Source organism: Streptomyces lusitanus (assembly GCF_042647945.1).
GTDB classification, from domain to species: domain Bacteria; phylum Actinomycetota; class Actinomycetes; order Streptomycetales; family Streptomycetaceae; genus Streptomyces; species Streptomyces pseudogriseolus.
This window is the reverse complement of record NZ_JBHRWL010000020.1, coordinates 1-56418: the sequence shown is the minus strand read 5'-3', so window position 1 is coordinate 56418 and position 56418 is coordinate 1. Positions and strand designations below refer to the sequence as shown.

General features: G+C 73.6%; 46 protein-coding genes and 5 pseudogenes (1 of these 51 only partly in view). 27 read left to right on the top strand and 24 right to left on the bottom strand.

The annotated features are described in order from the left end of the window. Nucleotides 1-880, top strand: the 3' portion of a protein-coding gene (locus tag ACFOSY_RS27255; RefSeq protein ID WP_394311621.1) for a ThuA domain-containing protein. It extends 1547 nt beyond the left edge of the window; 880 of the gene's 2427 nt are visible here — the last part of the coding sequence; its start codon lies off the left edge, out of view; the stop codon is at nt 878-880. Between the two features lie 14 nt (nt 881-894). Continuing rightward, nucleotides 895-3084 (top strand): OmpL47-type beta-barrel domain-containing protein, encoded by a 2190-nt coding sequence (locus ACFOSY_RS27250; protein ID WP_394311716.1) that lies wholly within the window; start codon nt 895-897, stop codon nt 3082-3084. A gap of 27 nt (nt 3085-3111) precedes the next feature. Here ACFOSY_RS27250 and ligD read toward each other — a convergent pair whose 3' ends face one another. Next, nucleotides 3112-4134 (bottom strand): non-homologous end-joining DNA ligase, encoded by a 1023-nt coding sequence (ligD, locus tag ACFOSY_RS27245; protein ID WP_394311619.1) that lies wholly within the window; start codon nt 4132-4134, stop codon nt 3112-3114. A 233-nt stretch (nt 4135-4367) separates the two neighbouring features. On the opposite strand from ligD, the pseudogene ACFOSY_RS27240 reads away from it, so the two are divergent. Continuing rightward, nucleotides 4368-5435: pseudogene (locus tag ACFOSY_RS27240) on the top strand (ATP-dependent DNA ligase). A 34-nt stretch (nt 5436-5469) separates the two neighbouring features. Here ACFOSY_RS27240 and ACFOSY_RS27235 read toward each other — a convergent pair. Further along, nucleotides 5470-6660 (bottom strand): zinc-dependent alcohol dehydrogenase, encoded by a 1191-nt coding sequence (locus ACFOSY_RS27235; protein WP_006129891.1) that lies wholly within the window; start codon nt 6658-6660, stop codon nt 5470-5472. A gap of 217 nt (nt 6661-6877) precedes the next feature. On the opposite strand from ACFOSY_RS27235, the gene ACFOSY_RS27230 reads away from it, so the two are divergent. Next, nucleotides 6878-7888: a DUF3048 domain-containing protein gene (locus ACFOSY_RS27230; RefSeq protein WP_394311616.1), complete on the top strand. Its 1011-nt coding sequence runs from the start codon at nt 6878-6880 to the stop codon at nt 7886-7888. A gap of 260 nt (nt 7889-8148) precedes the next feature. Here the strand turns inward: ACFOSY_RS27230 and ACFOSY_RS27225 are convergent. Then, nucleotides 8149-10825 (bottom strand): annotated as a pseudogene (locus tag ACFOSY_RS27225) (ATP-binding protein). Nucleotides 10826-11110: 285 nt separating this feature from the next. Between ACFOSY_RS27225 and ACFOSY_RS27220 the strand changes: the two are divergent. Together ACFOSY_RS27220 and ACFOSY_RS27215 are read left to right on the top strand one after the other, a co-directional pair. Continuing rightward, nucleotides 11111-11191: pseudogene (locus tag ACFOSY_RS27220) on the top strand (DUF2510 domain-containing protein); the annotation flags it as partial. A 651-nt stretch (nt 11192-11842) separates the two neighbouring features. Next, nucleotides 11843-12814 (top strand): hypothetical protein, encoded by a 972-nt coding sequence (locus ACFOSY_RS27215; protein WP_394311714.1) that lies wholly within the window; start codon nt 11843-11845, stop codon nt 12812-12814. Between the two features lie 199 nt (nt 12815-13013). On the opposite strand, the gene ACFOSY_RS27210 is transcribed toward ACFOSY_RS27215, so the two are convergent. Continuing rightward, entirely contained in the window at nt 13014-13628 is a 615-nt protein-coding gene (locus tag ACFOSY_RS27210) for a TetR/AcrR family transcriptional regulator (RefSeq protein ID WP_394311614.1), read from the bottom strand. Nucleotides 13629-13868: 240 nt separating this feature from the next. Between ACFOSY_RS27210 and ACFOSY_RS27205 the strand changes: the two genes are divergently transcribed. Then, complete coding sequence (locus ACFOSY_RS27205) at nt 13869-14669, top strand: phosphatase PAP2 family protein (protein ID WP_394311612.1); 801 nt, start codon at nt 13869-13871, stop codon at nt 14667-14669. Beyond that, entirely contained in the window at nt 14666-15865 is a 1200-nt protein-coding gene (locus ACFOSY_RS27200) for a hypothetical protein (protein ID WP_394311610.1), read from the top strand. Before ACFOSY_RS27205 ends, ACFOSY_RS27200 begins: the two co-directional genes overlap by 4 nt. 33 nt (nt 15866-15898) lie before the next feature. Here the strand turns inward: ACFOSY_RS27200 and ACFOSY_RS27195 are convergent, their stop codons facing one another. From ACFOSY_RS27195 to ACFOSY_RS27185, 3 genes are all read right to left on the bottom strand, one after another. Next, nucleotides 15899-16777: a glutathione S-transferase C-terminal domain-containing protein gene (locus ACFOSY_RS27195; RefSeq protein WP_394311608.1), complete on the bottom strand. Its 879-nt coding sequence runs from the start codon at nt 16775-16777 to the stop codon at nt 15899-15901. A gap of 108 nt (nt 16778-16885) precedes the next feature. Next, nucleotides 16886-17035 (bottom strand): hypothetical protein, encoded by a 150-nt coding sequence (locus tag ACFOSY_RS27190; protein WP_394311606.1) that lies wholly within the window; start codon nt 17033-17035, stop codon nt 16886-16888. A 140-nt stretch (nt 17036-17175) separates the two neighbouring features. Further along, nucleotides 17176-18462, bottom strand: a complete 1287-nt coding sequence (locus ACFOSY_RS27185; RefSeq protein WP_394311604.1) for a sulfite oxidase — start codon at nt 18460-18462, stop codon at nt 17176-17178. A gap of 436 nt (nt 18463-18898) precedes the next feature. Between ACFOSY_RS27185 and ACFOSY_RS27180 the strand changes: the two genes are divergently transcribed. The 8 genes from ACFOSY_RS27180 to ACFOSY_RS27145 all read left to right on the top strand — a co-directional run bounded on the left by ACFOSY_RS27180 (nt 18899) and on the right by ACFOSY_RS27145 (nt 25365). Continuing rightward, entirely contained in the window at nt 18899-19465 is a 567-nt protein-coding gene (locus ACFOSY_RS27180; protein WP_225655327.1) for a winged helix-turn-helix domain-containing protein, read from the top strand. A 13-nt stretch (nt 19466-19478) separates the two neighbouring features. Beyond that, entirely contained in the window at nt 19479-20708 is a 1230-nt protein-coding gene (locus tag ACFOSY_RS27175; protein ID WP_394311602.1) for an acyl-CoA dehydrogenase family protein, read from the top strand. Nucleotides 20709-20742: 34 nt separating this feature from the next. Further along, nucleotides 20743-21525: a TSUP family transporter gene (locus tag ACFOSY_RS27170; RefSeq protein ID WP_394311599.1), complete on the top strand. Its 783-nt coding sequence runs from the start codon at nt 20743-20745 to the stop codon at nt 21523-21525. 86 nt (nt 21526-21611) lie between these two features. After that, nucleotides 21612-22070 carry an RrF2 family transcriptional regulator gene (locus ACFOSY_RS27165; RefSeq protein WP_394311597.1) on the top strand — a complete coding sequence of 153 codons (459 nt, stop codon included), beginning with the start codon at nt 21612-21614 and terminating at the stop codon, nt 22068-22070. Nucleotides 22071-22209: 139 nt separating this feature from the next. Then, on the top strand, nt 22210-22311 hold the full coding sequence (locus ACFOSY_RS27160; RefSeq protein ID WP_315968245.1) for a putative leader peptide: 102 nt from the start codon (nt 22210-22212) through the stop codon (nt 22309-22311). A 192-nt stretch (nt 22312-22503) separates the two neighbouring features. Further along, entirely contained in the window at nt 22504-23610 is a 1107-nt protein-coding gene (locus ACFOSY_RS27155; RefSeq protein ID WP_394311594.1) for an ABC transporter substrate-binding protein, read from the top strand. Between the two features lie 56 nt (nt 23611-23666). Continuing rightward, nucleotides 23667-24464, top strand: a complete 798-nt coding sequence (locus ACFOSY_RS27150; RefSeq protein WP_394311591.1) for an ABC transporter ATP-binding protein — start codon at nt 23667-23669, stop codon at nt 24462-24464. After that, nucleotides 24451-25365 (top strand): ABC transporter permease, encoded by a 915-nt coding sequence (locus tag ACFOSY_RS27145; RefSeq protein ID WP_394311589.1) that lies wholly within the window; start codon nt 24451-24453, stop codon nt 25363-25365. The genes ACFOSY_RS27150 and ACFOSY_RS27145 overlap by 14 nt, the downstream gene beginning before the upstream one ends. A gap of 24 nt (nt 25366-25389) precedes the next feature. Here ACFOSY_RS27145 and ACFOSY_RS27140 read toward each other — a convergent pair whose 3' ends face one another. The 13 genes from ACFOSY_RS27140 to ACFOSY_RS27080 all read right to left on the bottom strand — a co-directional run bounded on the left by ACFOSY_RS27140 (nt 25390) and on the right by ACFOSY_RS27080 (nt 39727). Further along, nucleotides 25390-27558: a discoidin domain-containing protein gene (locus ACFOSY_RS27140; protein ID WP_394311587.1), complete on the bottom strand. Its 2169-nt coding sequence runs from the start codon at nt 27556-27558 to the stop codon at nt 25390-25392. Nucleotides 27559-27606: 48 nt separating this feature from the next. Continuing rightward, a complete protein-coding gene (locus ACFOSY_RS27135) occupies nt 27607-29184 on the bottom strand; it encodes a glycoside hydrolase family 13 protein (protein WP_394311585.1) in 1578 nt (525 codons plus the stop codon). Between the two features lie 37 nt (nt 29185-29221). After that, entirely contained in the window at nt 29222-30088 is an 867-nt protein-coding gene (locus tag ACFOSY_RS27130; RefSeq protein WP_394311583.1) for a carbohydrate ABC transporter permease, read from the bottom strand. Then, nucleotides 30085-31035, bottom strand: coding sequence for a carbohydrate ABC transporter permease (locus ACFOSY_RS27125; RefSeq protein WP_394311577.1), 951 nt, complete (start codon nt 31033-31035; stop codon nt 30085-30087). Before ACFOSY_RS27125 ends, ACFOSY_RS27130 begins: the two co-directional genes overlap by 4 nt. A 3-nt stretch (nt 31036-31038) precedes the next feature. Beyond that, entirely contained in the window at nt 31039-32382 is a 1344-nt protein-coding gene (locus ACFOSY_RS27120; RefSeq protein ID WP_394311572.1) for an ABC transporter substrate-binding protein, read from the bottom strand. Nucleotides 32383-32517: 135 nt separating this feature from the next. Then, nucleotides 32518-33516, bottom strand: a complete 999-nt coding sequence (locus ACFOSY_RS27115; protein ID WP_225655338.1) for a LacI family DNA-binding transcriptional regulator — start codon at nt 33514-33516, stop codon at nt 32518-32520. Nucleotides 33517-33574: 58 nt separating this feature from the next. Beyond that, entirely contained in the window at nt 33575-34243 is a 669-nt protein-coding gene (locus tag ACFOSY_RS27110) for a GntR family transcriptional regulator (protein ID WP_394311570.1), read from the bottom strand. Beyond that, entirely contained in the window at nt 34240-35241 is a 1002-nt protein-coding gene (locus tag ACFOSY_RS27105) for a proline racemase family protein (RefSeq protein WP_394311567.1), read from the bottom strand. Before ACFOSY_RS27105 ends, ACFOSY_RS27110 begins: the two co-directional genes overlap by 4 nt. 15 nt (nt 35242-35256) lie before the next feature. Continuing rightward, nucleotides 35257-36159: a dihydrodipicolinate synthase family protein gene (locus ACFOSY_RS27100; RefSeq protein ID WP_394311565.1), complete on the bottom strand. Its 903-nt coding sequence runs from the start codon at nt 36157-36159 to the stop codon at nt 35257-35259. After that, a complete protein-coding gene (locus ACFOSY_RS27095) occupies nt 36156-37559 on the bottom strand; it encodes an FAD-dependent oxidoreductase (RefSeq protein WP_394311564.1) in 1404 nt (467 codons plus the stop codon). The genes ACFOSY_RS27100 and ACFOSY_RS27095 overlap by 4 nt, the downstream gene beginning before the upstream one ends. Beyond that, nucleotides 37549-37842, bottom strand: coding sequence for a (2Fe-2S)-binding protein (locus ACFOSY_RS27090; RefSeq protein WP_394311561.1), 294 nt, complete (start codon nt 37840-37842; stop codon nt 37549-37551). Before ACFOSY_RS27090 ends, ACFOSY_RS27095 begins: the two co-directional genes overlap by 11 nt. Beyond that, on the bottom strand, nt 37839-39002 hold the full coding sequence (locus tag ACFOSY_RS27085; protein ID WP_394311559.1) for an NAD(P)/FAD-dependent oxidoreductase: 1164 nt from the start codon (nt 39000-39002) through the stop codon (nt 37839-37841). The genes ACFOSY_RS27090 and ACFOSY_RS27085 overlap by 4 nt, the downstream gene beginning before the upstream one ends. A gap of 65 nt (nt 39003-39067) precedes the next feature. Beyond that, on the bottom strand, nt 39068-39727 hold the full coding sequence (locus ACFOSY_RS27080) for an MmyB family transcriptional regulator (RefSeq protein ID WP_394311557.1): 660 nt from the start codon (nt 39725-39727) through the stop codon (nt 39068-39070). A 222-nt stretch (nt 39728-39949) separates the two neighbouring features. Here ACFOSY_RS27080 and ACFOSY_RS27075 point away from each other — a divergent pair, with 222 nt between their 5' ends. The 3 genes from ACFOSY_RS27075 to ACFOSY_RS27065 all read left to right on the top strand — a co-directional run bounded on the left by ACFOSY_RS27075 (nt 39950) and on the right by ACFOSY_RS27065 (nt 41582). Continuing rightward, entirely contained in the window at nt 39950-40600 is a 651-nt protein-coding gene (locus ACFOSY_RS27075; RefSeq protein ID WP_394311555.1) for a helix-turn-helix domain-containing protein, read from the top strand. 31 nt (nt 40601-40631) lie between these two features. After that, the gene (locus ACFOSY_RS27070) at nt 40632-41177 is read left to right on the top strand and encodes a toxin-antitoxin system, toxin component (RefSeq protein WP_394311711.1); all 546 of its coding nucleotides are present in this window, start codon (nt 40632-40634) and stop codon (nt 41175-41177) included. A 156-nt stretch (nt 41178-41333) separates the two neighbouring features. Beyond that, nucleotides 41334-41582: a hypothetical protein gene (locus ACFOSY_RS27065; protein WP_394311552.1), complete on the top strand. Its 249-nt coding sequence runs from the start codon at nt 41334-41336 to the stop codon at nt 41580-41582. Nucleotides 41583-41949: 367 nt separating this feature from the next. On the opposite strand, the gene ACFOSY_RS27060 is transcribed toward ACFOSY_RS27065, so the two are convergent. After that, on the bottom strand, nt 41950-42609 hold the full coding sequence (locus tag ACFOSY_RS27060) for a 4'-phosphopantetheinyl transferase family protein (RefSeq protein WP_394311549.1): 660 nt from the start codon (nt 42607-42609) through the stop codon (nt 41950-41952). Beyond that, nucleotides 42606-43463 carry a metallophosphoesterase family protein gene (locus ACFOSY_RS27055; protein WP_394311546.1) on the bottom strand — a complete coding sequence of 286 codons (858 nt, stop codon included), beginning with the start codon at nt 43461-43463 and terminating at the stop codon, nt 42606-42608. The genes ACFOSY_RS27060 and ACFOSY_RS27055 overlap by 4 nt, the downstream gene beginning before the upstream one ends. Nucleotides 43464-43698: 235 nt before the next feature. On the opposite strand from ACFOSY_RS27055, the gene ACFOSY_RS27050 reads away from it, so the two are divergent. Next, nucleotides 43699-44838, top strand: a complete 1140-nt coding sequence (locus ACFOSY_RS27050; protein ID WP_394311544.1) for an ATP-grasp domain-containing protein — start codon at nt 43699-43701, stop codon at nt 44836-44838. Nucleotides 44839-45069: 231 nt separating this feature from the next. Here ACFOSY_RS27050 and ACFOSY_RS27045 read toward each other — a convergent pair whose 3' ends face one another. Next, nucleotides 45070-46407: a 6-phospho-beta-glucosidase gene (locus ACFOSY_RS27045; protein ID WP_394311542.1), complete on the bottom strand. Its 1338-nt coding sequence runs from the start codon at nt 46405-46407 to the stop codon at nt 45070-45072. Nucleotides 46408-46656: 249 nt separating this feature from the next. On the opposite strand from ACFOSY_RS27045, the gene ACFOSY_RS27040 reads away from it, so the two are divergent. The 4 genes and pseudogenes from ACFOSY_RS27040 to ACFOSY_RS27025 all read left to right on the top strand — a co-directional run. Next, on the top strand, nt 46657-47874 hold the full coding sequence (locus ACFOSY_RS27040) for a sensor histidine kinase (RefSeq protein WP_394311540.1): 1218 nt from the start codon (nt 46657-46659) through the stop codon (nt 47872-47874). Then, a complete protein-coding gene (locus ACFOSY_RS27035) occupies nt 47871-48545 on the top strand; it encodes a response regulator (RefSeq protein WP_394311537.1) in 675 nt (224 codons plus the stop codon). The genes ACFOSY_RS27040 and ACFOSY_RS27035 overlap by 4 nt, the downstream gene beginning before the upstream one ends. Before the next feature lie 156 nt (nt 48546-48701). Beyond that, entirely contained in the window at nt 48702-50813 is a 2112-nt protein-coding gene (locus tag ACFOSY_RS27030) for an MMPL family transporter (protein ID WP_394311535.1), read from the top strand. A gap of 255 nt (nt 50814-51068) precedes the next feature. Beyond that, nucleotides 51069-52028: pseudogene (locus tag ACFOSY_RS27025) on the top strand (glycoside hydrolase family 16 protein); the annotation flags it as partial. A gap of 179 nt (nt 52029-52207) precedes the next feature. Here ACFOSY_RS27025 and ACFOSY_RS27020 read toward each other — a convergent pair. Further along, the gene (locus ACFOSY_RS27020) at nt 52208-53131 is read right to left on the bottom strand and encodes a helix-turn-helix domain-containing protein (RefSeq protein ID WP_394311710.1); all 924 of its coding nucleotides are present in this window, start codon (nt 53129-53131) and stop codon (nt 52208-52210) included. A gap of 529 nt (nt 53132-53660) precedes the next feature. On the opposite strand from ACFOSY_RS27020, the gene zwf reads away from it, so the two are divergent. The 3 genes and pseudogenes from zwf to ACFOSY_RS27005 form a co-directional block, all read left to right on the top strand. After that, a complete protein-coding gene (gene zwf, locus ACFOSY_RS27015) occupies nt 53661-55280 on the top strand; it encodes a glucose-6-phosphate dehydrogenase (RefSeq protein WP_394311533.1) in 1620 nt (539 codons plus the stop codon). Further along, complete coding sequence (gene opcA / locus ACFOSY_RS27010; protein WP_394311531.1) at nt 55277-56212, top strand: glucose-6-phosphate dehydrogenase assembly protein OpcA; 936 nt, start codon at nt 55277-55279, stop codon at nt 56210-56212. Before zwf ends, opcA begins: the two co-directional genes overlap by 4 nt. Then, a pseudogene (locus ACFOSY_RS27005) lies at nt 56205-56418 on the top strand (glucose-6-phosphate isomerase); the annotation flags it as partial. The gene opcA and the pseudogene ACFOSY_RS27005, both read left to right, overlap by 8 nt.

Sequence of the window (56418 nt, the reverse complement as noted above, 5' to 3'; positions counted from 1 at the left end):
CGAGGGCAACCTGTTCACCGGCAAGGAGACCGACGAGGGCGGCGGCAAGACCCGCGGCGAGATCTACGTGATGGGCGTGCGCAACCCCGCGCGCATCTCCGTCGACAAGAAGACCGACATCCTCTACGCGGGCTGGGTCGGCCCGGACGCCGGCGCCCCGTCGACGACCTGGGGCCCGGCCAAGTACGACACCTTCGCCGTCATCACGAAGGCGTCCAACCGCGGCTGGCCGTACTGCATGGGCAACAAGCAGCCCTACCGGGACCGCAACCTGCCCGACCCGTCCAAGCCGCTCGGCTGGTACGACTGCGACCACCCGAAGAACGAGTCGCCGAACAACGACGGCCTGGTCAACCTGCCGCCGGTGACCGGCAACAACATCTGGTACTCGCCGCAGGGCGGCGCCCCGGACTTCCCGCGCGACGCGAACGGCGTCCCGTCCTACAAGCAGGACGAGGCGACGTACAGGCTGCCCTGGCTCAAGGGCGGCGGGCAGGCCGCGATGAACGGGCCGGTCTACCGCTACGACGGCACGAACTCCAGTGACGTCAAGTGGCCGGCGTACTGGGACGGCAAGTGGTTCGTCGGCGACTTCTACGACTCCGACCAGCCGCGCAACGCCGTCCTGATGGACCCGAGGACGCAGGGCGACGGCGGTCTGCCGGTGCACTCGGAGTCCCTGAAGAAGATCGTGCCGATCGGCAACGACGGCATCAAGAACCTGATGGGCTGGACGTTCGGCCCGGACGGCGCGCTGTACGTGCTGGACTACGGACGCGGGTTCTTCACCTCCGACGCCAAGTCCGCGCTGTGGCGGGTCACCTACACGGGCGGCGGGCCGACCCCGGCCGCCGGCCAGCTGGCGAGGGGGACGCAGTGATACGTCGACCAGGAATGTGGGCCGTCCTGCTGGCCTGCCTGATGACGGTGCTCGGCCTGCAGGCGCTGCCCGCGGCCGGGCAGCCGAAGGCCGAGGACGCCGGCGCGGCGGCGCAGGTGCTGACCTGGACCGCCGGTGACAGCATCACCGAGTACGCGTCCGCGCCGGCCACCGCGGTGGCCGGTCCGGCGACGATCGTCTTCGAGAACAGCGCGGCCACCGGCAACACCACCGGCATGCCGCACACCCTGACGTTCGTCACCTCCGACCCCGAGTTCAACAACGACGTCCAGCTCAACATCCTGGCCAACCCGGCCGACGCACAGGGCGGCCGGCACACCGCGGAGGTGACGCTCACCCCGGGCCGGTACTTCTACCACTGCACCATCCCCGGCCACGGCCAGATGCAGGGCATCCTGACGGTCACCGAGGGCGGCGGCGAGGACACCACCGCCCCCGAGGCCGCGGCGAAGGTGACCGGCACGCAGAACGACAAGGGCGAGTACGTGGGCGCCGCGACCGTCGCCCTCTCGGCCACCGACGAGGGCTCGGGCGTCGACCGGATCGAGTACGCGCTCGGCGACGACGACGCCTGGCAGCCGTACACCGCCCCGGTGGTGGTCGACCAGATCGGCGCGCACACCGTCCGCTACCGCGCCCTGGACAAGGCCGGCAACGTGTCGGAGGAGCAGAGCGTCGCGTTCACCGTCGTCGCCCCGCCGACGGACGACTCCACGCCGCCGGAGACCTCGGCGACCGTGGACGGCGAGAAGAACGCCGACGGTCACTACATCGACATGGCGACGGTCACCGTCACCGCGTCCGACACCGGCACCGGCGTCAACACCATCGAGTACGCGCTCGGCGCGGACGGCGCCTGGCAGCCGTACGCCGGTCCGGTGATGGTGCACGAGGCGGGCACGCACACCGTCCGCTACCGGGCCACCGACAAGGCGGGCAACGTCGCGGCGGAGAAGAGCGTGGAGTTCACGGTCGTCGCCGCTCCCCCGCAGGACACCACCCCGCCGGCGACCGGCGTGACCCTGGACGGCACGAAGAACTCCGACGGCGCCTACGTCGGCCGCGCCACGGTGACCGTCAGCGCCGACGACGGGCACGGCGGGTCCGGTGTCGCCGGCATCGAGTACTCCCTCGACGGCGGGCCGTACCTGGCGTACACCGCGCCCGTGGTGGTCGACCGGGCGGGCCGGCACACGGTGGCCTACCGGGCCTCCGACGAGGCCGGCAACACCTCCGAGCCGCTCACCGTGAGCTTCACGGTGGTGGCGTCCGGCGGGGTGCCCGCGCCCAACTGCCCCGAGTACGACGAGCGGCTGACGGTGATCGTCGGCACGGTCGACTCGGGCGTGCCGAACCGGGTGACCAACAACCGGTGCCGGATCGGCGAGCTGATCGAGGACGAGAAGCAGTGGACCTCGCAGGCGCTGTTCCTGAAGCACGTCAGGACCGTGCTGGACGCGCTCAAGGCGGAAGGGGTCGTCGACCGGCGGGAGTACCGGGCGATCAACAAGGCGGCCCGGCAGTCCGGCATCGGCACGCCCGGCCAGACCGAGGGGTACCGCACCATCCTGGACGGCACCGAGGCGTCGTTCGCCAAGTGGGAGCAGGTGGGCGGCGGTTCGTTCAGCCTGAACCCGGACGGGTCGATCACCTCGGGCACCAGCCGGGGCGGGCTCGGCATGCTGTGGTTCCCGGAGCGCACCTACGGCGACTTCTCGCTGAAGCTCCAGTGGCGTGACGACGCCCCGGGCACCGCGAACGCCAACGGCGGTGTGTTCGTGCGGTTCCCGCAGATCCACGACCACCCGGAGGAGCCCCGGCCGGAGTGGGCGGCCATCAAGTACGGACACGAGGTGCAGGTGTTCGACTCGCCCACCGGCGACATGTACAAGTCGGGCTCGGTGTACGGCTTCGACCGTGTGGGCCTGGCCGGCGCGGGCGTGACGCAGAAGGGCACCTGGAACGACTACGAGATCCGGGTGGTGGACCAGCACTACGAGGTCTACCGCAACGGCGTGCTGATCAACGAGTTCGACAACATCGGCGGCCTGGACTTCTCCCCGCCGCGCTCGGACGACCCGGGCACGGACGGGCGGCGGTTCGCCGCCGGCTACATCGGACTCCAGGTGCACAGCACGACGGACGTCATCTCCTACCGGGACGTGCGGATCAAGGATCTGTAGCCGCGCCCGCTCGCTGAACGAGCCGGGTCAGGACGCCGAGGGTTTCGGCTTCCTGGCCCGGCTCGGCTGCACCCGGCTGGGCTCGCCGGGCATCTTCGGGTACTCGGGCGGGTAGGGCAGGTCGCCGAGCCCGTGGTCGTGCTCGTCACGGCGGGCCAGCTCCAGCAGGTGCTCCAGCGAGAAGGCGTGGTCGTCCATGTCCGCGTGCACGTCGCCGAGTTCGGCGAAGCGCGCGGGCATCGTCGTGATGTCGAAGTCCTCCGGGTGGGCGACGCCCACCTCGTCCCAGCGCAGCGGCGCGGAGACGGGCGCGTGCGGGCGGGGCCGCACCGAGTAGGCGGAGGCGATGGTGCGGTCGCGGGCGGTCTGGTTGTAGTCGACGAAGATGCGCTCGCCGCGCTCCTCCTTCCACCACTTGATGGTCACCTGCTCGGGCATCCGGCGTTCCAGCTCCCGGCCGACGGCGATGGCGGCGCGGCGGACCTGGGTGAAGGTCCAGCGGGGCTCGATCGGCACGAAGACGTGCAGGCCCCGGCCGCCGGAGGTCTTGGGCCAGCCGCGCAGCCCGTACTCGTCGAGGACGGCCCGCAGTTCACGGGCGGCGCGGGCGGCGTCGTCGTAGTCGGTGCCGGGCTGCGGGTCGAGGTCGATGCGCAGTTCGTCGGGGTGGTCGACGTCCGGGCGGCGCACCGGCCAGGGGTGGAAGACGAGCGTGCCGTACTGGGCCGCCCACACCACGGCGGCCTCCTCCGTGGGGCACATCTCGTCGGCGCTGCGCCCGCTGGGGAAGGTGATGTGCGCGGTGGGGATCCAGTCGGGCATGCTCTTGGGCGCGCGCTTCTGGTAGAACCACTCGCCCTCGATGCCGTCCGGGTAGCGCTGGAGGGTGGTGGGCCGTTCGCGCAGGGCACGCAGAATGCCGGGGGCGACCGCCTGGTAGTAGCGGGCGACGTCCAGCTTGGTGTACCCGCGCTCCGGGAAGAAGACCTTGTCCGGGCTGGACAGCCGTACCGTCCGGCCGCCGACCTCCAGTTCCACCGCATCGCCCATGCGGCCACGGTAGGGCCGGGGGCCGGGGCCCGCACACCGGGCGCGGCTCCAGGGGCGCGGGGAACTGCGCGACCGGCCCCTGACGGGCCGCACCCGGCGTACGACGATGCGAGGCACCCCGTGAGCCGCGGGTACGGCGCTGACGGCGAGGCCCGCCGCAGGGGTGCCGCCCGGCAGCACCAGGCCGGCGCCTTCGATGCGCGGACCGCCGACTCCGTCCTTACAGTCGAGCCATGGACCTCCCGGTGATGCCGCCCGTCAAGCCGATGCTCGCCAAGTCGGTGGCGAAGATCCCGCCGGGCATGCAGTACGAGGCGAAGTGGGACGGCTTCCGGGCGATCGTGTTCCGCGACGGGGACGAGGTGGAGCTGGGCAGCCGTACCGGCAAGCCGCTCACCCGCTACTTCCCCGAGCTGGCCGATGCGCTGCGGGAGCGGCTGCCCGAGCGGTGCGTGGTGGACGGGGAGATCGTCATCGCCCGCGAGGGGCATCTCGACTTCGACGCGCTGACCGAGCGCATCCACCCGGCGGACTCCCGGGTGCGGACGCTGGCCGAGCGCACCCCGGCCTCCTTCGTCGCGTTCGACCTGCTGGCGCTGGCGGACGAGTCGCTGCTGGACGTGCCGCTGTCCGACCGGCGGCAGCTGCTGGTGCGGGCGCTGCGGGACGTCACCCCGCCGGTGCACGTGGCGCTGGCCACCACGGACGTCGAGGTGGCACGGGGCTGGTTCGAGCAGTACGAGGGCGCGGGGCTGGACGGGGTGGTGGCCAAGCCGCTGGACCTGCGGTACCGGTAGGACGAGCGGGCCATGTTCAAGATCAAGCACGAGCGGACGGCGGACGTGGTGGTCGCCGGGTACCGGCTGCACAAGAGCGGCCCGGTGGTGGGCTCGCTGCTGCTGGGCCTGTACGACGCGGGCGGCGCCCTCCAGCACGTGGGGGTGTCGGCCGCATTCTCCATGAAGCGGCGCGCGGAGCTGGTGGAGGAGCTGGAGCCGCTGCGGCTGGAGGACGTGTCGGGCCATCCGTGGGCGGCCTGGGGGGACGAGGCGGCCCACGCGTCGGCGCGGCTGCCGGGCGCGCCGAGCCGCTGGACGGGCAAGAAGGACCTGTCGTGGGTGCCGCTGCGGCCGGAGCGGGTGGCGGAGGTCGCGTACGACCACATGGAGAACGGGCAGCGCTTCCGGCACACCGCCCGTTTCCGCCGCTGGCGCCCCGACCGCACCCCGGAGAGCTGCACGTACGCGCAGCTGGAGGAGCCGGTCCGCTACGACCTCGCGGAGATCCTCGGCGGGCCGTGAGCGTGGCGGCCCGCGGTGGGTTCCCAGCCGGCCGTCAGGGCTTGATCAGCACCTTGACCGCGCCGTCCCGCTTCTTCTGGAACATGTCGTACGCCTCGGGGGCCTCGTCGAGCGTGACGCGGTGGGTGGCGAAGTCGTCGACGCCGAGCGGGTCCTCGTCGGTGAGGTACGGGATGATCTCGTCGCTCCACCGGCGCACGTTGGCCTGGCCCATGCGCATCTGGATCTGCTTGTCGAACAGGGTGAGCATCGGCATCGGGTCGGCCATGCCGCCGTAGACGCCGGAGAGCGAGATGGTGCCGCCGCGGCGGACCAGGTCGATGGCGGTGTAGAGGGCGGCGAGCCGGTCCACGCTGAAGCGTTCGGCCATCGGGCCGCTGATCTTGCGGGGCAGCAGCGCCGAGGCGTTCTGCACCATGCGGGCCGCCGCGCTGCCGTGCGCCTCGGTGCCGACGGCGTCGATCACCGCGTCGGGGCCGCGGCCGTCGGTCTGGTCGCGGATCGCCTCGACGAGTTCCTTCTCGTCGTCGAAGGAGCGCAGGTCGAAGGTCTCCACGCCGCGTGCCTTGGCCCGGCGCAGCCGTTCGGGGACCAGGTCCACGCCGAACACCCGTCCGGCGCCCTTGACCTGGGCGATCCGGCAGGCCATGTCGCCGATGGGGCCGAGGCCGAGCACCGCGACGCTGCCGCCCTGCGGGACCTCGGCGTAGGCGACGGCCTGCCAGGCGGTGGGCAGCACGTCGGAGAGGTAGACGAAACGGTCGTCCGCCGGGCCCTCCGGCACCTTGATCGGACCGTACTGGGCCTGCGGCACCCGCAGGTACTCGGCCTGGGCGCCGGGCACCGCGCCGTACAGCCGGGTGTAGCCGAACAGGGCCGCGCCCATGCCCTCGGCGGTGACCTGGGTGGTCTCGCACTGGGTGGGCAGGCCGGTCAGGCACATCCAGCAGTTGCCGCAGGCGATCTGGAAGGGCACCACGACCCGGTCGCCGACCTGGAGGTCGGGGACGGCCGCGCCGACCTCCTCCACGATGCCCATCGGCTCGTGGCCGAGGATGTCGCCGGGGGTCATGAAGGGGGTGAGCACCTCGTACAGGTGCAGGTCGGATCCGCACAGTCCGGTGGAGGTGACGCGGATGACCGCGTCGGTCGGCTCCTCGATCCTGGGATCCGGGACGGTCTCGACCCGTACGTCCCGCTTCCCCTGCCAGGTCAGTGCCTTCATCGCCGCCTGCTCCCTCCGTGCCGGCCGGTGTGTCCCGCCGTGCGGGCCCGTGCGCCGCCCGTGCGGTTGCGTCCGGGTACCCGAGGCGCCGGACGCCGAACCGTCGGTCGCTGGGCCGATCGGCGGACTCCACCGCGCGGAATCCCGTCCCGTCCGGCAGGCGCGTAGACGATCGGACAAGCGCACAATCGAAACAGCGGATGAATGAGGACGGCCGGTGGCGACGGTGGGCACGGAACGAGGGGCGCCGCGACGGCGCGGCGGCAGGAGGGCCGGAGTGCTTCCGGCCTCCCTGCTGGCCGCGCTGCTGGCGGGCGGACTGGCGGCGGGCTGCACGTCGGGCGGGTCCGGCGACGACGGCCGCGGACCGCGGGAGTCCCCGGCGGCGACACGGGACGCGGACGGGCAGGGGCCGCCGCCCGTCCTCGCCGTGAAGATCGACAACGCGCCCGAGGCCCGGCCGCAGTCCGGGCTCGACGCGGCCGACGTGGTCTACGTCGAGCAGGTGGAGGGCGGGCTGAGCCGGCTGATGGCGGTGTACGCCACCCGGCTGCCCGAGTCGGTGGGGCCGGTACGCAGCGCCCGGGAGTCCGATCTCGAACTGCTGCGCCAGTTCGACGACCCGCTGCTCGCCTTCTCCGGCGCCCAGAGCAAGCTGCTGCCGCTGATCGACGAGGCGCCGCTCACCCCCGTGAACCCGGAGTCGGAGTCCGGCGCCTTCACCCGGGACCCCGCGCGGGCGGCTCCGCACAACCTGTACCTGCGCCCGGACCGGGTGCTCGACGGCCCGCCCGGCGAGGGCGCGGCGACGACCGGTTTCCGTGCGGGCCCGGCACCCTCCGGCGGGACGCCCGACGACGAGGTCACGGTGCGCTTCCCGGCGGCCCGCTTCACCTTCACCTGGTCGGACGCCGACGGGCGCTGGCAGGTGTCGATGGACGGCTCCCCCGCGACCACCCGGGACGGCGACCGGCTGACGGCGGCCACGGTGGTCGTGCAGGACGTCACCGTCCGCCGCTCCGCCTTCCGCGACTTCCTCGGCAACAACACGCCGTACACGGAGACGGTGGGGTCGGGGAAGGCGACGGTACTGCGCGACGGGCGCGCCTTCCCGGTGTCCTGGAACCGCCCGGCCGCCGAGGACGGCACGTCGCTCGTGTCGCCGGAAGGCAACCCGGTGAACGTCGCGCCGGGGCCGGTGTGGGTGCTGCTGAGGTCGGCGGGGTGACGGCGCGGGGCGCCAGGCGGGGCGGGGACTCCTGCGGGGCGCGGGTTGACACTGCGGGAGGCCCGCGATCCGCATGACTGTCGCCCTCGGCTCGTCCACCTCTGCGCCCTGTGGCACCCCGGAGGCCGGGTGACGGGTTGACCGGGTGGCCGGTGAGCCGGGAGGCCGGTGAGCCGGGAGGCGTCACGGCGCCGGAAGAAGGCCGGGCGGACCGCGGTCACGCACGGGCGCGTGACCTACGGGGTGGGCGTTCTGGGCGGTTACCGGAGGCCGGCGCCCGTGGCCAGTTCTGTGCGGGCGCGTTCCACCAGGCCGTCCGCGCCGCATGACCGGGCCAGTGCCACGCCCCGTTCCAGGTCAGGCACGGAGCGGGCGAGCGCGCCGTACTCGATGCGGGCGGCGGCGTGTTCGTACTGGCACGGCGAGGACTCCAGGTAGGTGACCGCCTGGCCGGCCAGGCGCACCGCGCGCTGGCCGGTCTCCAGGGCGGCCGCCACCCGCAGCGCCTCGCCTATCGCCGTGTCCGTGCCGAGGCGTTCCGCGCGGCGGCGGAGGTCGACGGCGAGCCGGGCCGCGCGGGCCGGATCCTCGGTGGCGAGGGCGCGCCAGGTCGGCGGCGGCGAAGACGTGCACCGGGTTGTGGTGGCCGCGCGCGGCGGCGGCCTTCTCCGCCGCCTCCAGTTCGTTGACGCCCTCCTTGGTGCGGCCCACCGCGAGCAGCAGCCGGCCGCGCACCGAGCGCGGGTCGGGCAGCACGACGGTGGACGGGTAGGGCGGGGCGAAGCCGTGCCGCTCGGCCGTGGCCCACGCCTCGTCGACATGGCCCCGGGCGAGCAGCGTGTCGACGAGGTTGCTGGTGGCCGTCCAGTACAGCGGCAGTCCGCGGCCGACGCGTTCGGCGAGGCGCAGCGACTCGCGCAGGGAGTTCTCCGCCGCCTGGAGCCGGCCGCGCCTGCGGTGGGCGAGACCGACGTAGGCGTGGGCGAGGACCAGGTGGCCGCCGCCCCAGCCGGCCGTGTCGTACGCCCGGAGGGCCTCGCTGTAGAGCGCCTCGGCGCGGTCGAGGCGGTCGGTGTAGGCGTAGGAGCTGGCCAGCATCAGCAGCAGTTCGACGCCCCACTCGTTGTCCGTCCAGCCGAGTCCCGGCGCGAGACGGCCGTTGACCAGGGCGCGGTCGCAGATCTCGACGATCTCCTCGGCGTTCTCCCCGCGCATCATGGCGTCGAAGCCGCGCAGGATGAGCAGGGCGCGCTCGGCGTTGTCGCGGCCGGTGCAGGTGGCGGCGAGTTCGGCGAGGCGTTCGGAGCGGCCGGGGGTGAGGGACTCGCCGGCGTGCACGCCCTCCCACATGAACTGCACGGCCTGGAGCCGCATCCGGGTGGGTCCGGCGGGCATCCGGGCGGCCTCGGCCTCGACCGTGCGGACGGCCTCCTCCATCTGGTCGTTGTGCAGCAGGGCCTGGGAGAGGCGGATCACGGCGTCGACGCGCCGCTCGCCGTCCAGTCCGGGCATGCCGAGGGCGGTGCGCAGATGGCCGATGGTGCGGGCGGGCGCGGTGAGGAAGGTGGCGCTGCCCAGTTCGTGGAGGACGTGCGCGTGCACCTCGGGGCGGGGCGGTTCCTCCAGGGCGCGTTCCAGGCAGCGGCGGGCGGCGTCCGGGGCGCCGACGGCGAGGTGTTCGCGGGCGGCCTCGCGCAGCTGCCAGACCAGTTCCTCGTCGTCGTCCGGGTGGACCTCGAGGAGGTGACGGGCGGCCGCCGCGGCGCCGCGCCCGGAGTCGGTGACGATACGGGCCGCGATGCCGTGCATGGCGCGGCGCAGCGCGTCCGGGATGGAGTTGTAGACGGCGGTCGCGATCAGCGGGTGCACGAACTCCAGCTCGTCGGGTCCGGCGGACGCCGGGTCCCGCACCGTCAGGATGCGGGCGCCGCGCAGACGTTCGGCGCAGCGGGCCGCTTCGTCGGGGCCGAGGGTGGCGAGCTGGGCCACCAGGTCGACGGTGATGCCGTCGCCGAGGATGGCGGCCGCCCAGGCGAACCGGGTGGCGTCTATGCCCAGTTCCTCCAGCCGGGCGACGAGGCCGCCGCCGCGGGCGGAGCGGTTCAGGTCGCGCAGTTCGCCGGCGTGCGCCTCGATCGGTTCCAGCTCGCTGTCCTGCACCTTGGCGAGGAGTTCGACCGTCTCGTACGGGTTGCCGCCGGTGACGGCCCACACCTCGCGGCAGAACGCGGCGTCGGCGTTCTCCCCGAGCGTGGCGCGGGTCAGTCCGGCCGCCGCCTCGGGGGTGAGGGCGCTGAGGCTGGTGACGGGACGTCCGGCCGCCTCGGCGACGGCGTCCAGGTGACGGGCGCTCACGCCGGTGATCTCGCCGGGGCGGCGGGCGACCACGACCAGCACCGACAGGTCGGCGAGGCGCTCGGCGAACGCGGCGAGCCAGTACAGGGTCTCCTGGTCGGCCCAGTGGGCGTCGTCGATGAGCAGCACCAGCGGCCAGTCCCGGCGGGCCAGCCGGCGCACGGCGGCGACCAGGCCCTCGCACACGCCCTGCGGGTCGGCCTGCCCGTCGCCGGGGTCGGCTATACCGAGGGCGGGACCGGCGATGCCGTACCAGTCGCCCAGGTACTCGCGGGCCTCCTCCGGCAGCATCGACACCAGGGCGGGCTGGAGGAGTTGACGCACCACGTTGAACGGCACGGTGCGCAGGGTCTCTCCGCCGCGGGCGGACCAGACGGTGCAGCCGCGCTGTTCGGCGATGCGCCGGGTCTCGGCGAGGAGAGCCGTCTTGCCGAGTCCCGCCTCGCCGCGCAGCACCAGCAGCGTGCCGGGCGAGTGCCGGTCGGCGCACAGGACGTCGACGGCCTCCGCGATGGCGGCGAGTTCCTCGTCGCGCTCCCACAGGGCGGCCGAGGGTGCCGCCGGCGGCCGTACCTCCGTCATCCCGCTACCTCCCCGAGTCGCCCGAATGACGTACCGGACCCGAGCGTAGTCCCCCGCCCGGCCGAGCGGAGCCCGGTCGGGCCACGTGTTGCCGTGACGAGTGACACCGGGTGCCGCGGGTCGACGCGGCCCGCCCCTCACCAGGGCCCTGTCGGTCAACGGCTGTCCCCTTTCGACCCGTTGACACGGGAGGCGCCGTGCGTCGCCGCCCCGCGGAGGGCGCGGTTCCGGTGCGGGCGCGGACTCTCTCATCCGTCTTTCACCGACGCCTCATACGGTGGGGGCATGACGCAGGTGACTCCCCCCGGGTGGTACCCCGACCCCGGACAGACGCAGGACGCCCCGCCCACCGAACGGTGGTGGGACGGCACGGCCTGGACGGCCCGGATTCGCAGGACGGATGCGGATCCGGCGGCGCAGGGCGCGCAGGGTGTGCAGGACGCGCCGGCCGTGCCGGAAGGGGGTGACGGGGACGCGGCTGCCGCGGCGGGGCAGGACCGCCCTGCGGGTGACGCCCCGGCGGGGCGGGCAGATACGGGGCTGCCCTCCACGGGGCGGGGGGACGCGGACACGGCTGCCGCGGAGCCCGCCGCTACGGGGCAGGCGGACGCGAGCCGGGACGGCGTGGACGGTACGGCCGGAAGCGGGGCCGACGTGAGCCGGGCAGCAGCGGGACAGGGCGCTGCGGGACACGGGGCCGAAGGGCAGGCGCCTGTGGGGCAGGCGGCTGCCGGCCAAGCCGGCGCGGAGGACGCCGCCGCGGGAGCGGCCGTCCCAGGCCAGGTGGGCGCGGGGCAGGCCGGTGCGGGTCAGCCGGACGCGAGCCGGGGCGGCTCGGGCCGGGCGACCGAGGACACGGCCGCTGCGAGGCCGGCCGACGCCGTACCGGCAGCCGAAGGCCCGGCCGCTGCGGGGCCGGCGGCCGCTGTGCAGCGGGCCGACGCCGCGCACGCGACCGGGAACCCGGCCGGCGCGGAACGGCCGGCCGCAGGACAGACCGACCCGGGCACGGCGGCCATGGGCCAGGGCGACGCGACGCAGCCGGCCGTTGACCAGGCCGGCGCCCATCAGGCCCCTCCGGGCCACGCCGCCGCCGGCTGGAGCCACGCGGGGCCGGCGGCACCGGGGCAGTACCCCGCGTACGGGCACGGTGGCGGCTGGGGGCCCGTGGAGACGGTCGGCGGGGGCGTCCCCGGCTATCCGGGCCACCCTGCCCCGCAGCCGGGCGGCGGGCGGGGGCGGCGGCTGCGGATCGGGATAGCCGTCGCCGTGGCCGCAGCCGTGCTGGCGAGCATCGGCGTGGGGGTGTACGCCCTGACCGATGACGACGGCGGAGCGCGGAACACCTCCACCTCGCAGCGGCCCGGCGGGCAGGACGACGACCGGGGCGACCAGGACGACCGGGGCGACCAGGACGCGCCCGAGGGCGGTCCCGAGGGCGACGAGCCCCGCCGAGTCGAGAGCGGCTCCGTGACCGACTCGCTCAGCGGGATCAGCCTGCCCGTGCCCGAGGGGTGGTACGGGGAGGAGTTGCAGGCCGGCGCCGCGCTGACGGCGAAGGAGTCCTACGACTGCCCCGGCGACACCTCGAAGACCTGCGTCAAGGGCGGCGCGTACTCGGCGCCCGCCGTGGTGCTCGGCACCCGCGGCTCCACCGCCGAGGAGGTCGCGAAGGCGGACATCGCGGCGAACGCCGAGGAGAGCTACGGCGGCGAGTCGTACGGGCGGATCACCTCGCACGACGTGCTGGCGTCGAAGGCGGTGACCGTGGCCGGGCAGAAGGGATACCTGGTCCGCTGGAAGGCGGTGACCGAGAAGGGGTCGGACGGGTTCGTGCAGTCCCTGGCGTTCCCGTCGCCGTCCCGCCCGGACCAGATCGTGGTGGTGCGCTTCGGCGTGGACACCGACCAGCGGCAGACCGTCCTCGACGAGATCACCGAGGGCATCGAGGTGGCCGAGGGCGGGGGCGGCTCCGGGCAGGACGTCTGACGGTCCGTCCGTCCCCCGAAGACCGCGAAGGCGATCGCGAACGGCGACCACTGCGGCGTCGGCGGTGGCACGGCCGGGTGGGGCACCCCTCCGCTCAAGAGGTGTCCCACCCGGCCGGGTGGTGCGCCGCCCCCGTCCCCACGGTGCGGCGCGGTCGGGCCGCCGTCCGGTCGTCCCCATGACCGGTGCGGCCCGGGTCTCATTCCAGTCCGAGCGCGGGCAGTACCGCCGCCTCCACGAAGCGGAGCACGTAGTCCGGGTCGGCGTTGCACCCCTCGAGCACGGGCCGGGCCCGCAGCACCCCGAAGATCTGCGCCGGGACGTACTCCAGCGCCGGGTTGTCCGCGTCGACCTCGCCGCGCTCGACGCCCCGCCGCAGGATCTCCTCCAGCGCGGTGAGCTCCGGCTCGACCAGCGCCTCCCGCAGCGCCAGCGCCAGCTCCCGGTCCTGGAGGACCGCGTGCCCGAGCGCCTGGAACAGGGTGGCGTCCCTCGGCGACCACTCCCCCGCGCAGCGCGCGGCCTCGCGCAGGTCCTCGGCGAGGGAGCCGGTGTCGATGAGCGCGAACCGCGCCCGCCCGCTGGACCGGAGGGCGGCCGCGACGAACTGCGGCTTGGTCCGCCACTGCCGGTAGAGCGTGGACTTGCTGCACCGCGTGCTGGCGGCGACGCCCTCCATGGTGACGGCGTCGTATCCGCACTCGCGGATCTGGTTCAGCACGGCGTCGAAGAACTCCCGCTCCCGCTCAGGCGTGATCTTGGAGCGGCGCGAGGCCCCGGCCGGTCCCGGTCGGTCCGCGTCCTGCGACGTCATCGGCTCGGCTCCCTCTCCCTCGACGGAGTGTGTCGTACGTCAATCGGTACTCGAGTGTACCGGTACGCGAGCGTATCGGTACACTGGCGTATCGGTACGGCATCGTATCGGTACGTTCGCGTACCGATCTTGATCCGCACCGGTGAGCTGGACCCGCACCGATGAGCTGGACCCGGTCCCCGAGTCAGCAGCTCCGCCAGCACCACGACACGCACCACCGTCAGCGAAGGGACCGGGGGCATGCACGCGCGCGAGGAGTTCGAGGAACCCGACCCGCCGGAACCACCTACCCGCGGCCGGCCGCCGCTCGTCCGCGAGCTGCTGCTGGTGGCGGGCCTGTTCCTCGTCTACAAGCTGGGGCGCCAACTGGCGTCCGGCCACACCGCCGAGGCGTACCGCAACGGCCGTGAGGTCTGGGACCTCGAGCGGGCGCTGCACCTGCCGGGAGAGGGCGCGGTGCAGTCCGCACTGCTGCACGGCGACCTCCTCGTGCAGATCGCCAACACCTACTACGCGGTCGTCCATTTCCCGGCCACCGCGGCCTTCCTGATCTGGCTCTACCTGCGCCGCCCCGGCCACTACGTCTGGGCCCGGCGCGCGCTGGCGGCGGTCACCGCGGCCGCGCTGGTGCTGCACCTGGCGTACCCGCTGGCGCCGCCCCGGCTGCTCCCGGCGACGGGACTGGCGGACACGGCGCGGCTGTTCGGGCCGTCGGTCTACGGGCCGCCCGAGGCCGACCAGCTGTCGAACCAGTTCGCGGCGATGCCGTCGCTGCACTTCGGCTGGGCGCTGATGGTGGCGATCGGCCTGATCGCCGTCACGCGGACGGTGTGGCGGTGGCTGTGGCTGCTGCATCCGCTGGTGACCCTGCTGGTGATCGTGGGAACGGCGAACCACTTCTGGCTGGACGCGCTCGCGGCGGCGGCCCTGCTGGGGCTCGCCCTCGCGGTGGTGCGCCGGCCGCGCCCCGCCCCCGCGCCGAGGATCGTCCGGCCCAGGCGGCCGGAGCGGCGCCACGCGCTCGTGGGGGCGGGACGATGAGCGCGCTGCTCGTGGCGGTTCTGCTCTCCCTGGTCTCGGCCGTCGCCTACGCCGTCGCCGCCGTGACCCAGGCCCGGCTGGCCGCCCGCGGCTCCGGCGCCGGGGCGCTGCGGCTGCTCGGCAGCGGCGCCTGGTGGGGCGCGGTCACCCTGAACGCGGCGGCCGCGCTGCTGCACGTCGTGGCCCTCAAGTACGGCCCGCTGACCGTGGTCCAGCCGCTGGGCGCGCTCACCCTGGTCGCCGCGGTGCCGCTGGGGGCGCGGATAGCGGGACGACCGGTGAGCGCGGTGGAGTGGCGGGGTACGGCCCTCACCCTGGCCGGGCTTGCGACGATCCTCGCCACGGCGTCCGGACCGGCGCCCGACGACGTGCTGAGCGTCCCGGAGGCGCTGGCCGTCGCGGGCGGTACGGCGACTCTGATCGGCCTGCTGTCCTGGCCCGGCGCCCGCCCCGAATTGCGCCATGCGACCGCGTCGGGCGTCGCCTCGGGCGTGGCCTCGGCGCTGACCCAGACGGTGACGGTCGCGGCGACCGACCGCACCGGCCCGGTGCTCGACGTGCGCGTGATCGGAGTGGCGCTGCTGGTCGCCGTGTTCGCGGCGGGCGGCCTCCTTCTCGCGCAGACCGCGTACCGGGGCGGCCTCGGAGCCCCCTTGGCGATGGTCACGCTCGCCAACCCCCTGGCGGCGGCGGTGATCGGCCTGGGCCTCCTCGGCGAACATCTGCGCGGCGGCGCGCCCGGTGTGGCGTTCGCCCTGTTCGGCGCCGCCCTCGCGTCGTGGGGAGTGGTCCTGCTGTCGCGGGCGAGCGAGGGGGCGTCCGCTCCGGCGGAGGGTGTGGAGGTGGGCGTGGGTGAGCCGTTGGGGGGTGAGCCGAGCACGCCTCCGGTGGAGGTGCGGGCGCTGATCCCGGCGGCGACCGGAGCGTCCGGCGTCGCGCGACTGCCGGCACCGGCGGTGGTCGCCGGCGGCCCGCTGCCGCCGCCGAGCCCGTCGGCAGGGGCTGCCGTTCCCTCCCCCGCCCGTGCCCACGACGGCGCACCGCTCGGCGTGACGCCGGCGCCTGTGACGGTGACGGCGCCGGAGGATGCCGCGCTCCTTCCCACCCTCCCCTCCCCCGGACCGCCGGCGACCACGGCCCGCAGACCCGGTCGACGGCGGAGGCGGCACCGGTGTCCCGGGCGCCGGGCCGCCTGAATCACGCCTGAGCCGTGACGCCTGCACACGCCGTCAGGAGCTACGCCGCGTCGGTTCCGCCGTCCGCCGGTGCGCATACGCCTGCCAGTCCATGATCGGCACCGCCGCTCCCGCCGCCTCCGTGCCTCGGCAGTGGGCGTGGTGCCGGCGGGCGATGCCGTCCAGGTCGAGGTGGGGGCCGAACGCGGGGTGCGCGGTGAGCCGCCGGGCGTAGGCCCACAGCCGCGGGTGCTCGGTGATGCGGTGCACCGCCGAGGCGTCGAGATGGTGCCGGTGCACGGTGTCCAACTGCACCAGCGTCACCCACACCCGCACGTCGGCCAGCGTGAGTTCGTCGCCGAGGACGTGGTCCCGCGAGGCGAGCCGCAGTTCCAGCACGTCCAGCGCGCGCAGCAGCGTGGCGAGCGCGAGGTCGCGTTCCACGCGGTCGCCGCCGTACAGCCCGGCGCGCTGGGCGGTCGCGTGGACGCCCTGCTCGCAGAGCCGCTCGACGGCGGCGAACGCCTCGTCGGTGTCGTGCGGGAGCAGACAGGGCCCGGCTCCGCCGAACCGCCGGGCCAGGTCGCGGACGATGTCCGGGGCGTGGGTGCTGACGACGGTCCCGGTCCAGTTGTCGTGCAGGACGGGCGCCAGGGCCGGGCCCGGGTGGAGGTGCGCGCTCGCCTCGTACAGCGGGCGCAGTGCCCGGTGTCCGCCGTCGGGGGCGTCGGGCACGGCGGGCAGCGGCGTCACGGGGAGGACGTCGCCGAGGCCGAGCAGGCTGTGGGTGACCGCGATCTGGAGACACTGGGGACAGGCGGACGACAGGTGGAGGCGGTAGCGGTGGGGTGCGGCGTAGTACCCGCTGCGCGGGTCGTCGCCGATCCTGCCCCGGAACGGCGGCACGGCGACGGTCGGGGATGTGGCGGACATGCGTCTCCCAGGGTGCTCGGTGACGGGCGTACGGGCGTGGCGCACGCGGGGGCCGTCAGGCCCGGCCGGGATGCGGTGTCGGGTACGGGGAGGGTGCGAGAGGGGGTCTCAGGGGCGCGTGGGGAGGGCGTCGTCCGGGGAGCCCGTCGCGCCGCACACGCGCGCGAGGTCGATGTGGCGCCGGGACGTCAGCAGGGGCAGCTGCCCGAGGGCGACACGTACGGTGTCCCCGCCGAGGTCAGGAGCTGCACGGCCCATCTCGTTCCCTACCGATTCACTAGGATTCCTGTCCAGGAGTCTCGGGGCGGACTCCGCCCGCGTCAAGGGGGCCGCCGGCCCCCGCGCCCGGCGTCTCACCACGTGAGAGCGGGACGGGCCCGGAAGAGGGCCCGCCCGGGTCAGACCACCGTCACCTCGTGCCGCACCACGGCGTCGAACAGGTAGCCCTGGGTGTTGAACACAGAGACGTCCGGCTGGGTGCGGCCCGCCGTGTCGCCGGCGCGGGCCAGCAGCTGGGTCGCGCCCCGGGTGCGGGGCGTCCAGGTGACGGCCCACCGGGTCCACGTGTCGGGACGCGGCCGTTCCAGCAGCCGGGCCGGCCGCCAGCTCGATCCGCCGTCGGTGCTGACGTCGACCCGTGCGACCGGGCCCGCGCCCGACCACGAACGGCCCGTCAGCACGTGGCGCCGGCCGGCCCGGAACGTGGCGCCGCTCGCCAGCTCGAAGGCGCTCTTGAGGGTCTGCCGGGTCAGCGGCGCGCTGCCGCCCTCGGGGTGGGCGGGCCCGAACAGCCGGTAGAAGGTGGTGTTCCACGGCGAGAACAGCGGCTGCGCGGACACCTCGACGTCGCCGACCCACTTGACCGACGCGATACCCACCCAGGAGGGCACCAGCACGCGCACCGGGTGGCCGTGGTCGGGCGGCAGCGGCTCACCGTTCATCTCGTAGGCGAGCACGACGTCGTCGAGCGCCTTGGCCAGCGGCAGCGGCCGCCGCACCCGGCCGAGGTTCTCCCCGCCGCTGACGTACTCGGCGTCCAGGCCGCGCGGCTGCACGTCGACGGCGTACGGGGACAGGCCCGCCCGGCGCAGGACGGTGGCCAGGGGCACGCCGCGCCAGCGGGCCACGCCGATCGCGCCGAGCGTCCAGGGGGTGCCGGAGACCGTCTCGCCCTGCTGGGTGGCGTAGCCGCTGCGTCCGTTGCCGGCGCACTCGACGAAGGCGGTGCGCGTGACGGAGGGCAGCCGGCGCAGGTCGTCGTACCCGAACTCGACCGCCCTGTCCTCGCCGGGCCCGCCGCGCAGACCGCTCCCCCACAGCCGCAGCCGCCAGTCGTCCGCGTCGATGCGCGGGGTGGCGGTGTGGTTGCGGACGAAGAACAGGTCGTTGGGCGTGTGGTGGCCGGTGCCGCGCAGGGCCTCCCAGCGGGTCTCGGCGTTGGTGCCGTGGCGGACGAACGCCTCGGGCGGCAGGGGTTTGACGATGGTGTCGCCGTCGGCGGCGCGGGCGGGCGCCGGTGCGGTCAGGGGCAGCGCGCCGGCGCCCCCGGTGGCGGCGAGCAGGGTGAGCATGCGGCGGCGGCTCACGCCGTCCGCCCTGGCCTCGCCGGCCAGCCACTGGCGCAGCCGGTGCCGGTCGTAGGCGGTCTCGTCGGGACGGGAATTGGGCACGGCGGAGGAGGGCATGACGGGGATCCTCGTCGTCGGAGGGCTTGAGGAGGAGGGATGAAGGAGGGATGGAGGTGGGATGCAAGCACGCGCCGTTCGGGGGTGTCAACGCTCCGTCAGGTCCGTGCGACCGCGCCTCCGGCGGGTCTCCAGGTTCCGGAGAACGACCGTGTCCGCTCAGCATGTGAGACGTTCCCCTCTTTTCCTACGGACTTACTAGGAAAAGCTTGACGGTGTTCACCGGGGGTGCGCAGCATGAGGGACATGTCCCCTGTGCAGCAGCGACTCGTACGTCGTCGGCATGTCGACTTCGGTCACGTCGTCAGCGCCGCCTGCTGTCGCGCCTGACGCACGGCCCGCACGCCGGCCGTGCCACTCCGGCCCCCTTCCCGGCTCACACGCACCACCCCCGCGTCCGCCGGGCACCCGACACCATTCCCGAGGGACTACCGCCATGACCACGGCACTTCCGCACCCGACCGCCTCGCTCCGTCCGCTGCCCGACGCGCGCCACCTCCACCTGGTGGCCGACGGGGTGCGGCACGACGCCGAGGACCCCGCGTCCCCGCCGCTCGTCGGCTACCTCCTGCTGGTCCCCCAGGGCACCGATCCCCTGGACCTGTTCGCGAAGGACCGGCCGCGGGCCGAGTTCCGGCTGCTGGCCGCCGACGGCACGACGCCCGCGCGGCAGCCGGCGGACGACGCCGTCACGATCGACGCCGCGCGCCGCACCGCAGAGGTCGACGGGCGCGAACTCGACCTGACGTACCTGGAGTTCGAGCTGCTGGCGCACCTCGTGCGGCGCCCCCACCTCGTGCAGTCGCGCGAGGCGCTGGTGGCGGCCGTCTGGGGCTACCACCACGTCGGCGACGGCCGCACGGTCGACGTCCACGTCGCGCGTCTGCGCCGCAAGCTGGGCGCCGCCCACCGGCACCGGATCGTGACCGTCCGGTCCATCGGCTACAAGTACGTCCCCGACCAGCAGGACAGCCCCCACGCCGCAGCCCGCGGCCGATCCTGAGGAGAGCACCGCCATGTGCCCTGCCGCCGCGCCGACCCGCCCCGCGTCCCCGGCCGAACCCGTCGCGCACGGCCGGGCGCACTGGCTGCGCGTGGCCCGCGAGGCGGCGGAGGACCTGGCCACGGACACCGTGATCCGGGAACAGGCGGGAAAGGCCCCGGTCGACGAGGTGTCCCGGCTGCGCGAGGCGGGGCTGCTGACCCTGCTCACGCCCGCCGGGCGGGGCGGCGGCGGTGCGGACTGGGACACGGCGTACGCGGTGGTGCGGGAGATCTCCACGGCCGACGGCGCCATAGGGCAGCTCCTCGGCTCCCACTACTTCCTGTCGTGGAGCGCCCGGTTCTTCGGGGACCCGGAGACGGCCCTGCGGACGGCGGAGCGCGCCGCGTCCGAACAGTGGTGCTGGGGCGGCGGGTTCGCCCCGCAGGACCCGCCGCTGACCCTGTCCCGCACGTCCCGGGGCCTGTTCCTCGGCGGCCGTCAGAGCTACCCGACCGGGGTGCTGGTGGCCGACCGGCTCGCCGTGCGGGCGGTACGGGAGGACACCGGCGAGCCTCTGGCCGTGGTGGTGGACCCGGCCCTCCGGGGCGTGGTGGTCGACGCGGCCGGCGACACCTTCGGGCAGCGGCTCGCGGGCGGCGGCAGCGTGGAGTTCGACGACGTCCCGGTGGGCGCCGGCGACGTCCTGGGCTCGCTGTCCGCGGACGAGGACCACCTGGTCCCCCGGGCCGCGCTGGCGGCGCCCGTGGGCCGCCTGTTCTCCGTGCAGCTGCTGCTCGGCATGGCCGAGGGGGTGCTCGCCGAGGTGCGCGAGTACAGCAGGGCGGGGCACCGCCCGTGGCACCCCGTCCCGTCCGCCGGCGCGCCGGACGACCCACAGGTGCTCACCGCGTACGGCGAGCTGACCGTGCTCGCCCGCTCCGCGTCCGCGCTGTGCGACCAGGCCCTGGACGCCGTACGGCGGGGGCTCGAACGCGGCGAGGACCTGACGTACGACGAGTACGCGGACGTCTCGGCGCTGGTGTCCATGGCCGAGACCGCGGCCTCGCGGGCGGCGCAGGAGTCCGCCACCCGCGCGCTCGACATCGTCGGCCCGCGCTCGGCGTCCGCGCGGCTGGGCTTCGACCGCTTCTGGCGCAACGCCCGCACCCACACCCTGTACGAGCCCGTCGCCCACCGGCTGCGGGACGTCGGGGACTACTTCCTCAACGGCGCCCACCCCCCGTTCGTCCTGCCCGCCTGACCTTCCGAGGCCGGGGGCTCCCCGAGGACATGCCGTGGACTGGTCCACCGGACTCGCCGGACTGACCGCGGGCCTCGTCGTCTCCGTGGCGACCACGCCCGCGGGGGTGTCCGGCGCGGTGTTCCTGCTGCCGGTGCAGCTCGGCGTCCTCGGGGTGCCGAGCCCGGCGGTCACGCCGACGAACCTGCTGTACAACGTGGTGGCCGGGCCCGGGGCGCTGCTGCGGCACCGCACCGGCCCGCTGCACGACCCGCTGACCCGCCGTCTGGTGAGCGGCACCCTCCCCGGGGTCGTGGCCGGCGCCGCCCTGCGGGTGTTCGCCGTTCCGGGGGCCACCGTCTTCCGGCTGCTGATCGCCCTACTGCTGGTGCCGCTGGGGCTGTGGCTGGTGCGGCGGACCCTGCGACCCGCCCGGCCGGTGCGGGACGACGCCGAGCCGTCGCCGCGCGCCGTGACCGGGCTCGCGCTGGCGGTCGGCGTCGTCGGCGGGATCTACGGCATCGGCGGCGGCTCGCTGCTGGGGCCGCTGCTGGTCGGGCGGGGCATGTCCGTCGCGCGGGTGGCCCCGGCGGCGCTGGCCTCGACCTTCGTCACGTCCGTGGCGGGCGCGGGCGCCTTCGCGCTGCTGTCCCTGGCGGGCACCGGCGAGGTGGCGCCGGACTGGTACCTGGGGTCGGCCTGCGGTCTTGGCGGACTGATCGGCGGGTATCTCGGCGCGCGGCTCCGGCCACGCCTGCCCGAGAACGGGCTGCGCCTGCTGCTGGGCCTCCTCGCCACGGCCGTGGGAGCCCTGCACGCCTTGCAGGCGCTGGGGTGACCGCCAGGGCTCACGCCCCCCCGCCCCAGCTTCCGCGCCCCCACCGCGGGTGGAGGCCCGTGCGGGCCGTACGGGATAATGGCCGCATGCGGATCTCAGCCAGGGCGGACTACGCGGTACGTGCCGCGCTGCAACTCGCGTCGTCCGGGGCCGACGGGCCGCTCAAGGCGGAGGCGATCGCCGACGCGCAGGACATCCCGCACAAGTTCCTGGAGAGCATCCTCAACGACATGCGGCGGGGCGGGCTCGTGGTGAGCCAGCGCGGCGGGAACGGCGGGTACCGGCTGGCGAAGCCCGCCGACTCGATCAGCATCGCCGACGTCATCCGCGTCGTGGAGGGTCCGCTGGTCTCGGTGCGCGGCGTGCGGCCGCCCGAGCTGTCCTACTCCGGTCCCGCCGAGTCACTGCTGCCGCTGTGGATCGCGCTGCGGTCGAACGTGCGCCAGATCCTGGAGGGCGTGTCCCTCGCCGACGTGGCGTCGTCCCGACTCCCCGCCGGGGTGGCCGCGTTGGCGGACGCACCGAAGGCCTGGGTGAATCCCTGATTCCGGCCGCGGACCAGGCCGTTCTCACCATGTGAGCGACAGGCGTCCATCATATGAGCAGCCTCTTGGGGTAGGGGCTGGTTTCTGCCACGATCCCTAGCAGCCAGGTAGGAAAACTAGGGATCTCCAGGGGGTGGCCATGACCGCGCGTCCGTACGACGTCGCCGCACGCCTCCTGCTGACCTCGCGCCGCCACATCGACTTCGGCCGCACGTCCAGCGCCATCTGTCGGCCGGCCTGAGGCTCCGCCGGGACCGCGTCCGCGGCCTGCGGCGCCCCTGAGCCCGCGCTCCCCGTACCGCACCGCACACCGTTCCACGGCCGCCGACCGTCCCCGCGAGGCAGGCCCGACGGCCGCGCGGGCGCACGCCCCTGAGCGCACGCCCGTACGCCGGCACCGTCCCGAACCGCCCTTTCCCGAGAGGACACCTCCGTGTCTGCCGCACGACCGTTCACCATCCTGCGCACCGTCGCCGCCGCAGCGGCCCTCCCGCTTCTGCTCACCGCCTGCGGCTACGGTTCCGACGCCGAGGACGACGCCCCCAAGGCGGAGGTCGCGGCGGACGCGAAGAAGCTCTCCGCCTCCGAGGTGAAGATCGGCTACTTCCCGAACCTCACGCACGCCACCGCCCTGGTCGGCGTCCAGGAGGGCCTGCTCCAGAAGGAGCTGGGCGGCACCACGATCAAGTCGTCGACGTTCAACGCCGGGCCGTCCGAGATCGAGGCGCTGAACGCCGGGTCCATCGACATCGGCTGGATCGGCCCCTCCCCGTCCATCAACGGCTACACCAAGTCGGCCGGCAAGAACCTGCGCATCATCAGCGGTTCGGCCTCCGGCGGCGTGAAGCTCGTGGTGAACCCGGACAAGATCAAGAACCTGGACGACCTCAAGGGCAAGAAGATCGCCACCCCGCAGCTCGGCAACACCCAGGACGTGGCCTTCCTGCACTGGATCGCCGAGAAGGGCTGGAAGGTCGACGCCCAGAGCGGCAAGGGCGACGTGTCCGTGGTGCGCACCGACAACAAGATCACCCCGGACGCCTACAAGTCCGGCTCCATCGACGGCGCGTGGGTGCCCGAGCCCACCGCGTCCAAGCTGGTCGCGGACGGCGCGAAGGTGCTGCTCGACGAGTCCGACATCTGGCCGGACAAGAAGTTCGTGATCACCAACATCATCGTGTCGCAGAGCTTCCTGAAGGAGCACCCGGACGTCGTCGAGGCCGTGCTGCGCGGCTCGGTGAGGACCAACGCGTGGATCAACGCCCACCCGGACCAGGCCAAGGCGTCCGCGAACAAGGCGCTGGAGAAGCTGTCCGGCAAGGCCCTGCCGGCCGAGGTGCTGAACCCCGCGTGGAAGTCCATCACCTTCCTCGACGACCCGCTGGCCTCCACCCTCGACGCCCAGGCGGAGCACGCGGTGTCGGCCGGCCTGCTGGAGAAGCCCGACCTGAACGGCATCTACGACCTGAGGCCGCTGAACAAGGTCCTGAAGGCCGAGGGCAGGCCCGAGGCCGACGACGCCGGTCTCGGCGTCCGCTGACGACGCCCGCGATCCGACGACACGCCACGAGGCAACACCCCCAGGAGGTGACGACCATGGCCACCACGATGGCCGGGACGGCCGAGGACACCACGACGGCGGCCCACGCCGCGCGGGTCGAGCACGTCTCGAAGTCCTTTCCCGCTCCGGGCGCCCCGGGCGGACGGCAGCTCGTGCTGGACGACATCACCCTCGATGTCGCCCACGGCGAGTTCGTCACCCTCCTGGGCGCCTCGGGCTGCGGCAAGTCCACCCTGCTCAACCTGGTCGCCGGGCTGGACCGGCCGTCCGCCGGCGCCATCGGCACCGACGGCCGCCCCGCCCTGATGTTCCAGGAGCACGCCCTGTTCCCGTGGCTGACCGCGGGCAAGAACATCGAACTCGCCCTGAAACTGCGCGGGGTGGGCAAGCCGGAGCGCCGCCAGGAGGCGGAGCGGCTGCTGGAGCTGGTGCGGCTGAAGGACGCGCACGGCAAGCGGGTGCACGAGCTGTCCGGCGGCATGCGCCAGCGCGTCGCCCTGGCCCGGGCGCTCGCCCAGGACAGCCGGCTGCTGCTGATGGACGAGCCGTTCGCCGCGCTCGACGCCATCACCCGCGACGTGCTGCACGACGAACTGACCCGGATCTGGCGGGAGACGGGCCTGTCGGTGCTGTTCGTGACGCACAACGTCCGCGAGGCGGTGCGGCTCGCCCAGCGCGTCGTCCTGCTGTCGTCCCGGCCGGGCCGCGTCGCCCGGCAGTGGACCGTGGACCTGCCGCAGCCGCGCCGCCTCGAGGACACCGCCGTCGCGGAGCTGTCCGCCGAGATCACCGAAGAACTGCGTGGGGAGATCCGCCGTCATGGCCAGCACTGAGAAGACCGCCGGCGTCACCGGGAGGACCGCCGCACCCCAGGACCCGGACGACCTCGCCGGTCTCGAGGCCGGCCTCGACGCGCTGGACGCGGCGCAGACGGTCCGCACCCCGCTGCGCGAGACCCTGCTGCGCAAGGTGCTGCCGCCGGTCACCGCCGTCGCCCTGGTGCTGGTGGTGTGGCAGATTCTCGTCTGGGCGGAGGTCGCGCCCCCGTACAAGCTCGCCTCGCCCTCCGACGTGTGGGGCGAGGTGCGCGCGGCCTGGCTCCAGGGCACGCTGCTCGACTACATCTGGACATCCGTCTCGCGGGGCCTGGTCGGTTTCCTGCTGGCGCTCGTCATCGGCACCCCGCTCGGGCTGCTGGTGGCGCGGGTGTCCTTCGTGCGGGCGGCCATCGGCCCGATCCTGTCGGGCCTTCAGTCGCTGCCGTCGGTCGCCTGGGTGCCGCCCGCGGTGATCTGGCTGGGCCTGAACGACTCGATGATGTTCGCCGTGATCCTGCTGGGCGCCGTCCCGTCCATCGCCAACGGCCTGGTGGCGGGCATCGACCAGATCCCGCCGCTGTTCCTGCGCGCCGGGCGCACCCTGGGCGCGACCGGGCTGCGCGGCGCCCGGTACATCGTGATGCCGGCCGCGCTCCCCGGCTACGTGGCCGGGCTCAAGCAGGGCTGGGCGTTCTCGTGGCGCTCGCTGATGGCCGCCGAGATCATCGCCTCCTCGCCCGATCTGGGCGTGGGCCTCGGCCAGTTGCTGGAGAACGGCCGCAACAACAGCAGCATGCCGCAGGTGTTCCTGGCCATCCTGCTGATCCTGTGCGTCGGCATCGCCGTCGACCTGCTGATCTTCAGCCCGCTGGAGCGGCGCGTGCTGCGCGGGCGGGGCCTGCTCGTCAGCCGCTGACCCCGCCCGCGCAGGACTCGCCCGTCAGGACCCGTACGCCTCCACCTCGCTGAACTGGGCGGCCGGCCAGCCGGTGTTGCCGGTGACGTGCAGCCGCAGATGGCGCAGGCTGCCGTCGACCGGGACGGTCACCGTGTTGCCGGTCGCCGGGTCGAAACGGTACTCACGGGCGGCGGCCAGCGTCGTGTACGCGGAGCCGTCGGTGCTGCCCTGCACGGACAGGGTCTGGGTGCGGGCCTGCCACGCGGCCTGCGGCGGCAGCTTCAGCACCACCCGGCGCACGGTGCGGGTGGCGCCGAGGTCGACCGTCAGGGTCTGCGGGAAGGCGTGGTTGGCGGACTCCCAGTAGGTGTTCGGGTCGCCGTCGACGGCCTTGCCGGGGGTGTACACGTCCTGCGAGCCGGTGGCGGTGGCCGGGCGGTTCAGGGCGAGGTTGCGGTCCGGGTCGGGTTCCGGTTCGCCCTGGCCGGGCTGGGGCCAGGTGGCGCAGTCGGACCAGGTGCCGCTCCAGCCGGAGTTGCCCCCGCCGTCGGTGACGGTGAAGGCGCCGGAGCCCGCCGGATAGGGGCAGTTGTAGATTCCGGCGGAGCCGACGCCGGTCGCGGTGACGTCGCGGAAGGTGGCGGCCCCTTGGGTCTCCGCCTGCACGACGACCGTCCCGACGCGGTTCACGGTGGCGCCGTCGACGGTGATGTTCCGGGCGGCGAGGCCGCGTCCGCTGCCGGAGACGAACTCGAAGGCGCTGTACGGGCTGTCGGTGATCGTGGTGTTCGTGATCCGTACCTGTGCGTCGATGGCACTGTCGTAGGAGTCGACGCGCAGGGCGCCCATCGGGTGGTTCCAGTTGGGGTTCATCGCGCCGGTGCGCACCAGGGTGTTGCCGTCGACGGTGATGGTGCCGGACAGCGGGTGGAACGGGTCGAGGAACTTCTGGTTGGAGATGGCGATGCCGCTGCCGAGGGCGTTGGTGTCGGCGATCAGGTTGTTCCGGACGGTGATGTCGGTGCCGCCGTAGATCGCGATGCCGTTGGCGAGGTTCGGCTGGGTGATCGTGTTGTTCTCGAAGACGCTGCCGACGTCGGGGGCGTTCAGCGACCACATGGCGAGGGCGTCGTCGCCCTGGTTGCGCAGGAAGTTGTTGCGGACCTTCACCCCGCGGGCGTTGCCGTTGAGGTTGAGGCCGTCGGCGGTCATGTCGAGGAAGCGGCTGTTCTCGACGACGAGGTTGTCGTTGTTCCCGGTCAGCCACAGCCCCACCTTGAGGTGCTGGAGCCACATCCCGGAGACGGTCGAGCCCGGTCCGAGGGAGCCGTTGACGAAGTTGTCCGGGCTGGAGTCGACGCGCTCGGTGACCTCGCCGATGACGGCGAAGTCCTTGATGTGGACGTTGCCCGCGGAGGCCGACTGGTCGATGAAGCGGGAGGTGCGCACGACCGAGTGCCAGTGTCCCGCGCCCTGGAGGGTGACGTTCTGGACGCCGCTCAGGGAGGAGGTCAGCCGGTACTCGCCCGGCGGGATCCACACGGTGCCGCCCTGGGCGGCGGCGATGGCCTCGCGGAACGCCTGGGTGGAGTCGCCCTGCCCGGTGGGGTCGGCGCCTCTGTCGGTCACCGAGACGGACCCGGAGGGGCGGGTGGCGGCGCCGGGCGCCTGCTCGAAGTCGGCCACGTCGACCGTGACCTGCACGTTCGTGGCCTGGAAGGCGACGGTGTCGCCGGCCTGGACGTCCCGGCCGAGCAGCATGCGCGCGTTGCCGTAGAGGTGGTGGGTGCGGGCGCCCGGGATCCACGGGGTGTCGACATAGCTGTACTTCGAGGTGACCGGCAGCGTCCGGTCGAGCCGCTGCCCGTTGACGTACACGTCCAGCGAGCCGGACTGCCCGTCGGGGACGCTGTACGCCACGGTGACGGCGTTGGCGGCGCGCGGCACGGTGAACTGCACGCGCTGGCCCGCGTTCAGCCGCACCGCCTGGCGGCCGGACGCCTCGGAGGCGAGGGTGCCCTGGGTGAAGTCGGGGCCGATGCGGCTTCCGGTGTAGGTCGCGGACTCGGCCTCGACGGAGGTGAAGGGGAGGGTGGCGCCGGCCGCCGCGTGAGCGGGTACGGGGGCGACGGCGACGAGCAGGCCGGCGGCGAGGGCGACGGCCGTGGCCGCCGCCGACGCGTTCCGGGCGGTCGTGCGGGGGGTGGTCATGGTGCTGGTCCCTTCGGGGTGGGGGTGGGGAACAGACGGGGGCGCGGTTCAGGAGCGCAGCCAGACCGCGGTGTCGGCGGGCAGCCGCCCGGCGGCGTCGAGGGGGCCGCTGGCCAGGAGCAGCGCGGAGTGGGCGGGGAGGTCGACGGGCGTGTCCGCGAGGTTGACCACGCACAGGGCGCCGGCACGGGCGAAGGCGAGGACGCCGTCGGGTGCGGGGAGCCAGGTCAGCGGGCCGTCGCCGAACTGCGGGCGCAGCCGCACGGCCGCGCGGTAGAGGCTGAGCACCGAGCCGGGGTCCTCGGCCTGCCGGTCGGCGGCGTAGGCGGCCCAGCCGTCGGGCTGCGGCAGCCACGGCTCGCCGCCGAACCCGGCGTGCGGCTCGTCGGCCGCCCAGGGCAGCGGAACCCTGCATCCGTCGCGGCCGGGGTCGGTGCCGCCGGAGCGGGCGTGCATGGGGTCCTCGATGCGGTCGAGCGGGATGTCCGCCTCGGGCAGGCCGAGTTCCTCGCCCTGGTAGACGTAGACCGCGCCGGGCAGGGCGAGGGAGAGCAGGGCGGCGGCGCGGGCCCGGCGGGTGCCGAGGGCGAGGTCGGTGGGGGTGCCGAAGGCCTTGGTGGCGAAGTCGAAGCCGGTGTCGGCGCGGCCGTAGCGGGTGACGGTGCGGGTGACGTCGTGGTTGCACAGCACCCAGGTGGCGGGGGCGCCGACGGGGGCGTGCTCGGCGAGGGTGTCGTCGATGGAGCGGCGCAGCCGGGCGGCGTCCCACGGGCAGGTCATGAAGGAGAAGTTGAACGCGGTGTGCAGTTCGTCGGGGCGCAGGTAGCGGGCGAAGCGTTCGGTGTCGGGCAGCCAGACCTCGCCGACGAAGACGGCCCCGTACTCGTCGGCGACGGCCCGCCAGGCGCGGTAGACGTCGTGGAGTTCGTCGCGGTCGACGTAGGGGTGCGGGTCGCGGCCCTCGGTGAAGTCGGGCAGGCCGGGGTCCTTGGCCAGCAGGGCGGCGGAGTCGATGCGGACGCCGGCGACGCCCCGGTCGAACCAGAAGCGCAGGATGTCCTCGTGCTCCTGGCGGACGGCGGGGTGGGCCCAGTTGAGGTCGGGCTGCTCGGGGGCGAACAGGTGCAGGTACCAGTCGCCGTCGGGCAGCCGGGTCCAGGCGGGGCCTCCGAACTCGGATTGCCAGTCGTTGGGCGGGAGTTCGCCGTGTTCCCCGCGGCCGGGCCGGAAGTGGAACAGCTCCCGTTCGGGGCCGCCGGCGAGGGCCGCCCGGAACCAGGGGTGCTGGTCGGAGACGTGGTTGGGCACGATGTCGACGATGGTGCGGATGCCCAGCTCCCGTGCCTCGGCGATGAGTTTCTCCGCCTCGGCGAGCGTGCCGAAGGCCGGGTCGATCGCCCGGTAGTCGGCGACGTCGTAGCCGCCGTCCTTCATCGGGGACCGGTACCAGGGGTTGAACCACAGCGCGTCGACGCCCAGTTCGGCGAGGTAGGGCAGGCGGGCGCGGACGCCGGCCAGGTCGCCGGTGCCGTCGCCGTCGCCGTCGGCGAAGCTGCGGACGTACACCTGGTAGATGACGGCGGAGCGCCACCAGCCGTCGTCGGTGGCAGGGGTGGGCTGTCCCACGTGGGTGCCTTTCTCTTCTGTGGACGGGGGTCCGGTGTCAGCCCTTGGTGCTGCCCGCGCCGATCCCGGCGATGATGTGCCGCTGGAAGACGAGGAACAGCGCGACCATGGGGATGCTGGCGATCACCATCGCGGCGATGAGCACGGTCAGCTGGACGTTCTGCGACAGCTGCACGAGGGCCACGCTGATGGGCTGCTTGTCGGTGTCGGAGAAGACCATCAGGGGCCACAGGAAGTCCTGCCAGACGGCGACCAGCGCGAAGATCGAGACCACGCCGAGCACCGGGCGGGACATGGGCAGCACGATGGACCACAGGGTGCGCAGCTTCCCCGCGCCGTCGATCTCGGCGGCCTCCAGGACGTCCCTGGGCAGCTGGTCGAAGAACCGTTTGAGCAGATACAGGTTGAAGGCGTTGGCCACGGCCGGCAGCCAGATGGCGAGCGGGTCGTTGAGCAGTCCGAGGTCCGCGACGGTGAGGTACTTCGGCACGACGAGGGCCTGGGCGGGGACCATCAGGGTGGCGAGGATGCCGCCGAGGACCAGCTTGCCGAAGGCCGGCCGGAGTCTGGACAGGGCGTAGGCGGCGGCCGTGCAGAACACCAGCTGGAAGGCCCAGGCGCCGGCCGCCTGCACCAGCGTGTTCCACAGGTGGACGGGCAGCTGCATCAGCTCCCAGGCGTCGGTGTACCCGGCGGTGCTCCAGCTCTCGGGGACGAGGGTGGGCGGGGTGCGGGCCACCTCGTCCGGTGACTTCATGGCGCCGGTGACCATCCAGTACACAGGGAACAGGAACGCCAGCGCGAACAGCAGGACGACGCCGGTGAAGACGGTCCAGTAGGCGGCCCTGCCGCGGGGGCGGGCCAGGACGGCCGGGGAGACGAGGGTGCGGGTGCTGCTGCTCATGCGGCCTCCTCTCCGGAGCGGGTGAGGCGGAGGTAGACGGCGGAGAACGCGCCGAGCAGGGCGAGCAGCATGACGCTGAGCGCGCAGGCGCCGCCGAAGTCGTTGTAGAGGAAGGCGTATTTGTAGATGAGGTAGAGGACGGTGACGGTGGAGTTCTCCGGGCCGCCCCCGGTGATCACGAACGGTTCGGTGAACACCTGCATGGTGGCGATGATCTGGAGGAGCATCAGCATGAGGATCACGAACCGGGTCTGCGGGACCGTGACGTGCCGGATGCGCTGGAGCAGGTTCGCGCCGTCGAGTTCGGCCGCCTCGTACAGTTCGCCGGGGACGGCCTGGAGCGCGGCGAGATAGATGAGCACGGTGCCGCCCATGTTGGCCCAGGTGGCGACGATGACGAGGGACACCAGGGCCGTGTCGGCGCCGTTGGACCAGTTCGAGGTCGGCAGGTGCAGGAAGCGCAGCGCCTCGTTGGCGAGGCCGGCGCCCGGGTCGTAGAACCACTTCCACAGCAGGGCGCTCACCACGGGCGGGATCATCACCGGCAGGTAGACGACGACCCGGAAGAACGCCTTGGCGTGGCGCAGTTCGTTGAGGACGAGGGCCAGTACGAAGGGGATCGCGAAGCCGATCAGCAGGGCGAGCAGGGTGAAGGTGAGCGTGTTGCGCCAGGCGTCGGCGAACTCGGGGTCCTGCCAGACGCGGGTGAAGTTGGCGGTGCCGACCCATTCGGGGTCCGAGCCGGGCGTGTACTTCTGGAAGGCGATCACGACGGCGCGGATCGCCGGGTACCAGGAGAACAGCGCGAAGCAGATGAGCCCGCCGAGGAGGAAGCCGTACGCGCGCAGGTGGTCGGTGAGGCGGCGCCGCCTCCGGTCCCCCGCCGGGGACGGCGCCTTCACCGGACGGACCCGCACGGCGGGCGGCCGTTCGACCGTCTTCGTCACCGGTCAGCTCCGCGCCAGGATGCCGTCGATCTTGCCGGAGGCGTCTTGCAGCAGCTGGTCGATGTCCGCGTCCTCCTTGGTGAGGACGGCGGAGACCACGCCGTCGAGGACGGAGTAGAGCTGCTGGGCGTGCGGCGGCTCGATCTTCATCTCCAGCTGCTGGTTGCCCTCGAGGAACGCCTTGTAGTTCTCCACGGGGACGTTGGCGTTGGCCTGCTTGACCTGCTGGTCCTTGGCGTCGGCGGCGCCGGTGAACAGGCGCGGCTCGGGCAGGCCGACGGGGGCGTCGTGCTGCTTGGCGCGGGCGTAGTCGCCGAGGAAGCCGTCGCCGGGCGTGAGGAACATGTGGTCGAGCCACTTGAGGCCGGCGCGGATCTGCTCGGGGGTGGCGTTCTTGTTGAACATGTAGCCGTCGCCGCCGACGAGGGTGGCCTTGCCGCCGGGCATGGGGGCGATGGCGATGTTCTCGTACTTCGCGCCCTTCTCCTTGACCAGGATCGGGATGTTGTCGGGGGCGGCGAGGTACATGCCGAGTTTGCCGGAGCCCATCATCTGCTGGGCGTCGTTGATGACGAGCAGCTGCTTGCTGCCCATCGACTCGTCCTTCCACCGCATGTCGTGGAGGGTCTGGAGGACGGCGCGGGCCTCTGGGGTGTCGACGGTGGCCTTCGTGCCGTCGGCGCTCACCACGTCGCCGCCCTGGGAGTACAGCTCGGCGGTGAAGTGCCAGCCGCCCTGGTTCTGGGCGCTGTAGTCGGCGTAGCCGACGACGCCGTCGCCGAGCGCGGCGATCTTCTTGGCGGCAGTGCGGACCTCGTCCCAGGTGGCGGGCGGACGGTCGGGGTCGAGGCCGGCCTGCTCGAACAGCTCCCGGTTGTAGATCAGGCCCATGGAGTAGCCGGTGCGGGGGATGCCGTAGATCTTGCCGTCGACGGTGTAGATGTCCCGCAGCTGCTGCTGGATGGTGCCGTAGCTCTTGAGCTCCTTGACGTACGGGGTGAGGTCGGCGGCCTGCTTGATGTCCACGACGTGCCGGGCGTCGGTGAAGTACGTGTAGAACACGTCCTCCATCTGGCCGCCGGCGAGCTTGGCGTCGAACGTCTTGGGGTCCTGGCAGGGGAACGCGTCGTGCGGGACGACGTCGATGTCCGGGTTCTTCTTCTCGAAGGCGGCGATCTCCTCCTCGAAGAACTGGCGGTCGACCTTGGCGCTCTTGGGCGGCATGCAGTTGACGGTGAGCCGCGTCGTGCCGTCGGCGGCTTCGTCGCCGTCCGAGCCGCAGGCCGTCAGCGCGAGGGCGCCGACGCCGAGCGCGACGAGGGTACGGCGGATCCCGGTGCTTCTCATCGGTGGACCCCTTACGGGACAGGAGTGAGTGACCCCTCGGAACAGGAGCGGTGGGCGGGGCACACTCAAGCACCGACGACAACGGTCCGCAAGATGTCGCGCAGAATTTGAAATTATTCGACAGCTGAGGGACGGTCAGTCGCGCGGTGCCTGCCCGGTCGAGCCGCGCACCACCAACTCCGGTTCGAACAACAGCTCTTCGGGGGCCACCGTGCTGCCGCTGATCTGCGCGTTGAGCAGCTCCACCACCGCCTTGCCCATGGCCTCGATGGGCTGGCGCACGGTGGTGAGCGGGGGTTCGGTGCAGTTCATCAGCGCGGAGTCGTCGTAGCCGACGACGGAGATCTGCCCGGGCACGTCGAGGCCCTTGCGCCGGGCGGCGCGTACGACGCCGAGGGCGAGGGGGTCGCTGGCGCAGATGAAGCCGGTGACGCCCCGGTCGATGAGCCGGGTGGCCGCCGCGTGACCGCCCTCGATGGAGAACATGGCGCGGGCGACGTGCTCCTCGGGCACCTCCCCGGCCACCGCCCGCGCGGCCGCCAGCTTGCGGGCGGACGGCATGTGGTCGCCGGGGCCGAGCACCAGGCCGATGCGCTCGTGGCCGAGCGAGGCGAGATGACGCCAGGCCTGCTCCACGGCCACGGCGTCGTCGCACGACACGGCGGGGAAGCCGAGGTGCTCGATGGCCGCGTTGACGAGGACGACGGGGATCTTCCGCTCGGCGAGCCGGCGGTAGTGGTCGTGCGGCGCGTCGGCCTGGGCGTACAGGCCGCCCGCGAACACCACGCCGGACACCTGCTGCTGGAGCAGCAGGTCCACGTAGTCCGCCTCGGAGACCCCGCCGCGGGTCTGGGTGCACAGCACGGGGGTCAGGCCGAGCTGGGCCAGCGCGCCGCCGATGACCTCGGCGAAGGCGGGGAAGATCGGGTTCTGCAGCTCGGGCAGGACGAGGCCGACCAGCCGGGCGCGCTCGCCGCGCAGCTGGGTCGGCCGCTCGTAGCCGAGCACGTCGAGGGCGGACAGCACCGCCTGCCGGGTGGCCTCGGAGACTCCCGGCTTGCCGTTGAGCACCCGGCTGACCGTGGCCTCGCTGACCCCGACCTTCTTCGCCACCACAGCAAGTCGTCGCGTCATACCCGCAAGCGTAGCGCAAGAAACGCAAGAAGCTTGCGTTTCCGCGCAAAAAGCCGGGTCAGGGCGCTGCCCACAGCCCCCGGACATGCCCGAGGTGACGGGTCATCACCGCGCGTACGGCCTCGGTGTCACGGGCGAGCAGCGCTTCGAGGAGTTCGAGGTGCTCCTCGGCCGACGCCCGCAGCCGCCCCTGCTCGGCCAGCGCGGTCAGTCCGTACAGCCGGGAGCGGCGGCGCAGGTCCCGGACCACCTCGACGAGGTGGGCGTTCCCGGCGAGCGCCAGCAGGCCGAGGTGGAAGCGCTGGTCGGCGTCGATGTACGCGACGAGGTCCCCGGCCGCGGCGGCGGTGACGATCTCCTCGGCGACGGGCCGCAGTCCGGCGAGCGCGACCGGGTCGGCCGTGCCGGCCAGCGCCGCCGTCGTCGGGATCTCGATCAGGGCGCGTACGTGCGTGTACTCGTCGAGCTGCCGCTCGGACACGGCGGTGACCCGGTACCCCTTGTTGGGGACGACGTCGACCAGGCCCTCCTTGGCGAGGTCGAGCAGCGCCTCGCGCACGGGGGTGGCGGAGACGCCGAAGCGGGTGGCGAGCCCCGGCGCCGAGTACACCTCGCCGGGCCGCAGTTCACCCGCGATCAGCGCGGCCCGCAGGGCGTCCGCGACCCGTTCCCGGTAGCTGGGCCCGCGTCCGCCGAGGGCGGGCAGGGCCGGTCCTGCGGCGGTCACAGGACGAACCCCGCGGGGAACGGGTCGCTCGGGTCCAGCAGGTACTGGGCGGTGCCGGTGATCCAGGCCCGTCCCGTGAAACTGGGCAGCACGGCGGGGTGTCCGGCCACCTCGGTGGTGCCGAGCAGCCGTCCGGTGAAGCGGGTGCCGATGAAGGACTCGTTGACGAACTCGGTGTGCGGCGGGAGCTCGCCGCGGGCGTGCAGCTGGGCCATGCGGGCGCTGGTGCCGGTGCCGCACGGGGAGCGGTCGAACCAGCCGGGGTGGATCACCATGGCGTGCCGCGAGTGCCGGGCGGTGGAGCCGGGCGCGGTGAGCTGGACGTGGTGACAGCCGTGGATGGACGGGTCCTCGGGATGCACGGGCTCCCCCGCGGTGTTGATCGCCTCCATCAGGGACAGCCCGGCCGCCAGGATGTCGTCCTTGCGGGACCGGTCGAAGGGCAGCCCGAACCGCTCCAGCGGCAGGATGGCGTAGAAGTTCCCGCCGTACGCCAGGTCGTAGGTGACCGTGCGCCCGTCGGGCAGGGTCGCCTCGCGGTCCAGGGCGACGGCGAAGGACGGCACGTTGCGCAGGGTCACGGCGGTGGCGGAGCCGTCCGCGACCTCCACCTCGGCGACGACGAGCCCGGCGGGGGTGTCCAGCCGGACGGTGGTGACCGGCTCGACGACCTCCACCATGCCCGTCTCGACCAGCACGGTCGCCACGCCGATGGTGCCGTGCCCGCACATGGGGAGGTAGCCGGACACCTCGATGTAGACGACGCCCCAGTCGCAGTCGGGCCGGGTCGGCGGCTGGAGGATCGCGCCGCTCATCGCCGCGTGGCCGCGCGGCTCGTTCATCAGCAACTGCTTGACGTGGTCACGGTGTTCGCGGAACCACAGGCGCCGTTCGTTCATCGTCGCGCCGGGGATGACGCCGATGCCGCCGGTGATCACCCGGGTCGGCATGCCCTCGGTGTGCGAGTCGACGGCGTGCAGGACGAGTGAGCTGCGCATGTCCGGGCTCCTTCCCTACGGCCTGTCCTGGGCGAGGCCGGCCGCGACGGCCTTCTCGGTGGCGGCGCGCACGGCCGCCTCCTGCTCCGGGTCCAGCGGGACGCGCGGCGGACGGCAGGGCCCGCCGTGGCGTCCGACGAGGTCCATGGACAGCTTGATCGCCTGCACGAACTCCACGCGCGAGTCCCAGCGCAGCAGGGGGTGCAGCTGCCGGTACAGCGGCAGCGCGGTGGCGAGATCTCCCTCGACGGCGGCGCGGTACAGCTCCACGCAGGAGCGGGGCAGCGCGTTGGGGTACCCGGCGATCCAGCCCTTCGCCCCGGCGACGGCGAGCTCCAGAGCCACGTCGTCGGCGCCGATCAACAGGTCCAGCTCGGGGGCGAGTTCGGCGATCCGGTAGGCGCGGCGGACGTCCCCCGAGAACTCCTTGACGGCCCGGACGTACCCCTCGCCGTGCAGCCGGGCGAGCAGTTCCGGCACCAGGTCGACCTTGGTGTCGATCGGGTTGTTGTACGCCACGACGGGCAGCCCGGTGCGGGCGACCTCGGCGTAGTGGGCGAGGACGGACCGCTCGTCGGCGCGGTAGGCGTTGGGCGGCAGCAGCATCACCGCCCGGCACCCGGCCTCGGCGGCCTGCTCCGCCCAGCGGCGCGCCTCGGCGGACCCGTAGGCGGCGACCCCGGGCATCACCCGCTCCCCGCCGACGGCGGCGACGGCCGTCTCCACGACCCGGGCCCGCTCCTCGGGGGTGAGCACCTGGTACTCGCCCAGGGAGCCGTTCGGCACGACCCCGTCGCACCCGTTCGCCACGAGCCAGGAGCAGTGCTCGGCGTACCGGTCGAGGTCGACGGTCAGGTCCTCCCGCAGCGGCAGCGCGGTGGCGACGAGGACTCCCCGCCAGGGGCGGTGATCGGTCATGAGAATCCTTCCGACGGGGGCGGGTGGGGCGGGTCGTGCGGCGCGGGGCCGTCGTGGAGGGCGGCCAGGACGCCGAGGGGGACCGGGCGCGCGAAGGGGCGGCGGGCCGGGGTGGGGGCGCAGCCGGTGAGGGCGGCGACCGCCGGTGCGCACACGCGCCCCTGGCACCAGCCCATCCCCGCCCGGGTGAGCAGCTTGACCGTGCGGGTGTCGCCGGCGCCGAGGTCCAGGGCCTCGCGGACGGCGCCCGCGGTGACCTCCTCGCAGCGGCAGATCACCGTGTCGTCGGGGACGCCGTCGCTCCAGTGCGCGGGCGGGGTGTGCAGCGCCTGCAACGCCGCCGCGGCCGTACGCCCCCGGGCGCGGGCCCGTGCGGCCGGCGCCCAGGCGCGCGGGTCGGGTGTCGCGCCGCGCAGCCGGGCCGCGACGGAGCGCCCCGCGATGTGGCCCTCGGCCAGCGCGAGCGCCGCGCCGCCGATCCCCGTGGCCTCCCCGGCCGCCCAGACGCCCGGCACGTCGGTGCGCTGTTCGGCGTCGACGGCGACGGCGTGCCCGTCGAGCCGGCAGCCGAGGGCGTCGGCGAGGTCGGTGTGCGGCAGCATGCCGTGCCCCACCGCGAGGGCGTCGCAGGGCAGCAGCCGCTCGGTGCCGGGTTGGACACGACCCCGCGCGTCGAGGGCGGCGACGGTGACGCCGGTCAGCCGGTCCTCGCCGTGGGCGCGGACCACGGTGTGCCGGCTCAGCACCGGTACCCGGTGGCGCAGCAGCCGTGCCGCGTACCCGGCCGCCTCGGGCAGCTTGCCGGCCAGGGCACGGGCGTGGCGGGGCAGGCGTGCGGGGTCGGTGGACTCGACGAGCGCGGCGACGCGGACGCCCGCCGCCGCGAGTGAGGTGGCCACGGGCAGCAGCAGCGGGCCGGTCCCGGCGACCACGACCGTGCGGCCCGGGGTGACCAGGCCGCCCTTGAGCATGGCCTGCGCGCCACCCGCCGTGACGACGCCGGGCAGGGTCCAGCCGGGGAAGGGCAGCACCGTCTCGTAGCCGCCCGTGGCCAGGAGCACGGCGTCGGCGCGGATCCCGACGGACTCCCGCTGCTCGGGGCCGAGCAGCGCGTGCACCGTGGTCCCGCCCGACTCCCGTTCCACGCACCACACATGGTGCTCGGGCCGTACGTCGGCGGTGCTCGCGGCGAGGGCGTCCCGCAGCCGGGTCCAGGTGCGCCGGCCGTGCCGCGGGACGGCGCCCTCGGTGCCGAGGCCGGGCGCGGGCTGCCGGAAGTACTGCTCGCCGGGCCCCGGCGCCGCGTCGACCAGGGTGACCCGGATCCCGCGCCGTGCTGCCGCGAGGGCCGCGGCGAGACCCGCGGGGCCCGCGCCGATCACCGCGAGCTCAGTCCGCATGGCCCGTCCCCCGCTGGGTGCGGACGTCGTCCCCCGGCCGCGCCGGGACCAGGCAGGCCCGTTGGTTGGGGCGGCCGTTGACGGTGACGAGGCAGTCGAAGCAGACGCCGATGCCGCAGAACACCCCGCGCGGGCGTCCGCCGTCGCGTGTGGTGCGCCAGGAGGTGATGCCGGCGGCCCACAGCGCGGCGGCGATCGTCCGTCCGGGCAGCGCCTCGACGGGGTGTCCGTCGAAGGTCATGGCGAACGCGCGGCCCGCGTCGGCGTCTTCGGCGGCTTTCATCGCGCGGCCTCCTTCGTCGGGCGGGGGAAGCGGTCGGGCCGGAACGGTGCGAGGTCGAGCTCGGGTGTCTCCCCGGTCAGCGCCTGCGCGATCAGCAGCCCGGTGCCCGGGGCGAGTCCGATGCCGGCGCCCTCGTGCCCGCAGGCGTGGAACAGGCCCGGTGCCCGCGGGTCGGGGCCGATCGCCGGGAGGTGGTCGGGCAGGTACGGCCGGAAACCGGCGTACGTCCGCACGGCCCGCACCTCGGACAGGAACGGGAACAGGCGGGTCGCGCCCGCCGCGAGCGCCCGTAGGGCGGGCAGCGACAGGGAGCGGTCGAAGCCGACGCGTTCCCGGCTGGCGCCGATGAGGACCGGTCCCGCGGCCGTGCCCTCCACCACCGGGGAGGTCAGCAGGTCCGCCGTGTCGCCGGCGACGTCGGCCACGTAGTCGGCGGCGTACACCTTGTGCCGGATGCGGGGCGGCAGCGGCTCAGTGACGAGGACGAAGCCGCGCCGGGGCATGACCGGCAGGAACACGTCGGCGCGGGAGGCGAGTTCGCCGCCCCAGGTGCCGGCCGCGTTGACGACGGCGGGGGCGTGGACGTCGCCGCGCGGGGTGCGGACGCCGCGCACCGTGCCGTCGCGGGCGCGCAGCACGCGGATCACCTCGTGGCCGGTGAGCAGCCGGGCGCCGGAGGCGCGCAGCAGGCGGGCCGCCGCGAGGGCGGGCATCACCTGGGCGTCCTGCGGGTAGCGCACCCCGCCCGGGAGGCCGGGCGCGAGCCGGGGTTCGAGGTCGTGGAGCCGGTCGGCGGGCACGGGTTCGGCTCTCACCCCGGCCGCGCGCTGGCCGTCCGCGAACGCCCGCAGCCCGTCGAGGGCGTCCGGGGTCTCCGCGACGACCAGGCCGCCCTTGGCGTCGTACTCGATCCGCGGGCCGTGCTCCCGGGCGAGTTCCGTCCACAGGCGCAGCGACAGCAGGGCCAGGTCGAGTTCGGGTCCGGGCGCCTTGTCGGAGACGAGGAGGTTGCCCTCCCCCGCGCCGGTCGTGCCGCCGGCCACCGGTCCGCGGTCGACGACGGTGACGTCGAGGCCGGCGCGAGCCGCGTACAGGGCGCAGGCGGCGCCCGTCATTCCGGCGCCCACCACCACGACATCGCAGGTCAGCGGCTCGCTCACGCCAGTACTATGTCACACACCACTCGTGCGGGGAACAGGGCGGAAGCGGAGCTGTCCGGGGGTGCTCAGTCCGCTGCGGGGACCACGCGCAGGTGGGAGGCGGCCCGGCGGACCTTGCGGTCGCGGCCGGTGGCGCGGGGCGTCTCCCGCGGGACGAACGTCACCCGGCGGCACTCCATCTCCTCGAGGACGGAGGTGGTCTCCACCAGCAGGCGGCACTCCGTGGCGCCCCAGCGCGGGTCCGGGTGCAGCAACGGGCGTACGGAGCCGTCGTGTCCGGCGGCCCGCTCGCCCACCGCGCGCAGCCAGTGCGGCAGCCCGTGCCGGTAGGCGGCGTCCATGATCGGGTCCTGGGCGATGTCGCGCCGCACCGCGTGCAGCACGGGGTCGTGGGCGTGCCGCTCGGCGGCCGCGGAGAGGTCCGCCAGCATCGGCAGGCACCAGCTCGCCTCGTGGTCGCCCAGCACCGTGGCGGCGTCCGGGTGGAACAGCACGAAGCGGAGGAAGTTGACGCCGGGATGGGCCGTCGGATGCGGCTCGACGCCCTGGAAAAGTGTCCGGAAGGCGCCGTTGGTGAGCAGGACGTCCCACCGGTGGTCCACGACCAGCGACGGGAAGGGAACGGAGTCCAGCAGGACGGCGTAGTCCCGCAGATAGGCCTGGGCCTCGGGAGTCCCGGGGCCGGGCGGCGGTGCCGGCCGCTGCCCTCCTGCCTGATGTGCCATCGGGAGGTCACCCCTCTTGCCTGTGCGGCCCTGACGCGGTGCCCGATCCTGCTGCCCGCAGCCCAGGCATGTCAACTATCGTGGCATTCAGCGCCGATGGACGGCCGAAATTGGCCACAGTTGTGGCGAGACCTGGATGCAAGTTCGATCCACCGGCTAGTCTCCGTGAGGTTCACGGCAATCGCTTGTGAGAAGCCTGTGAGAGACGTAGGAGATCTTTCGGTGACGGGTGGCTTCGAGGGTCCGGGCACCGCGCCGACGCATGCGCTGCCCGCCGTCGTCGCCCGCGTCACCGCACTCGCCGACCGGCTCGGCGTGGCGCACGGCGAGGTCTTCGACGTGGGCCGGCTGTCCGTGGCGTCCGGTGTCCCGGAGCCCGTGGTGAAGGCGCTGCTGAGCGGGCAGCCCGCGGGTGAGCCCGATGTGCAGGCGCGTTTCCTCCAGCGGCTGGACCTGCTGCGCCGTACCCGGCTGAAGCCGAACGGGCGCAAATACACGCAGCAGGAGATCGCCGACGGCGCGGGCATGTCCCGGCAGCAGGCCGGCGCCCTCATCAACGGCGACCGGCGGCCCACCATGGAGCACTGCGACGCCCTCCAGCGGTTCTTCCGGGTGCACGCCGGCTTCCTCACCGCCGAGGACCCGGAGGCGCTGGCGAGCGCCCTCCAGCACACCGAGCAGGAGCTGCTCCAGAAGCTCGCGGAGCGGGAGTCGGCCACGCCGGCCGACGATCCGCTGGAGCGGCTGCTTCAGGACCACGGGGTGCGGGGCATCGCCTGGCGGGCCGCGCAGCTGCCCACCGACCAGCACCGCGACAAGGTCGCGGAATGGCTGGACATGCTCCTGGAGAGCGTCCAGCGGCCCAAGTCGTGACTCGGGGAGAACTGTGGGCATCGGCAGGGAAATGCGCCGCCTGTGCGGCGAGTTGGTCACGGAGCTGACGCTTCCCGTCCCGGCGCGGCCCGCCGATCTCTACGCCGCCCTGTGCGAGGCGATGAGCCGGCGCCGCGGACGGCCGGTGCTGTTCCGCACGGCGGCCTTTCCGCCGGGCACCGCGAGCGGGCTGTGGCTCGACATGGCGGACCAGGACCTCGTCGTGGTCGAGGAACGCACCGCGCCCGACCATCAGTTGGTGATCCTGGGCCACGAGCTGTGGCACATGAAGGCCGGCCATTGCGGCCACCCCGTGGCGGACGCGGGCGCGGAGGTCGCGACCCGGTTATGGGGCGCGTCCCTCGACGACGACGCGCTGCGGGCGACGGTGCTGCGGGTCGCCGCGCGCACCCGGTTCGACCTCGCGGAGGAGAAGGAGGCCGAGGCGTTCGGGCTGCTGCTGGCCAGCAAGTGCCGGACGTATCTGGCGGGTTCGTCGCTGCGCGGGCCGGTGCAGCGTGACCATCTGGCGGGGCGGATCGGGGCGTCGCTGGGGTATCTGGGGCCGCAGAGCTGAGGCCTTCCGGGCAGGTCGCGGGGTGCGCGGCGGGTGAACGGGGCGGCGGTCCGGGCCGATTGTCAGTGGTGGGCGGCAAGCTGGTGGTGCGCCCCCGTTTGTGCCGGGGGTGCGGGTACCCATGACGACCCACGACGACACGGGGAGAGCCGAGCGATGCCCACCGCCGTACTGACCGACCGCGAGCGCACCGCCGTCCAGGCCTATCTCAGACTGCTGCACACGGTGCGGGCCGCCTTCGTAGGCGACGACCACGGGTGCGGCCCTGCGGAACCACCTGCTGTACCGCCGGTGGTTCCGCCTTCCGTACTCGCGGAGGCGGAGGCCGCGCTGGAGGGGGCGGGGCTGGCGGGGAACGAGGAGGAGTTCTTCCGGATGGTGCGGGACTGGCATCCCGGAGCGTGAGGTCGCCGCTTGGGCGCGGCACGCTGTTTTGCGGTGCGGGTCGCGCCCGGGGGGCGGGGGTGGTGCAGCCGCCTGCGGGGCGGTGGGGGCTGAGCGCGCAGTTCCCCGCGCCCCTTCAGGGCGTTGTGGTCAGCCGTGCGGGATGGCCACCGCTGTTGCCAGCAGGGTGGACGGGTGGTCCACCGCAGCCGCCTGCGGGGCGGTGGGGCTGAGCGCGCAGTTCCCCGCGCCCCTGGGGGCGTTGTGGAACAGCCGTGTGGGATGACACCGCTGTTGCCAACAGGGTGGACGGGTGGTCCACCGCGGCCGCCTGCGGGGCGGTGGGGGCTGAGCGCGCAGTTCCCCGCGCCCCTTCAGGGCGTTGTGGTCAGCCGTGCGGGATGGCCACCGCTGTTGCCAGCAGGGTGGACGTGGTGGTCCAGGTGCCGGTGAAGTGGTCCAGGCGGCGGCCTGACACCACGGGGCCGGGGACCAGGAGGGCCGCGTGGAACGTGCCGTCCGTGTGGAGGGTGATGTCCGCCTCCGAGAAGTCCAGCCACTTGTGGGTGAGCGGGTACCACGCCTTGTAGACGGACTCCTTGGCGCTGAACAGCAGACGGTCCCAGTGGACGGACGGGCGCTCCGCGAGGAGGCGGGCGACGCGGGCCGCTTCCTGCGGCAAGGAGATGGTGGCGAGCACGCCGTCGGGAAGCGGTCCGTGGGGCTCGGCGTCGATGCCGAGGGACGCCAGGTCGTCGGTGCGGACCAGCGCGGCGGCGCAGTAGCCCTCGCAGTGGGTCATGCTGCCGGCCAGTCCGGCGGGCCAGACGGGGGCGCCGCGTTCACCGGGGACGACGGGCGCCGCGGGCACGCCGAGCTTCTCCATGGCGCGCCGGGCGCAGGAGCGTACGGCGGTGAACTGGCGGCGGCGCTTGAGGACCGCGTGGGTGAGGAGGGCCTCCTCCTCGGGGAACAGGGGGGCGTCCACGCCCTCCTCGCCGTAGGCCTCGACGGCGGCCACCGTCGGGGGGAGCAGCTCCTCGATCACCGGGACGTTTCCTCCACGGGCAGGATCCGGCGCAGCCGGCCGGGCGGCGTCTGCCGTACCCGCCATTCGCGTGGGTAGCCCACCGATACCTCCTCGAAGCGGACGCCGTCCTGGAAGGTCGTCCGGGGGATGTGCAGATGACCGTAGACCATGGTCCGTACGGGGTACGTACGGTGCCAGTCGTCGGTGAGGACGGTCCCGCACCACATGGCGAACTCGGGGTAGCGCAGCACGTCGGTCGGGTGGCGGTGCAGCGGCCAGTGCGTGACGGGGATCAGGGGGAGGTCCGCGGGGAGTTCCGCGAGGCGCCGTTTCGTCTCGGCGACCCGGGCGCGGCACCAGTCCTCGCGGGTCGGGTACGGGTCGGGGTGCAGCAGGTGCTCGTCGGTGCAGACCACCCCGGTGCCGTACGCGTACTCCAGTCCCTCCTCCTTGGTGGTGCAGCCGGGCGGGAGGAACGAGTAGTCGTACAGGAGGAAGAGGGGTGCGACGGCGACCGGGCCGCCGGGGCCCTCCCACACCGCGTACGGGTCCTCGGGGGTGAGCACGCCGAGGTCGCGGCACTGCTCGACCAGGTGGTCGTAGCGGGCGACGCCGCGCAGGGTGACGGCGTCACTCGGGTGGGTCCACAGTTCGTGGTTGCCGGGCGTCCAGATCACCCTCGCGAAGCGGCCCGCGAGGGTCTTGAGGGCCCAGCGGATGTCCTCCACCGTCTCCGCGACGTCGCCGGCCACCAGCAGCCAGTCCTCGTCCGACTCGGGCCGCATGCCTTCAACGAGGTCGCGGTTCTCGGCATAGCCGATGTGCAGATCGCTGATGGCCCACAGCTGGGGACCGTCTCCGCCCGTCGCCATCTTCGTCCTTTCAGCAGCAGCCGGACCTCACCACGAGATCACATCCGCCCCGCCGGATCAACCGCGGACCGCCACCCGGACGTGGTATCAGGACGCCCCTTCTTGGTCGTATGATCTGCCCGACACCACCGCCATGGACACGTCCTTCTCGCACGGCGGTTCGGTGTACCTCCCTACGTCATGCCCGGGCACGGGCCGCTCCGCCCTGCCCGCACACCGTTGAAAGGCGGCCTGCATGGTCTCTCGCGTACGCGTCTGGCTCAACCGCACGTACGCGGAGAACGTGTTCTTCTTGGATCAGCTGCGGCGAAATCCCAGCGACCGGGCCGTCGAGATCCACGCCACCCACGGCGACCCCGACTCCCCCGTGCTCGCCGCCGCCGACACGGCGGAGCTGGAGCCGGAGGGGCTGTCCCCGGCGGCGTACGTCGAGTTCGCGCTCACCCAGTGCGAGCGGCGCGGGATCGACGTGTTCGTGCCCCGGCTGCACCAGGCGGCGATCGTCGCCCACCGCGGCGAGTTCGAGGCGGCCGGGACCGCGCTGCTGGCGCCGCCGCCCGAGGCGGTGGCCGTGTTCGAGGACAAGGTGGTCGCCTACCAGGCGGTCGAGTCGATCGGCGTGCCGGTGCCGCCGTGGCGGCGGGTCCGTGACGCCGACGAACTCCTCGCCGCCGTCGAGGAGTTGGAGCGTCAGGGGTACCGGGCCTGCTTCAAGCCCGCGGCCGGTGCGGGCGGGGTCGGATTCCGCATGATCACCCGTGAGCCCTTCTCGCTCGCCCAGCTGAAGGGCTTCCCCGGCCCGCAGGTGCCGCTCGGCCTGGTGCTGGAGTCCCTGCGGCGGGCCGAGGAACCGGTCGACTGGCTGGTGATGCCGCGGCTGGAGCAGCCGGAGGTGTCCGTGGACTGTCTCACCGGCCCGGACAACCGGGTCCGGCTGGCGATCGGCCGCACCAAGCACGGCCGCCGCCGGGGCTTCACGCTGCACGAGCAGTGGCTGGAGCCGGCCCGGCGTATCGCGGAAGGCTTCGGGCTGCACCACCTGTCCAACATCCAGTTCCGGATGCTCGGCGACCGGCCGGTGCTGATGGACGTCAACACCCGTCCCGCGGGCGGGCTGCACCAGCTCGCGCAGTGCGGGGTGAACGTGCCCTGGGCGGCGGTGCGGCTGGCGCTCGGCGACGACCCGGGCGAGATCGTCCCGCCGTTCCTGGGCCAGGACTACACGGTGGTGTCCGGGTCACGCCCGCTGCTGCCGGTGACGGTGCCCCGGCAGCGGACCGACTCCCCCACGGTCACGGGCACGCTGGACGCCGTGCCGGCGCCGGCGCCCGCGTCGCCCGTCGAGTCGCGGGCGGCGTCGGGGGCGCTGCCGTAGCGGCGCCGAGCGCCCGGCGACGGCCGTGACGGCGGGCCGTCCACGGGCTTCCGGAATCGCCGCGAAAAAAATCTTCGCCAGGGTGTATCAGGCCCCGGTGTGCGTGCTCTTGATGGTGAACGGCGACTGGGGAAGCCGCCGGGGGGAGCACGGGGGACCGGGGGGAGCTCGGGTCGGTCGGCCGCTGTCACGGGGGGCGACCGGCCGGCCCGAAGCCGGTTGTCCCTGCCGTCAGTCGAGGTAGGACAGTCCGGGATGGACGGCCGTGTAGCCGTCCACGAGCCGGCGGGCCACACTCACCGAGTCCACCAGCGGGTGCAGGGCGAAGGCCTTGACCGCGGTGGCGCGCGACCCCGACCTGGCGGCGGCCAGCACCTCGCGCTCCACGGCCTTGACCGCGCTCACGAGACCGACCGCGTGCCCCGGGAGGGGATCGACCGAGACGGGGTGCGCCCCGTTGGCGTCCACCAGGCACGGCACCTCGATCACGGCGTCCTCGTCCAGCGGCGCAAGGGTGCCGCGGTTGCGGACGTTGAGGATCAGCGTGGTGCGTTCGTCCCGGGCGACGGCCCGCATCAGCGCGAGCGCCACCTTCTCGTAACCGCCGGACAGGTCGTCCGCCTCCCGCTCCCCCGCGCCGGCCGCCTCCCGGTTCTCGCTCATGTAGGTCGCCTCCCGCTCGGCGCGGGTGCGGTTCCACAACTCCAGGGCGGAGACGTCCGGGTCGGCCGTCCCGGCGTAGAAGCTCTCCTGCTGGTCCCGCAGGAAGGCGCCGCGGGTCCGGGCCGCCTGCTGGTAGGCCCGCACGGCCTCGCGGTTGAAGTAGTAGTAGTGCAGGTACTCGTTGGGGATCGCGCCCAGGGAGCGCAGCCAGTCCGCGCCGAAGAGACGCCCCTCCTCGAACGAGCCGAGCAGCGCCGGGTCGGCCAGCAGGCGCGGCAGCCGGTCCTCGCCGGCCACGCGCAGGCCGCGCACCCAGCCGAGATGGTTGAGCCCCACGTAGTCGATCCACGCCTCGTCCGGCCGCGCGCCCAGCACCCGGGCGATACGGCGGCCGAGTCCGACCGGTGAGTCGCAGATGCCGATGACACGGTCGCCGAGGTGGCGGGACATGGCCTCGGTGACCAGGCCCGCCGGGTTGGTGAAGTTGATGACCCAGGCGTCGGGGGCGAGGCGGGCCACCCGGCGGGCGATGTCGTCGGCGACGGGGACGGTGCGCAGCCCGTAGGCGATGCCTCCGGCGCCCACGGTCTCCTGGCCGAGCACCCCTTCGGCGAGGGCCACGCGCTCGTCGTTCGCCCTGCCCTCCAGGCCGCCGACGCGGATGGCGGAGAACACGAAGTCCGCGCCGCGCAGCGCCGCGTCCAGATCGGTGCTGGTCGACACCTCGACCGGCTCGGGCACGTCGGCGGCCTGCTCGGCCAGCACCCGGGACACCGCGCGCAGCCGCCCGGCGTCCACGTCGTGCAGCACGACGTGGGTCACCCGCCCCTCGGCACGGTCCGCGAGCAGCGCCCCGTACACGAGCGGCACCCGAAACCCACCACCACCAAGAATCGTCAGCCTCACACCCCGACCCTACTAGCGCCCCCGAAGAGACGCGGGGAGCCAAGGCACCCCGAAGGGGCGCGGGGAGGCAAGGCGCCCCGAAGGGGCGCGGGGAACTGCGCGATCAACCCCCACAGCCCCGCACCCGCCAACCCACCGAACCCCCCACCCCCTTAGGCGCCCCGCCCCCGCCCCACAAATCCCTCTCACCGGCGAGGCCAACCCCCACCCCCCTCCCGATACTGAAACCCCCGCCCCGAGGAGCCGCTCATGAAAGCCCCCCGCTCCCCCCGCTCCCCCCGCTCCCCCCTCCCTCCCGCCCTGACCCGCTGGCGCCCAGCCACCCCCTACGTACTGGACGCGGCCCTGGCCGCCCTCGTCCTCTTCGCCGTGTCCCTGCAATGGATGTTCCCCGACGAAGGCGACGACCCCCTCTCCTTGCAGGGCTGGCTCCTCGGCGCCGCCACCGCCGTCCCCCTGATCTGGCGGCGCCGCGCCCCCTGCGCCACCGCCTGTGCGGTGTCCCTCGCCACCCCCGCGCAGGCGCTCTACCACGCACCCCCGCCGGACGTGATGTACGGCGGCATGGTCGTCCTGTACACCATGGCGGCCCAGGCCCGCCCCTGGCAGCGGCGGCTGATGCTCACCGGCTGGATCCTCGGCGTCGTGATCACCATGCAGCACCAGTCGAACCAGGAGCCCTTCGAGTACGCCTTCCACCTGATGGGCCTCGTCTCCGCGTACGCGCTGGGCGTGCTCACCCGTGTGCAACGGGCGTACACCGCCGAGCTGGAGGACCGGGCCGGCCGGCTGGAGCGGGAGCGGGCCGCGGACACCGCCCGGGCGCGGGCCGAGGAACGCGCCCGGATCGCGCGGGACATGCACGACATCCTCGCGCACGCGGTGAGCCTGATGGTGGTGCAGGCGGAGGCCGGTCCCGTGGTGGTCCGCAAGGACCCGGACCGCGCCGAGGCGACGTTCGACACCATCGCCTCGACGGGACGCGAGGCGATGGCTCAACTTCGGCGTATTCTCGGCGTCTTGAAAGAGGAAGCACCGACCGGGGAGGCCGGATCCCGCCTGCCGCAGCCCAGCGTGACCGCGCTGCCGGAACTGGTCCGTCAGGTGCGGCAATCCACGGGCCTGCACGCCGAGCTGCGGACCTCCGGAACGCCGCGTCCGCTGTCCTCGGACACGGAGGTGGCGGCGTACCGGGTCGTGCAGGAGGCGCTCACCAACACCGTGAAGCACGCCCGAGCGTCCCGCGCGCTGGTCGAGCTGGACTGGGCGGACGACCATGTGTCCCTCACGGTGACCGACGACGGGCGGGGGCCGTCCGAGGGGGCGGGCGGGCACGGGCTGATCGGCATCCGGGAGCGGGCCGCGGCCTGCGGGGGCAGCGCGGAGACCGGCGGAGCCCCGGACGGCGGTTTCCGGGTCGTCGTACGGCTGCCGGTGGCGGTGGACAGGGAGGGGGCGCTCGGTTGAGCATCCGGGTGGTGGTGGCGGACGACCAGGAGCTGGTCCGCGCGGGTTTCGGCATGATCCTCGACGCCCAGGACGACATCGAGGTGGTGGCGGAGGCGGCGGACGGGCAGGAGGCCGTGTCGGCGGTGCGCCGTCACGGCCCCGACGTGCTGCTGCTGGACATCCGCATGCCGGTGATGGACGGCCTGGAGGCGGCCCGGCTGGTGTGCGCGGAGTCGGGCTGCAAGGTGGTCATGCTGACCACGTTCGACCTCGACGAGTACGTGTACGAGGCCCTGTACGCGGGGGCCAGCGGCTTCCTGCTGAAGGACGTGCGCCGCGACGACCTGGTGCACGCGGTGCGGGTGGTCGCGGCCGGCGAGTCGCTGCTCGCGCCGACGGTGACCCGGCGGCTGGTCGCGGACCTGGTGAAGCGCCGCCGGGAGCGGCCGCCCGCCGCCGACGGCCCTCCCCCGCCGGGCCTGGACGCGCTCACCGCCCGCGAGGTGGAGACGCTGCGTCTGGTGGCCCGCGGCCTGTCCAACGCGGAGATCGCCCGCGCCCTGTTCGTCAGCGAGCACACGGTCAAGACGCATGTGAGCAACGTGCTGTCCAAGCTCGGTCTGAGGGACCGGGTGCAGGCGGTGATCCGCGCGTACGAGTCCGGTCTGATCACCCCGGGATCCCTCTGAGGACCGGGGTCCCTCTGAGGAGTGAGCCGGCGGGGCGTCTCCCCCGTACGGGCGAGGGACGGAGCCGGCCCGAACCGCTCCTCCCGGCGATCCGCCGGGGCACCCCTGGGCACGACTCTGAGGGCGTCGACGAACCGTCAACGCCGGGAGGGGACCGTGCTCACCGCACTCGCCCGGACGGCCACCCGCCGTCCACTGACCGTGATGCTCCTGTGGGGGCTTTTCCTGCTGCTGGGCTTCGGCCTGGGGACAGGTGTCTTCGCGCGTCTGTCCGACAACGTGCCCGAAGTGCCCGGCACCGAGTCGGAGTCGGCCGCGCGATACCTCGACGAGCTGGACCCGGCGGGGTCCTCGATCACCGGAGTGGTGGCCGGCACGCCCGTCTCGGAGCCCGGTCTGCGCGCGGAGGTCGAACAGGCCGTGGCCGACGTGCGGAAGGTCGCCGGGGTCGCCGCCGTGCCGGACCCGTACGTCACACCGGGGATGCTCGCCGAGGACGGGCGGGCGCTGATCGTGCCCGTCACCCTGGAGGGAGGCCTCGACGACGACGCGGAGGAGCGCACGCTCGACGCGGCGGCCGAACGGATCCGGGAGATCGACGCGCCGGACGTCCATGTGAGCGGGGGGCCGCTGCTGGGGCTTCAGATGGGCGAGCGGGCCCAGGAGGACGTGAAGAACGCCGAGTTGATCTCCCTGCCGGTGGTGCTGGCGCTGCTGCTGGTGGTGTTCGGCGGGCTGCGGTCGGCGCTGCTGCCGCTGGTCGTGGCGGTCGGCGGCATCGCGGGGGCGTTCCTGGCACTGTTCCTGTTCAGCGAGGTCACCGACATCTCGGTGTACGCGATCCAGGTGACGACGATGCTCGGCCTCGGACTGGCCGTGGACTACGCCCTGTTGATGCTGGTGCGGTTCCGCGAGGAGCGCCGGCACACCGAGGACGTGGGGGAGGCGGTGCACCGCACGGTGGCGGCGGCCGGGCGGACGGTGGCGTTCTCGGGGCTGACCGTCGCCGTCAGCCTGACCGGGCTGCTGGTGTTCCCCAGCGTGTTCCTGCGCAGCATCGGGCTCGCGGTGGCGGCGGTGGTCGTCATCGACATGCTGGCCGCCCTGACGCTGCTGCCGGCGCTGCTGGCGCGGTTCGGCGGGCGCATCCCGCCGGCGAAGACGCCCAAGGACGGCGAGGAGGAGGGCCGGTTCTTCGCGCGCGTCGCCCGCTTCGCGGCCCGGCGCAAGGTGGCCGTGCTCGCCGTGGTGGCGCCGGTGCTGCTGGTGCTGGCGCTGCCCGTGTCCGGGATGAGCATCGCCGTCGGGGACGCGCGGCAGCTGCCCGCGGACAGCGAGGCGCGGCAGCTCCAGGACACCGTCGCCGCCCACTTCCCGCCGGGCACCGGTGTCTCCCCGGTCGTGGTGGCCGTGCGGCCGGGCACGGACGCCGCGACCACCGACCGGCTCAAGGCGCTGGCGCCGGACGCCGCGACGCGTCACCTGCCGGACGGCGGCACGGTGATCGAGCTCAGGCCGCCCGGCGAGGCGGACGGCGCGGAGGCGACCGCGCTGGTGGAGCGGGTGCGGGAGGCGCGCGGCGACGCGCCGGTCGAGGTGACCGGCACGGCGGCCCGGCTGGTCGACTTCCGTCAGATGCTGGCGGAGCGGGCGCCGTGGGCGGCGCTGACCGTGCTGGCCGGCATCGTCGTACTGCTGTTCGCGTTCACCGGCTCGGTGCTGCTGCCGCTGCGCACCGTCGTCACCACGCTGCTCAGCCTGGCCGCCGCGCTGGGTGTGGTGGTGTGGGTCTTCCAGGACGGCCATCTCGCCGGACTGCTGGGCGCGGAGGGACTGGGCGCGCTGAGCCTCACCGCGCCGCCGCTGATCGTCGCGATCGCGTTCGGACTGGCCATGGACTACGAGCTGTTCATCCTGGCCCGGATGCGGGAGGCGCGGCTGCGCTCCGGTGACGACCGGGAGGCCGTGGTGACGGGGCTGAGCCGCTCGGGCCGGGTGGTCACCTGCGCGGCGCTGCTGCTCGCGGTGGTGTTCGCGGCGTTCATGACGGGCGGGTTCTCGCCCATCCTCCAGATCGGTCTGGGGCTGACGCTGGCCGTGCTGATCGACGCGACGGTGGTGCGGATGCTGCTGGTACCGGCCACCATGGCGCTGCTCGGCCGCCACGCCTGGTGGGCCCCGGCCCCGCTGCGCCGCGCCCACGACCGGTTCGGCCTCCGGGAGGAACTGCCGGATCAGCCGCGGGAGAAGGTGCCGACGGGGGTCTGACGCCGCCGATCCCGCCACGGTGCCCGGGGCTCACGCCGCCCCGGGCACCACGTGCCTCTGGGGCCCGGTTTCCCCGGTTCGCGCCCATTCGAGAGGTGAACTCCCGCAGGGGGCAAGCACTTTCTCGGTTACACCTCTTGACGCCCAAGGGGCCCAGGAGCACATTGGCGTGACCGTGAGAGCGCTCTCACGCGATGTTCCGGCTCTCACGGCACCTACCGCACCACCGTCAGCACCGAGAGGTCATCCCCCCACATGAATGCCACCTCCGGCACCCCCCGATCCCCCCGCAAACGGCGACGGCTGAGGCACACGCTCGTCGCCCTCACCGGCGCGCTGGCGCTCGGGGCGGGCGCCCTCGCGCTCACCGGCCCCACGGCCAGCGCCTCCGCTCCGCCCCCGCCGTCGGGCTGGACGCAGGTCTTCGCCGACGACTTCGACGGCCCCGAGGGCAGCGGCGTCGACACCGCCGACTGGCAGTACGCGACCGGCACCGGCTACCCCGGCGGCCCCGCCAACTGGGGCACCGGCGAGAAGGAGACGATGACGTCGAACCCGGAGAACGTCTCCCTCGACGGCAACGGCAACCTGCGCATCACCCCGCGGCGCGACGGCGCCGGCAATTGGACGTCGGGGCGCGTCGAGACCAACCGCGACGACTTCCAGCCCCCGGCCGGCGGCAAGCTGCGGGTCGAGGCCCGTATCCAGGTCCCGAACGTCACCGGGGACGCGGCCAAGGGCTACTGGCCCGCGTTCTGGATGCTCGGCGCGCCGTTCCGGGGCAACTACTGGAACTGGCCCGCCGTCGGCGAACTGGACATCATGGAGAACACCCAGGGCCAGAACACGGTGTTCTCCACCATGCACTGCGGCACCTCGCCGGGCGGCCCGTGCAACGAGACCAGCGGCATCGGCGGCCAGACCACCTGTCAGGGCACGTCCTGCCAGGCCGGTTTCCACACCTACCGGATGGAGTGGGACCGCTCGTCGGACGTGGAGGAGATCCGCTTCTACCTCGACGACACCAACTTCCACACCGTCCGGGAGAACCAGGTGGACGCGACGACCTGGTCGAACGCCACGGACCACGGCTTCTTCGTCATCCTCAACGTGGCGATGGGCGGCGGCTTCCCCGACGCGTTCGGCGGCGGCCCCGACGCGGGCACCGAGCCCGGGCACTCGATGCTCGTGGACTACGTGCAGGTGCTCACCGCCCCCTGACGCGCAGCCTCCTGGCCCGCAGGCCCCCTGCACCCACCGGACCCACCCCCCACACCCGGCCTCCCCGGCCGGCGGGCGAGGGCCCCGCGCACCCGCGCGGGGCCCTCGTCGGCGTTCGCCCCCCCGTCGCCCCCCCCGGTCCCTCGGCGGCGCTCAGCGGCGCCCAGCGGCGCTCAGCGGTGTTCCGCGCGGAAGGCGGCCGGGGCGGTGTCCGTGTGCTGCTGGAAGAACTTGGAGAAGTTCGCCGCGTCCGGGAAGCCGACGGCCGCCCCGACCCGCGCGGTCGGCAGATCGGTGTGCGCGAGCAGCCGCTTGGCCTCCAGGATCACCCGTTGGTCGATGAACGCCTTGGGCGTCCGACCGGTGGCGGCGCGCACCACGCGGGCCAGGGTGCGCCGGGAGTAGCCGAGGGCGTCGGCGTACGCGCTGACGCTGTGGTTGGTGGCGAAGTCCCGCTCCACCGCCTCCCGGAACAGGGTGAAGGCGCTGTCCTCGGCCGGCCGGGGAGCGCCGTCGGAACCGGCGGCGAGATGGGCGAGCCGCAGCAGGAACGCGGTCAACGCGTGGCGCAGCACGGCCGTGTGGAGGCTCAGCGGCAGGGTGACGGTGTCCTCGTACTCGCGGCGGAGCTGGCCGGCCGCGGCGCGGAGTGCGGCGAGCTGGGCCGGGCCGGGGCGCATCAGCGGCGGCCGGTCGTAGCGGTAGAGGCCGGTGGCCTCGACGGTGGCGCGGGGCAGGAAGCCGGGCTGCATGGTCAGGACGGTTCCGCGGTACTCGGCGTCCCGGGAGAAGCGGTGGACCTGCCCCGGGCGGATCCACAGCACGTCGCCCGCCGTGGCCTCGTACTCGGTGAAGTCGATCATGTGCCGGAGCGGTCCGCCGTCGAGCAGCATCACGACGTGGAAGTCGATGCGGTGCACCCGGTCCAGGGGCGCGTCGGCCCGCCAGGTGCGGTCGGGGTCCATGGGGGCGATCTGCATGCCGACCCCGCAGACGCTCCGCCCGACCGGGAAGGGAAGGGTTCTGATTCCGCCGCCGTCGCGCCCGTCCGCCGTCCGGGCGCCGCCGTCACCCCCCTGGGGGAATCCGCCTGCCATGTCTCCCATGTCCGTCACCTGCTCGTCGGGCGCCCCGTCCGGGGGCGCCCGGTGTCCCACTTTCACCACAGGCTGGCACACCGGAACCTCGTTGTGAATAAGTCAGACTTTTACTTTTGAACGCGCTGCAGAGTTCCTTTCGCCCGGATCGAGGACCACGTGGAGACGAGCACCCGCACGGCGGGCCGGCACGGCCGCCCGGCGGGAATCGCCGGAGTCCGGGCGCGGTTGACGCGAGCGCGAGAGAGAAGACGATCAGCGTGATCCGCACGATGCGCGAAGAAGTGTTCGATACCTCCGGCGGGTCCGGAGCCGGCGGCCGGCCGCACCCGCGGGAGTGCACCGGGGTGAAGGACCCCGCGGACAAGGACACCCTGTATGGGGAGGACCCCTCCGCGGCGGCCGGGAACGCGTACGACGGGACGGCGCGGCAGCCGGGGAACCCGGGCAGGGCGAGGTTCGTGGACGCCGGGCCGTGGCCGCGCCAGGCGGCGGCGACGGCGTCCGACAGTGAGGGAGTTGACGCGGAATGACCGACGAGACCACCGAACCGGCGGTGGACGCCCCCGAGGCGGCGCGGGAGGATCAGCGGGCGGACGCCGTCACCGCCCTCACCGCGCCCCCGCCCGGCTGGGCCAACCCGCTGCGCGATCCCCAGGACCGCCGCCTGCCCCGGATCGCGGGCCCGTCCGGTCTGGTCATCTTCGGGGTGACCGGCGACCTGTCCCGCAGGAAGCTGATGCCGGCCGTGTACGACCTCGCCAACCGGGGGCTCCTGCCGCCGGGCTTCTCCCTGGTCGGCTTCGCCCGCCGCGACTGGGAGGACCAGGACTTCGCCGAGGTGGTGCACGACGCGGTCAAGGAGCACGCGCGCACCCCCTTCCGCGAGGAGGTCTGGCAGCAGCTGTCGGAGGGCATGCGGTTCGTGCCCGGCGACTTCGACGACGACCACGCCTTCGACCAGCTGCGCAAGGCGGTCGACGAGCTGGACACCTCTCGCGGCACCAGCGGCAACTACGCCTTCTACCTCTCCGTGCCGCCGAAGTTCTTCCCCAAAGTGGTGCAGCAGCTCAAGAAGCACGGCCTGGCGGACGCGCCCGAGGGATCCTGGCGGCGCGCGGTCATCGAAAAGCCGTTCGGGCACGACCTGAGGTCCGCGCAGGAGCTCAACGCGATCGTGCACGAGGTGTTCGACCCGGAGCAGGTCTTCCGGATCGACCACTACCTCGGCAAGGAGACCGTCCAGAACATCCTGGCGCTGCGCTTCGCCAATCAGATGTTCGAACCGATCTGGAACCGGTCGTTCGTGGACCATGTGCAGATCACCATGGCCGAGGACATCGGCATCGGCGGCCGGGCCGGTTACTACGACGGCATCGGCGCCGCCCGCGACGTCATCCAGAACCACCTCCTCCAGCTGATGGCGCTCACCGCGATGGAGGAACCGGCCTCCTTCGACGCGGCGTCGCTGCTCACCGAGAAGCTGAAGGTGTTCCGCGCCGTGCGGCTGCCCGAGGACCTGGGGCGGCACACGGTGCGCGGGCAGTACGCGGCGGCCTGGCAGGGCGGCGCGAAGGTGCGCGGCTACCTGGAGGAGGACGGCATCGACCCGTCCTCGGCGACCGACACCTACGCGGCGATCAAGCTCGGGGTGGACAACCGCCGCTGGGCGGGCGTGCCGTTCTACCTGCGCACCGGCAAGCGGCTGGGCCGCCGGGTGACGGAGATCGCCGTGGTCTTCCAGCGGGCGCCGCACTCCCCCTTCGACACCTCGGCCACCGAGGAGCTCGGCCAGAACGCCGTCGTGATCCGCGTCCAGCCGGACGAGGGCATGACCGTGCGGTTCGGCTCCAAGGTGCCCGGGACCTCCATGGAGCTGCGGGACGTGACGATGGACTTCGCCTACGGCGAGTCGTTCACCGAGTCCAGCCCGGAGGCCTACGAACGGCTCATCCTGGACGTCCTCCTGGGGGACGCCAACCTGTTCCCCCGTCACCAGGAAGTGGAAGAGTCCTGGAAGATCCTCGACCCGATCGAGGAGTACTGGGCGTCGCACGGCAGGCCTGCGCAGTACACATCGGGCAGCTGGGGACCCGCGGAAGCCGACGAGATGCTCGCACGAGACGGACGGAGCTGGCGCAGGCCATGAAGATCGACCTGACCGACACCACGGCAAGCAACATCAACAAGGCGCTGGTACGGGGCCGCCGTGCCATAGGCACCCCGGCCGTGGGCATGGTCCTGACGATGGTGATCGTCACGGACGAGGAGAACGCCTACGACGCCATCAAGGCGGCCGAGGAGGCCTCGCACGAGCACCCCTCGCGCACCCTGGTCGTCATCAAGCGGCACGCACGCAACCCGCGCGAGCGCACCCGGTCCCGGCTGGACGCCGAGGTACGGGTCGGTTCGGAGGCCGGCACCGGCGAGACGGTGGTGCTGCGCACCTACGGCGAGGTCTCCGAGCACGCCGACTCGGTGGTGCTGCCGCTGCTGCTGCCGGACGCCCCGGTGGTGGTGTGGTGGCCGGCCGACGCCCCCGAGAACCCCTCCCGGGACCCGCTCGGCGCGCTCGGCCAGCGCCGGATCACCGACCTGTACGCGGCGGAGGACCCGATGGCGGTCCTGCGCGCCCGGGAGCGCGCCTACGCGCCCGGCGACACCGACCTGGCCTGGACCCGGCTGACCCTGTGGCGCTCCATGCTCGCCGCCGCCCTGGACCAGGCGCGCACCACCGTCACGTCGGCGACCGTCGAGGCCGAGGCGGAGAACCCGGCCGCGGAGCTGCTGGCGCGCTGGCTGGAGGCGCGGCTGCGGGTCCCCGTCGACCGTGTGGTGACCGCGGGCCCCGTGGTCACGGCGGTCCGGCTGGGCACCGAGGACGGCGAGGTCGTCATCGACCGCCCCGAGGGGCCGCTGGCCACGCTCACCCTGCCCGGCCAGCCCCCGCGCCGGCTGGCCCTGAAGGTCCGTTCCACCGCCGAACTCATCGCCGAGGAGCTGCGGCGCCTCGACGCGGACGAGATGTACGCCGTCGCCCTGCGCGGCGAGGCCACCGAGGAGATCCCCGCCCATGTCTGACGTCCCCGAACCGACCCGCCGCCCCGAGTGGGCCGCCCTGGAGCAGCACTGGGCGCAGGGGCTGCCGGGCCTGCGCGAGCTGTTCGCCGACGACCCGTCCCGCGCCGAGCGGTACGTCGTGCACGTCGGCGACCTGCGGATCGACTACTCCAAGCATCTGGTCACCGACGAGACGCTGCGGCTGCTGCGGGAACTGGCCGCCGCGA

What these genes read in the sequence shown, in the direction of transcription:
- ACFOSY_RS27210 (WP_394311614.1), bottom strand. Translation starts at nt 13,628, where the DNA reads ATGACGTCGCAGGACGCGGACCGACCGGGACCGGCCGGGGCCTCGCGC.
- ACFOSY_RS27040 (WP_394311540.1), top strand. Translation starts at nt 46,657, where the DNA reads ATGAAAGCCCCCCGCTCCCCCCGCTCCCCCCGCTCCCCCCTCCCTCCC.
- ACFOSY_RS27145 (WP_394311589.1), top strand. Translation starts at nt 24,451, where the DNA reads ATGGCCAGCACTGAGAAGACCGCCGGCGTCACCGGGAGGACCGCCGCA.
- ACFOSY_RS27115 (WP_225655338.1), bottom strand. Translation starts at nt 33,516, where the DNA reads ATGACGCGACGACTTGCTGTGGTGGCGAAGAAGGTCGGGGTCAGCGAG.
- ACFOSY_RS27090 (WP_394311561.1), bottom strand. Translation starts at nt 37,842, where the DNA reads ATGAAAGCCGCCGAAGACGCCGACGCGGGCCGCGCGTTCGCCATGACC.
- ACFOSY_RS27250 (WP_394311716.1), top strand. Translation starts at nt 895, where the DNA reads ATGTGGGCCGTCCTGCTGGCCTGCCTGATGACGGTGCTCGGCCTGCAG.
- ACFOSY_RS27080 (WP_394311557.1), bottom strand. Translation starts at nt 39,727, where the DNA reads ATGGCACATCAGGCAGGAGGGCAGCGGCCGGCACCGCCGCCCGGCCCC.
- ACFOSY_RS27095 (WP_394311564.1), bottom strand. Translation starts at nt 37,559, where the DNA reads ATGCGGACTGAGCTCGCGGTGATCGGCGCGGGCCCCGCGGGTCTCGCC.
- ACFOSY_RS27165 (WP_394311597.1), top strand. Translation starts at nt 21,612, where the DNA reads ATGCGGATCTCAGCCAGGGCGGACTACGCGGTACGTGCCGCGCTGCAA.
- ACFOSY_RS27130 (WP_394311583.1), bottom strand. Translation starts at nt 30,088, where the DNA reads ATGAGCAGCAGCACCCGCACCCTCGTCTCCCCGGCCGTCCTGGCCCGC.
- opcA (WP_394311531.1), top strand. Translation starts at nt 55,277, where the DNA reads ATGAAGATCGACCTGACCGACACCACGGCAAGCAACATCAACAAGGCG.
- ACFOSY_RS27215 (WP_394311714.1), top strand. Translation starts at nt 11,843, where the DNA reads ATGGGCCAGGGCGACGCGACGCAGCCGGCCGTTGACCAGGCCGGCGCC.
- ACFOSY_RS27190 (WP_394311606.1), bottom strand. Translation starts at nt 17,035, where the DNA reads ATGGGCCGTGCAGCTCCTGACCTCGGCGGGGACACCGTACGTGTCGCC.
- ACFOSY_RS27235 (WP_006129891.1), bottom strand. Translation starts at nt 6,660, where the DNA reads ATGAAGGCACTGACCTGGCAGGGGAAGCGGGACGTACGGGTCGAGACC.
- ACFOSY_RS27105 (WP_394311567.1), bottom strand. Translation starts at nt 35,241, where the DNA reads ATGCGCAGCTCACTCGTCCTGCACGCCGTCGACTCGCACACCGAGGGC.
- ACFOSY_RS27205 (WP_394311612.1), top strand. Translation starts at nt 13,869, where the DNA reads ATGCACGCGCGCGAGGAGTTCGAGGAACCCGACCCGCCGGAACCACCT.
- ACFOSY_RS27195 (WP_394311608.1), bottom strand. Translation starts at nt 16,777, where the DNA reads ATGTCCGCCACATCCCCGACCGTCGCCGTGCCGCCGTTCCGGGGCAGG.
- ACFOSY_RS27185 (WP_394311604.1), bottom strand. Translation starts at nt 18,462, where the DNA reads ATGCCCTCCTCCGCCGTGCCCAATTCCCGTCCCGACGAGACCGCCTAC.
- ACFOSY_RS27065 (WP_394311552.1), top strand. Translation starts at nt 41,334, where the DNA reads ATGCCCACCGCCGTACTGACCGACCGCGAGCGCACCGCCGTCCAGGCC.
- ACFOSY_RS27200 (WP_394311610.1), top strand. Translation starts at nt 14,666, where the DNA reads ATGAGCGCGCTGCTCGTGGCGGTTCTGCTCTCCCTGGTCTCGGCCGTC.
- ACFOSY_RS27070 (WP_394311711.1), top strand. Translation starts at nt 40,632, where the DNA reads ATGCGCCGCCTGTGCGGCGAGTTGGTCACGGAGCTGACGCTTCCCGTC.
- ACFOSY_RS27050 (WP_394311544.1), top strand. Translation starts at nt 43,699, where the DNA reads ATGGTCTCTCGCGTACGCGTCTGGCTCAACCGCACGTACGCGGAGAAC.
- ACFOSY_RS27150 (WP_394311591.1), top strand. Translation starts at nt 23,667, where the DNA reads ATGGCCACCACGATGGCCGGGACGGCCGAGGACACCACGACGGCGGCC.
- zwf (WP_394311533.1), top strand. Translation starts at nt 53,661, where the DNA reads ATGACCGACGAGACCACCGAACCGGCGGTGGACGCCCCCGAGGCGGCG.
- ACFOSY_RS27140 (WP_394311587.1), bottom strand. Translation starts at nt 27,558, where the DNA reads ATGACCACCCCCCGCACGACCGCCCGGAACGCGTCGGCGGCGGCCACG.
- ligD (WP_394311619.1), bottom strand. Translation starts at nt 4,134, where the DNA reads ATGGGCGATGCGGTGGAACTGGAGGTCGGCGGCCGGACGGTACGGCTG.
- ACFOSY_RS27020 (WP_394311710.1), bottom strand. Translation starts at nt 53,131, where the DNA reads ATGGCAGGCGGATTCCCCCAGGGGGGTGACGGCGGCGCCCGGACGGCG.
- ACFOSY_RS27160 (WP_315968245.1), top strand. Translation starts at nt 22,210, where the DNA reads ATGACCGCGCGTCCGTACGACGTCGCCGCACGCCTCCTGCTGACCTCG.
- ACFOSY_RS27055 (WP_394311546.1), bottom strand. Translation starts at nt 43,463, where the DNA reads ATGGCGACGGGCGGAGACGGTCCCCAGCTGTGGGCCATCAGCGATCTG.
- ACFOSY_RS27120 (WP_394311572.1), bottom strand. Translation starts at nt 32,382, where the DNA reads ATGAGAAGCACCGGGATCCGCCGTACCCTCGTCGCGCTCGGCGTCGGC.
- ACFOSY_RS27100 (WP_394311565.1), bottom strand. Translation starts at nt 36,159, where the DNA reads ATGACCGATCACCGCCCCTGGCGGGGAGTCCTCGTCGCCACCGCGCTG.
- ACFOSY_RS27180 (WP_225655327.1), top strand. Translation starts at nt 18,899, where the DNA reads ATGACCACGGCACTTCCGCACCCGACCGCCTCGCTCCGTCCGCTGCCC.
- ACFOSY_RS27175 (WP_394311602.1), top strand. Translation starts at nt 19,479, where the DNA reads ATGTGCCCTGCCGCCGCGCCGACCCGCCCCGCGTCCCCGGCCGAACCC.